Annotated in this window: 59 protein-coding genes, 3 tRNA genes and 1 pseudogene (1 of these 63 running past the window's edge); 29 read left to right on the top strand and 34 right to left on the bottom strand. The window is 42.2% G+C overall.

The window, feature by feature from the left end; translation table 11 throughout:
• From FTU17_RS05075 to uvrC, 4 genes and pseudogenes are all read right to left on the bottom strand, one after another.
• Positions 1-88 (bottom strand): annotated as a pseudogene (locus FTU17_RS05075) (IS1595 family transposase); the annotation flags it as partial.
• A gap of 463 nt (positions 89-551) precedes the next feature.
• Positions 552-1,139 (bottom strand): CDP-diacylglycerol--glycerol-3-phosphate 3-phosphatidyltransferase, encoded by a 588-nt coding sequence (pgsA, locus tag FTU17_RS05080; protein WP_078190467.1) that lies wholly within the window; start codon positions 1,137-1,139, stop codon positions 552-554.
• A 104-nt stretch (positions 1,140-1,243) separates the two neighbouring features.
• The gene (locus FTU17_RS05085) at positions 1,244-2,038 is read right to left on the bottom strand and encodes a thioesterase family protein (protein ID WP_180022389.1); all 795 of its coding nucleotides are present in this window, start codon (positions 2,036-2,038) and stop codon (positions 1,244-1,246) included.
• 136 nt (positions 2,039-2,174) lie between these two features.
• Positions 2,175-3,974 carry an excinuclease ABC subunit UvrC gene (gene uvrC / locus FTU17_RS05090; RefSeq protein WP_180002824.1) on the bottom strand — a complete coding sequence of 600 codons (1,800 nt, stop codon included), beginning with the start codon at positions 3,972-3,974 and terminating at the stop codon, positions 2,175-2,177.
• A 178-nt stretch (positions 3,975-4,152) separates the two neighbouring features.
• Between uvrC and FTU17_RS05095 the strand changes: the two genes are divergently transcribed.
• Entirely contained in the window at positions 4,153-5,211 is a 1,059-nt protein-coding gene (locus FTU17_RS05095; RefSeq protein ID WP_180134814.1) for an AAA family ATPase, read from the top strand.
• Positions 5,212-5,263: 52 nt separating this feature from the next.
• Here the strand turns inward: FTU17_RS05095 and FTU17_RS05100 are convergent, their stop codons facing one another.
• The 3 genes from FTU17_RS05100 to lpxO all read right to left on the bottom strand — a co-directional run bounded on the left by FTU17_RS05100 (position 5,264) and on the right by lpxO (position 8,223).
• Positions 5,264-5,677 carry a PH domain-containing protein gene (locus FTU17_RS05100; protein ID WP_180134815.1) on the bottom strand — a complete coding sequence of 138 codons (414 nt, stop codon included), beginning with the start codon at positions 5,675-5,677 and terminating at the stop codon, positions 5,264-5,266.
• 181 nt (positions 5,678-5,858) lie between these two features.
• Positions 5,859-6,938, bottom strand: a complete 1,080-nt coding sequence (locus tag FTU17_RS05105) for a diguanylate cyclase domain-containing protein (protein ID WP_180134816.1) — start codon at positions 6,936-6,938, stop codon at positions 5,859-5,861.
• Between the two features lie 370 nt (positions 6,939-7,308).
• Positions 7,309-8,223 carry a lipid A hydroxylase LpxO gene (gene lpxO, locus FTU17_RS05110; RefSeq protein WP_078190472.1) on the bottom strand — a complete coding sequence of 305 codons (915 nt, stop codon included), beginning with the start codon at positions 8,221-8,223 and terminating at the stop codon, positions 7,309-7,311.
• Between the two features lie 473 nt (positions 8,224-8,696).
• On the opposite strand from lpxO, the gene fadB reads away from it, so the two are divergent.
• From fadB to FTU17_RS05125, 3 genes are all read left to right on the top strand, one after another.
• A complete protein-coding gene (gene fadB / locus FTU17_RS05115) occupies positions 8,697-10,850 on the top strand; it encodes a fatty acid oxidation complex subunit alpha FadB (RefSeq protein WP_180066930.1) in 2,154 nt (717 codons plus the stop codon).
• A 12-nt stretch (positions 10,851-10,862) separates the two neighbouring features.
• Positions 10,863-12,035 (top strand): acetyl-CoA C-acyltransferase FadA, encoded by a 1,173-nt coding sequence (gene fadA, locus FTU17_RS05120; RefSeq protein WP_168379008.1) that lies wholly within the window; start codon positions 10,863-10,865, stop codon positions 12,033-12,035.
• Between the two features lie 369 nt (positions 12,036-12,404).
• Positions 12,405-13,124, top strand: a complete 720-nt coding sequence (locus FTU17_RS05125; protein WP_168379007.1) for a hypothetical protein — start codon at positions 12,405-12,407, stop codon at positions 13,122-13,124.
• 149 nt (positions 13,125-13,273) lie between these two features.
• Here the strand turns inward: FTU17_RS05125 and tehB are convergent, their stop codons facing one another.
• Positions 13,274-14,146 (bottom strand): SAM-dependent methyltransferase TehB, encoded by an 873-nt coding sequence (tehB, locus tag FTU17_RS05130; protein ID WP_180062998.1) that lies wholly within the window; start codon positions 14,144-14,146, stop codon positions 13,274-13,276.
• Between the two features lie 297 nt (positions 14,147-14,443).
• Between tehB and FTU17_RS05135 the strand changes: the two genes are divergently transcribed.
• Positions 14,444-15,064 carry a hypothetical protein gene (locus FTU17_RS05135; protein WP_180010565.1) on the top strand — a complete coding sequence of 207 codons (621 nt, stop codon included), beginning with the start codon at positions 14,444-14,446 and terminating at the stop codon, positions 15,062-15,064.
• 53 nt (positions 15,065-15,117) lie between these two features.
• On the opposite strand, the gene FTU17_RS05140 is transcribed toward FTU17_RS05135, so the two are convergent.
• The 10 genes from FTU17_RS05140 to FTU17_RS05185 all read right to left on the bottom strand — a co-directional run bounded on the left by FTU17_RS05140 (position 15,118) and on the right by FTU17_RS05185 (position 21,862).
• A complete protein-coding gene (locus tag FTU17_RS05140; RefSeq protein WP_180022364.1) occupies positions 15,118-16,479 on the bottom strand; it encodes a GGDEF domain-containing protein in 1,362 nt (453 codons plus the stop codon).
• Between the two features lie 376 nt (positions 16,480-16,855).
• The gene (locus FTU17_RS05145; protein ID WP_078190480.1) at positions 16,856-17,134 is read right to left on the bottom strand and encodes a hypothetical protein; all 279 of its coding nucleotides are present in this window, start codon (positions 17,132-17,134) and stop codon (positions 16,856-16,858) included.
• A gap of 79 nt (positions 17,135-17,213) precedes the next feature.
• On the bottom strand, positions 17,214-17,963 hold the full coding sequence (locus FTU17_RS05150) for a hypothetical protein (protein WP_111885958.1): 750 nt from the start codon (positions 17,961-17,963) through the stop codon (positions 17,214-17,216).
• Between the two features lie 192 nt (positions 17,964-18,155).
• Entirely contained in the window at positions 18,156-18,683 is a 528-nt protein-coding gene (locus tag FTU17_RS05155; protein ID WP_373683023.1) for a hypothetical protein, read from the bottom strand.
• A 193-nt stretch (positions 18,684-18,876) separates the two neighbouring features.
• A complete protein-coding gene (locus FTU17_RS05160; RefSeq protein ID WP_180134817.1) occupies positions 18,877-19,611 on the bottom strand; it encodes a class I SAM-dependent methyltransferase in 735 nt (244 codons plus the stop codon).
• A gap of 105 nt (positions 19,612-19,716) precedes the next feature.
• A complete protein-coding gene (locus tag FTU17_RS05165; RefSeq protein WP_180134818.1) occupies positions 19,717-20,442 on the bottom strand; it encodes a hypothetical protein in 726 nt (241 codons plus the stop codon).
• A gap of 30 nt (positions 20,443-20,472) precedes the next feature.
• The gene (locus FTU17_RS05170) at positions 20,473-20,838 is read right to left on the bottom strand and encodes a hypothetical protein (RefSeq protein WP_180134819.1); all 366 of its coding nucleotides are present in this window, start codon (positions 20,836-20,838) and stop codon (positions 20,473-20,475) included.
• Between the two features lie 151 nt (positions 20,839-20,989).
• Positions 20,990-21,065: transfer RNA gene (locus FTU17_RS05175), tRNA-Phe, on the bottom strand.
• Positions 21,066-21,202: 137 nt separating this feature from the next.
• Positions 21,203-21,278 (bottom strand) — tRNA-Phe (locus tag FTU17_RS05180).
• Between the two features lie 194 nt (positions 21,279-21,472).
• A complete protein-coding gene (locus FTU17_RS05185; RefSeq protein ID WP_078193146.1) occupies positions 21,473-21,862 on the bottom strand; it encodes a GNAT family N-acetyltransferase in 390 nt (129 codons plus the stop codon).
• A 97-nt stretch (positions 21,863-21,959) separates the two neighbouring features.
• On the opposite strand from FTU17_RS05185, the gene hisB reads away from it, so the two are divergent.
• The 8 genes from hisB (at position 21,960) to FTU17_RS05225 (ending at position 28,476) form a co-directional block, all read left to right on the top strand.
• On the top strand, positions 21,960-22,553 hold the full coding sequence (gene hisB / locus FTU17_RS05190; protein ID WP_180134820.1) for an imidazoleglycerol-phosphate dehydratase HisB: 594 nt from the start codon (positions 21,960-21,962) through the stop codon (positions 22,551-22,553).
• Positions 22,553-23,170, top strand: coding sequence for an imidazole glycerol phosphate synthase subunit HisH (gene hisH, locus FTU17_RS05195; RefSeq protein ID WP_078190488.1), 618 nt, complete (start codon positions 22,553-22,555; stop codon positions 23,168-23,170). Before hisB ends, hisH begins: the two co-directional genes overlap by 1 nt.
• A 130-nt stretch (positions 23,171-23,300) precedes the next feature.
• The gene (locus FTU17_RS05200) at positions 23,301-23,810 is read left to right on the top strand and encodes a DUF805 domain-containing protein (RefSeq protein ID WP_180009276.1); all 510 of its coding nucleotides are present in this window, start codon (positions 23,301-23,303) and stop codon (positions 23,808-23,810) included.
• Positions 23,811-24,039: 229 nt separating this feature from the next.
• Complete coding sequence (locus FTU17_RS05205; protein ID WP_180009274.1) at positions 24,040-24,513, top strand: DUF805 domain-containing protein; 474 nt, start codon at positions 24,040-24,042, stop codon at positions 24,511-24,513.
• 177 nt (positions 24,514-24,690) lie between these two features.
• On the top strand, positions 24,691-25,356 hold the full coding sequence (locus FTU17_RS05210; RefSeq protein ID WP_180010571.1) for a 3'-5' exonuclease: 666 nt from the start codon (positions 24,691-24,693) through the stop codon (positions 25,354-25,356).
• 433 nt (positions 25,357-25,789) lie between these two features.
• Positions 25,790-26,554 (top strand): hypothetical protein, encoded by a 765-nt coding sequence (locus tag FTU17_RS05215; protein ID WP_180116832.1) that lies wholly within the window; start codon positions 25,790-25,792, stop codon positions 26,552-26,554.
• Positions 26,555-26,747: 193 nt separating this feature from the next.
• Positions 26,748-27,479 carry a 1-(5-phosphoribosyl)-5-[(5-phosphoribosylamino)methylideneamino]imidazole-4-carboxamide isomerase gene (gene hisA, locus FTU17_RS05220; RefSeq protein WP_078190493.1) on the top strand — a complete coding sequence of 244 codons (732 nt, stop codon included), beginning with the start codon at positions 26,748-26,750 and terminating at the stop codon, positions 27,477-27,479.
• An 82-nt stretch (positions 27,480-27,561) separates the two neighbouring features.
• Positions 27,562-28,476 carry a DMT family transporter gene (locus tag FTU17_RS05225; protein WP_180134821.1) on the top strand — a complete coding sequence of 305 codons (915 nt, stop codon included), beginning with the start codon at positions 27,562-27,564 and terminating at the stop codon, positions 28,474-28,476.
• 70 nt (positions 28,477-28,546) lie between these two features.
• On the opposite strand, the gene FTU17_RS05230 is transcribed toward FTU17_RS05225, so the two are convergent.
• Together FTU17_RS05230 and FTU17_RS05235 are read right to left on the bottom strand one after the other, a co-directional pair.
• Positions 28,547-29,956, bottom strand: coding sequence for an FAD-binding oxidoreductase (locus FTU17_RS05230; protein WP_180108829.1), 1,410 nt, complete (start codon positions 29,954-29,956; stop codon positions 28,547-28,549).
• Between the two features lie 56 nt (positions 29,957-30,012).
• Positions 30,013-31,344, bottom strand: a complete 1,332-nt coding sequence (locus FTU17_RS05235) for an APC family permease (RefSeq protein WP_168378992.1) — start codon at positions 31,342-31,344, stop codon at positions 30,013-30,015.
• 96 nt (positions 31,345-31,440) lie between these two features.
• Here FTU17_RS05235 and FTU17_RS05240 point away from each other — a divergent pair, with 96 nt between their 5' ends.
• Entirely contained in the window at positions 31,441-31,800 is a 360-nt protein-coding gene (locus tag FTU17_RS05240) for a helix-turn-helix domain-containing protein (protein ID WP_180050672.1), read from the top strand.
• A 347-nt stretch (positions 31,801-32,147) separates the two neighbouring features.
• On the opposite strand, the gene FTU17_RS05245 is transcribed toward FTU17_RS05240, so the two are convergent.
• From FTU17_RS05245 to FTU17_RS05255, 3 genes are read right to left on the bottom strand one after another with little or no spacing between them, the layout of a single operon-like run.
• Complete coding sequence (locus tag FTU17_RS05245) at positions 32,148-32,540, bottom strand: hypothetical protein (RefSeq protein WP_168378990.1); 393 nt, start codon at positions 32,538-32,540, stop codon at positions 32,148-32,150.
• 39 nt (positions 32,541-32,579) lie between these two features.
• Complete coding sequence (locus FTU17_RS05250; RefSeq protein ID WP_180065226.1) at positions 32,580-33,206, bottom strand: DUF1294 domain-containing protein; 627 nt, start codon at positions 33,204-33,206, stop codon at positions 32,580-32,582.
• A 27-nt stretch (positions 33,207-33,233) separates the two neighbouring features.
• Positions 33,234-34,184, bottom strand: coding sequence for a homoserine kinase (locus FTU17_RS05255; RefSeq protein WP_180009257.1), 951 nt, complete (start codon positions 34,182-34,184; stop codon positions 33,234-33,236).
• A gap of 110 nt (positions 34,185-34,294) precedes the next feature.
• Between FTU17_RS05255 and hisF the strand changes: the two genes are divergently transcribed.
• On the top strand, positions 34,295-35,056 hold the full coding sequence (gene hisF, locus FTU17_RS05260; RefSeq protein ID WP_306674445.1) for an imidazole glycerol phosphate synthase subunit HisF: 762 nt from the start codon (positions 34,295-34,297) through the stop codon (positions 35,054-35,056).
• Between the two features lie 374 nt (positions 35,057-35,430).
• Here hisF and FTU17_RS05265 read toward each other — a convergent pair whose 3' ends face one another.
• Positions 35,431-36,051 (bottom strand): hypothetical protein, encoded by a 621-nt coding sequence (locus FTU17_RS05265; protein WP_180025920.1) that lies wholly within the window; start codon positions 36,049-36,051, stop codon positions 35,431-35,433.
• Positions 36,052-36,162: 111 nt separating this feature from the next.
• Here FTU17_RS05265 and FTU17_RS05270 point away from each other — a divergent pair, with 111 nt between their 5' ends.
• Together FTU17_RS05270 and aqpZ are read left to right on the top strand one after the other, a co-directional pair.
• Complete coding sequence (locus FTU17_RS05270) at positions 36,163-37,173, top strand: AraC family transcriptional regulator (protein ID WP_180054213.1); 1,011 nt, start codon at positions 36,163-36,165, stop codon at positions 37,171-37,173.
• A gap of 165 nt (positions 37,174-37,338) precedes the next feature.
• On the top strand, positions 37,339-38,025 hold the full coding sequence (aqpZ, locus tag FTU17_RS05275) for an aquaporin Z (RefSeq protein WP_180002782.1): 687 nt from the start codon (positions 37,339-37,341) through the stop codon (positions 38,023-38,025).
• Between the two features lie 97 nt (positions 38,026-38,122).
• Here the strand turns inward: aqpZ and FTU17_RS05280 are convergent, their stop codons facing one another.
• Both FTU17_RS05280 and FTU17_RS05285 read right to left on the bottom strand, forming a co-directional pair.
• On the bottom strand, positions 38,123-38,371 hold the full coding sequence (locus FTU17_RS05280) for a hypothetical protein (protein WP_180002780.1): 249 nt from the start codon (positions 38,369-38,371) through the stop codon (positions 38,123-38,125).
• Positions 38,372-38,488: 117 nt separating this feature from the next.
• Positions 38,489-39,577 carry a DNA/RNA non-specific endonuclease gene (locus FTU17_RS05285; protein ID WP_180134822.1) on the bottom strand — a complete coding sequence of 363 codons (1,089 nt, stop codon included), beginning with the start codon at positions 39,575-39,577 and terminating at the stop codon, positions 38,489-38,491.
• A 264-nt stretch (positions 39,578-39,841) separates the two neighbouring features.
• Between FTU17_RS05285 and FTU17_RS05290 the strand changes: the two genes are divergently transcribed.
• The gene (locus tag FTU17_RS05290) at positions 39,842-40,510 is read left to right on the top strand and encodes a hypothetical protein (protein WP_180134823.1); all 669 of its coding nucleotides are present in this window, start codon (positions 39,842-39,844) and stop codon (positions 40,508-40,510) included.
• Between the two features lie 202 nt (positions 40,511-40,712).
• On the opposite strand, the gene FTU17_RS05295 is transcribed toward FTU17_RS05290, so the two are convergent.
• Positions 40,713-42,593 (bottom strand): potassium transporter Kup, encoded by a 1,881-nt coding sequence (locus tag FTU17_RS05295; protein WP_078193161.1) that lies wholly within the window; start codon positions 42,591-42,593, stop codon positions 40,713-40,715.
• Between the two features lie 122 nt (positions 42,594-42,715).
• Here FTU17_RS05295 and FTU17_RS05300 point away from each other — a divergent pair.
• The 11 genes from FTU17_RS05300 to FTU17_RS05350 all read left to right on the top strand — a co-directional run bounded on the left by FTU17_RS05300 (position 42,716) and on the right by FTU17_RS05350 (position 50,045).
• A tRNA-Ser gene (locus tag FTU17_RS05300) sits at positions 42,716-42,806 on the top strand.
• A 211-nt stretch (positions 42,807-43,017) separates the two neighbouring features.
• Positions 43,018-44,307, top strand: coding sequence for an integrase arm-type DNA-binding domain-containing protein (locus tag FTU17_RS05305; RefSeq protein ID WP_180134824.1), 1,290 nt, complete (start codon positions 43,018-43,020; stop codon positions 44,305-44,307).
• Positions 44,308-44,339: 32 nt separating this feature from the next.
• Positions 44,340-45,404 carry a hypothetical protein gene (locus FTU17_RS05310; protein ID WP_180134825.1) on the top strand — a complete coding sequence of 355 codons (1,065 nt, stop codon included), beginning with the start codon at positions 44,340-44,342 and terminating at the stop codon, positions 45,402-45,404.
• A 99-nt stretch (positions 45,405-45,503) separates the two neighbouring features.
• Entirely contained in the window at positions 45,504-45,791 is a 288-nt protein-coding gene (locus tag FTU17_RS05315) for an AlpA family transcriptional regulator (protein WP_111034214.1), read from the top strand.
• Positions 45,792-45,793: 2 nt separating this feature from the next.
• Positions 45,794-46,489, top strand: a complete 696-nt coding sequence (locus tag FTU17_RS05320; RefSeq protein ID WP_180066413.1) for a phage antirepressor KilAC domain-containing protein — start codon at positions 45,794-45,796, stop codon at positions 46,487-46,489.
• Positions 46,486-46,803, top strand: a complete 318-nt coding sequence (locus tag FTU17_RS05325; RefSeq protein ID WP_180134826.1) for a hypothetical protein — start codon at positions 46,486-46,488, stop codon at positions 46,801-46,803. The genes FTU17_RS05320 and FTU17_RS05325 overlap by 4 nt, the downstream gene beginning before the upstream one ends.
• Positions 46,800-47,357, top strand: a complete 558-nt coding sequence (locus FTU17_RS05330; protein WP_180134827.1) for a hypothetical protein — start codon at positions 46,800-46,802, stop codon at positions 47,355-47,357. The genes FTU17_RS05325 and FTU17_RS05330 overlap by 4 nt, the downstream gene beginning before the upstream one ends.
• On the top strand, positions 47,350-47,526 hold the full coding sequence (locus tag FTU17_RS05335) for a hypothetical protein (protein WP_180134828.1): 177 nt from the start codon (positions 47,350-47,352) through the stop codon (positions 47,524-47,526). The genes FTU17_RS05330 and FTU17_RS05335 overlap by 8 nt, the downstream gene beginning before the upstream one ends.
• The gene (locus tag FTU17_RS05340; RefSeq protein ID WP_180134829.1) at positions 47,516-48,310 is read left to right on the top strand and encodes a helix-turn-helix domain-containing protein; all 795 of its coding nucleotides are present in this window, start codon (positions 47,516-47,518) and stop codon (positions 48,308-48,310) included. Before FTU17_RS05335 ends, FTU17_RS05340 begins: the two co-directional genes overlap by 11 nt.
• Positions 48,307-49,674 (top strand): replicative DNA helicase, encoded by a 1,368-nt coding sequence (locus FTU17_RS05345; protein WP_180134830.1) that lies wholly within the window; start codon positions 48,307-48,309, stop codon positions 49,672-49,674. Before FTU17_RS05340 ends, FTU17_RS05345 begins: the two co-directional genes overlap by 4 nt.
• Positions 49,671-50,045 (top strand): hypothetical protein, encoded by a 375-nt coding sequence (locus tag FTU17_RS05350; RefSeq protein WP_180134831.1) that lies wholly within the window; start codon positions 49,671-49,673, stop codon positions 50,043-50,045. Before FTU17_RS05345 ends, FTU17_RS05350 begins: the two co-directional genes overlap by 4 nt.
• 137 nt (positions 50,046-50,182) lie before the next feature.
• Here the strand turns inward: FTU17_RS05350 and FTU17_RS05355 are convergent, their stop codons facing one another.
• The 7 genes from FTU17_RS05355 to FTU17_RS05385 all read right to left on the bottom strand — a co-directional run.
• Complete coding sequence (locus FTU17_RS05355; RefSeq protein WP_180134832.1) at positions 50,183-50,677, bottom strand: hypothetical protein; 495 nt, start codon at positions 50,675-50,677, stop codon at positions 50,183-50,185.
• 13 nt (positions 50,678-50,690) lie between these two features.
• Positions 50,691-51,827, bottom strand: coding sequence for an XRE family transcriptional regulator (locus FTU17_RS05360; protein ID WP_180134833.1), 1,137 nt, complete (start codon positions 51,825-51,827; stop codon positions 50,691-50,693).
• Between the two features lie 199 nt (positions 51,828-52,026).
• Positions 52,027-52,461 carry a hypothetical protein gene (locus tag FTU17_RS05365; RefSeq protein WP_155861682.1) on the bottom strand — a complete coding sequence of 145 codons (435 nt, stop codon included), beginning with the start codon at positions 52,459-52,461 and terminating at the stop codon, positions 52,027-52,029.
• A 27-nt stretch (positions 52,462-52,488) separates the two neighbouring features.
• On the bottom strand, positions 52,489-52,710 hold the full coding sequence (locus tag FTU17_RS05370) for a hypothetical protein (protein WP_004964761.1): 222 nt from the start codon (positions 52,708-52,710) through the stop codon (positions 52,489-52,491).
• A gap of 75 nt (positions 52,711-52,785) precedes the next feature.
• Positions 52,786-53,250, bottom strand: coding sequence for a hypothetical protein (locus FTU17_RS05375; protein ID WP_155861681.1), 465 nt, complete (start codon positions 53,248-53,250; stop codon positions 52,786-52,788).
• A gap of 112 nt (positions 53,251-53,362) precedes the next feature.
• Complete coding sequence (locus FTU17_RS05380; protein ID WP_057049030.1) at positions 53,363-55,891, bottom strand: hypothetical protein; 2,529 nt, start codon at positions 55,889-55,891, stop codon at positions 53,363-53,365.
• Positions 55,888-57,671: the 3' portion of a hypothetical protein gene (locus tag FTU17_RS05385; RefSeq protein WP_180134834.1), read on the bottom strand. 850 nt of this gene lie beyond the right edge of the window; the window shows 1,784 of its 2,634 coding nt (coding positions 851-2,634); its start codon lies beyond the right edge, outside the window; it ends in the stop codon at positions 55,888-55,890. The genes FTU17_RS05380 and FTU17_RS05385 overlap by 4 nt, the downstream gene beginning before the upstream one ends.

Here is a 57,671-nt window from a genome sequence, read left to right on the forward strand (position 1 = left end):
AGGCTGTTTTAGAAGCAGGAATATCAATGCAAAAGCACTGAATAATTTTTTTAATCTTATAGTGACTTAATTTACTGTTTTCTATCATGATTCTAGACTAACATATCTATTCTGCTAGTCTAGAGCCATGTTAATTGTATTTTTATCATCACATATATCGATTTTTATCGTTTAAATCCAAACAAAACCTACCAAAGTTATCGGCCAATTTGTATCAAAAATTATTAATGTAAATTTGTGATACATTTCTCAATAAAACACAACATTACACTACAAGAAACTCCATGTATTTCTAAATCTGCTTTCCTATAATAGCAATCAAGGAGATGGAAACATCTTCCATAATAGCGATAAGTAACCCCGATTTTCCTTCCCAGATTTCCCCCAAAATCTGGGAATTTTTTTATCCAAAATTTGCGCCAACGTCTCACATTTAACGTCAAGCTCTAATCAAATGAAGCGCTGTTCAAACTAGTCAAACCCTCAATTTTTTTAAAAGCTCGGCAATAAAAAAGCCCCGATAACGGAGCTTTTCATAACTTACTTTTAAATCAAGGTTGTTTTAAATACGGCCATGCGGCTTTCAAATATATAAACATCGACCATAACGTTAAAACAACAGCTGTATAGAGCAATCCATAGGCCAACATTTCTAGGGGCTGCCAATTCAGCAAGAACACTGAAATCGCAATCATCTGAAATGCTGTTTTATATTTACCAACGGTTGAAACCGCAACACTGGTACGTGCGCCTAATTCAGCCATCCACTCACGTAGCGCAGACACCGTGATTTCACGTGAAATAATCACAATCGCTGCAAAGGCCATCGAAATGGTTGGTTGCCATTGCACCAAGACGATCAAGGCTGTTGCGACCATCAGTTTATCTGCAACAGGATCGAGAAAACGTCCAAATGCTGAAGTCTGATTTAAACTTCTCGCAAGATAGCCATCAAACCAGTCAGTGACAGCTGCGATCACAAAAATAGCGGTCAGCAATATATGACGTGACATGCTGGCAGCATGTTCACCCACGCCCATTGCAGGTGGCCAATACGCCACCAACAAAAACACAGGAATTAAAGCAATTCGTGCCAATGTTAAAATATTAGGAATATTCAGGATTCGACCTGTTGTCATAGACACCCCAGTTTTCCCCTCATGCACGATGAAAATGCAGAATAATTTGAGGATTTATCCATCGTTAGTTGCACTCACTTTATACGAAATGCCCCGCAGTGTCACTAGGCAAACACCGTAACAGTCTGTCGCGCAATCGCAATCAACTGGTCATTTTCATCCCATAAATGCGCATATTCCGTGGCGTAGCCATCCGCTGCATAGTCGGTAAATACTTTATATTTAAACCAATTATGCAAGCTTGATTGCAAAGGATGCACATAGGTTAATGTCCACGTTAAAGAACTCGCAGGTGCCATGGTTTTGTACATAGGCAGCACGCCGGGCGGCCACATATCCATCGAGACCAGTAAATCAGCGACGGTCATCTTACGGTTATCATGGCGTTCTGGATTAAAACGCATCCAACCACTAAAGTCAGGCTTTTTGCTTGCAGTACACGGATACTGCCCATCTACCCAGGCCAAATCCATTTGCTGAAAACACTGTGGTGCAAGTGGATGATGTTCGGCGATCTTTAAACTGCTCACTTCAGGGAAATCGGGTGCTTGACGTTCCTGATTGACGGCAATAGTTGATTCACGTGGAACACCAAAACTCGCCAATAAAATGCTTTGTACTGCATCATCTTGCCAAAGTCGAACTTCGATGGTGGTGACGGATTTGCCCTGTCTTAAAATTTCAGTACTTAAACGCATGGGCGCCAATTGTACTGGCCCAACAAAGGTCACATTACAACTGAGTAAACGTCGCTGCGGATCGGCAATGGTAGCAACGGCTTTGTGCATCATCATGCCTGCCACTAAGCCGCCATAGATCGTTCGTCCTTGCAACCATCCTTCTGGAATCTCAACCCATTCATTGTGTTCAATATGTTGATACAACTGTGCGAGTGACATCATCATCCCTGATCATATTTTTGATTTTTATATCATTGTATAAAAATCAAATGATGTGAATGATCAGTGACTCATGCGTCAATGAGCATTTTGGCAAATTCAGGATTGACCCGTCATCGATTGGGCTTAGTTCGTTCTATTCATGCAGGATTTTATAAATGGTGCGCGCCATCACATCGCCTAAGCCAGGAACCAGTTTTAAATCATTTTCAGAAGCTTTTAACACCCCTTGAATGCCACCAAAATGGGTCAGAAGATCCCGACGACGTTTTGGCCCTAAGCCCGGAATCACCTCAAGTACCGATGAGCCGCGCTTTTTATCTCTTTTCGCTCGGTGTTTGGTAATGGCAAATCGGTGGGCTTCATCACGAACCTGTTGAATCAAATGCAGGGCTTTATGGTCTTCGGGCAATTGGATTTTTTCACCATCAGTAAAGTGTAAAGTTTCCAGACCCGGTTTACGCCCCTCACCTTTGGACACCCCGACCATAAAGGCATCAAGCTCGAGCTCCTGCATGACTTCCATCGCCATGTGTAATTGACCTTTGCCTCCGTCAATTAATAGCAAATCGGGCAACATATGCTTTTTATAGCGGCGGGTCAGTGCTTGACGCATGGCAGCATAATCATCGCCTTCGGTAATGTCATTGATGGAAAATTGGCGATAGTCGCGCTTTCTTGCACCGCCAGCATCAAAGACCACACAAGACGCGATAGTTGCCTCCCCCATAGTGTGAGAAATATCAAAACACTCAATACTGTCAATTGGTCGCCCTACCACTTGTTCTAACTGATGAAAACGTTCATTCAATTCAAAATGATCAGCCAGTTTACCTTTAATCGCATGCTGCACATTCATTTGTGCAAGCTCTTGCCATTCGGCACGAGTTTCTCGCACTTTATGTTTGATTTGAATTTTTTTATCAAAGTGCTGATGTAGTGCATCTTCCATGTCTTTGCGATCTGGAATATCGACATTGATGATGAGTTCAGTTGGAATCTCATCTGCAACTTGAAAGTAGAAATTGGCAATGAAGTCCGAGAGCATTTGACCTAGATCATCACCCTGCATATCAGGGAAATAACTCTTTCCGCCGAGCATTTTGCCATTGCGCACATGCATGATTTGCACACAGGTCACACCGGCTTGATAAGCAATGGCAATGATATCTGCCTCGCCTTTGACTTTATAAATCGCTTGCTGAGTTTGCACATCACGCAGCAGCGCCATACGATCACGATAAAACACCGCCTTTTCAAACTCGAGTGCTTCGGCCGCAGCTTCCATTTTCCCAATCAGCTCTTGATTGAGCTCTTTGGTGTCGCCTTGTAAAAACCGAATCGAGTTATTGACATCTTCTTTATAATCTTCGGGTGAGATCAACCCCACACAAGGCGCGGAACAACGTTTAATTTGGTATTGCAGGCATGGTCGTTTGCGCTGTGAAAAATAGCTATTTTCACACTGACGCACATTAAACAGTTTTTGCAGCACCACCAAAGTATCACGCGCGTTATAAGCACTCGGATAAGGCCCGAAAAACTTACCGGCCTGATGCTTCGCTTTGCCTCGCCCTGCGGCAATTCGTGGATAGGGTTTATCGGCTGAAATAAAAATATAGACATAAGATTTGTCGTCTCGCAGCATGATGTTATACGGCGGACGATGGAGCTTAATCAGGTTTTGTTCGAGCAATAAGGCTTCTGTTTCAGAACGCACCACCAAGCTTTCAATGTCATAAATACGGGCGACCAAGGCTTGCGTCTTGGGATGCTCAATGGTTTTGACAAAATAACTCGACACACGATTTTTTAAATTCTTTGCTTTACCCACATACAGCAACTCACCGTCTTTACCCAACATGCGGTAAACACCGGGTAAAGTCGTCATATTGGCAAGAATTTTTTCAATGTGTTCTCGTGCATTTTCGTTCACTTTTGCCTTGTTCCGTCTTCGATATTGCTCTTTGACATGATGTGATGCTTTTGCCTGCATTTTCAAGCAATCCAACAAATTTTTTGTTGCTCATAACAATGATCTGATTGCTAAAAGCTATTAATGCAAAATTCTAAATTTGCTATGCTCAAAACATCCCGCTTTAGGAACATGATGCATGACGAATGCCAATCCCGCCATCCATGTCGTACACCCGACAACTTCGACGCATAGCACTGCTGAAAAAAACTGTTTGATGGGTAAGCCGCGTTTTCATTTTGAACCGCATGACGTTATGCAACGCTTAAAGCAACGGATCATTGGACAAGAAGCAGCATTAGACGAAATTGAAAAAATGCTGCATGTGGTCAAGGCTGATTTTTCCAGTCCAGAACGACCACTCTGTGTAACCTTAATGCTTGGACCGACAGGTGTTGGTAAAACCGAAACTGTGCGTTTAATCAGTGAAGTGATTTATGGCCGACCTGATGCCTTTTGCCGTATTGATATGAACACGCTCGCACAGGAACATTATGCGGCTGCCATTACTGGTGCACCTCCGGGCTATGTCGGCTCTAAAGAAGGCCATAGTTTATTTGATGAAGTTGCCATTGCAGGCAGTCATACCCGACCGGGTATCGTGCTTTTTGATGAACTGGAAAAAGCGTCAACCGAAGTTCTTCGCGGCTTAATGAATGTGCTTGATAGCGGAAAGTTAACCTTAACCTCTGGTACAAAAACCATCGACTTTCGTAATTGTATGATCTTTATGACCAGCAATGTCGGTGCACAAGCGGCACAGCAATATCTAGATAAGTTAAATTTTTTACCCGAAAAAATACAGAAGGTTTGTCTCAAACGCGTGCCGGTCAGCAGCATTATTGAAAAAGTCATGCAACGTAAATTCGACCCTGAATTTATTAACCGTATTGACCGTGTACTGCAATATCAACCCGTTCAAGATGATGCCTTGCCCCGTTTGGTTGAGATTGAACTGGAAAAACTTAATCTGCGTCTACAACATCAAAAACGTAGTGTGTATCTAACCGCTACGGCCAAAGCATATTTCTACCAAAACCATGACATTCGCTATGGTGCGCGTCATTTGGCGCGAAAAATACGAGTAGAACTTGAGCCAATTTTGGCGATGTATTTTTTACAGTATCCTGAACAAACTCAATTACACTTAGATGCACAACACGACAAGTTGGTGATCACCGACGAACTTAATTCATAAAAAAGCACGTGATCGCGTGCTTTCTATTGATTTTAAGCAACCAAATTGATAATCAACTTAAGTTGATGCCCAATGCCTGCGCAAAAGCTTGCTGGTCTTTGGGTGAAACCATGACAAATTTGGCTTTCCCCTCCTGCACATATTCGATTTTTAAACGTTTAATCGAAAGCGCAGGTGCCGCAGACAAATCCTGACTTGCACTGATGCGTTGGATATCCTGCAAAGGAATCTGCCAACGTAGAAACATGCTACGGATGTTTAATTCTGTAGCGGAAATTTGATAACGTGTATTGAATATTGGCCACCACAGCAGTAATACCGTTAAAATATACACCGCGGTATGAAGAGGATATTGTTGCATCGTGCCTTTGGCTTGCATGGTGAGTAATAATTGAATGAGTAAACCGCTCATACAAACAATAAACGCCACCACCCACCAATCTTTTTTTGAACGAAAAACTTGCATCTTATCCCCCATCAACTGCTTTTATTCTATACAAGATTTTGAAGGATGCATCTGCTATTTCAGCTTTTATTTTTGCAGGAAATAAGCATACTTATCACATTATTTTCAAGAATATGGAGAACCATTTCGCTCAAGTTTCGCTATTCATCTATTGTTATTTTTGGCGTTCTTTACGCTCGAATCACGCTTCTTTCGACATAGGTTGATCCAAGAAGTTTCTGTTCTTTTTCTCTTGATACATTTTAGCATCGGCTTGTTGTACCAAGCTCATGGCATCTACATAGCCTTGCTGATGATCTGTTTGACACAGCCCAATACTTAAACTTAAGCCGGCTTCCATTTCCGCCACCGCTTCTAATAAACGTGGGATAAAACTCCCTTCCACATGCTTTTCGCTGCAACCGGGCAAGACCAAACAAAATTCGTCTCCGCCATAACGGAAGCAATGATCATCTAAACGTGCAACCGACTTTATGGCCGCAGCAACCATTTGTAGTACCTGATCTCCACGTGGATGACCTTGTTCATCATTGATCTTTTTAAAATCATTGATATCAATAAACACTACTGTCACAGGTTCATGATTACGCTGTGCGGTATATAAAATACTGGTCAATAAGGTCGATAAATGCCGGACATTTAAGAGTCCAGTTAATGGATCGCGCTGTGAAAGTTCTTCCATTTCTTGTGCACGAAACTCTAGCGCATGCGCATACTGTTCCATTTTTTCACGGGAGATCTTCACCTCATTAATCAAACTCCATACATAGGTTTCCACCACCAATGTAGTATCGAACATAAAGAGCTTTTCCAACGTGTTAATAATCCGCTGATATTGTTCCGTATCATTAAAGGTACGCTGAATTAAGCGAAACAACATGGTCTTTAGGGTATGTACCGCAGAGAGATACAACTTAGGCTCTACACCAATGCGCTTATGAACCAAACCAATCCGTAAACGGTTATTCACATACGCGCTGTCATAGCGCCCGGAAAATAAATCCAATAAATATTGATGCTGCGCGCGTTGCAAACGCTTCAAGGTATCAAGATCACCAATCAAAGTGGCAATTTCTGGAATTGAGGTCTGATTTTCATAAAATTCATCAACCATACTGTCGAGTATCGGCGCCACAATCCCACCAATCGAAGCCAATTCCGCCAGCTCTAAATCAGTCAAGCCAAGCAACTGTTTACGTCGTTCTATATCTTGCATCGAAATATGCATTTGATGCATCAATGTTTGGTTGGTTGCTTTCATGAATCGGATCCCCTTCCCGCCAAATCCTTCCCTTCAGGCGTTTACACAGGGTTTCTATGCAGTAGGTCTGCAATGTTTCCACCGTTTTCACCTTTGGGTTTTGGCTATCATTGATGATGACGCTTTTCTTTCAGCTCAACGGTTTTGCATGGGCTTAAGTTCGGACGTCAACATCATATTCCTCGTCTATTGGCTCACTTTTTCTGGCTTATTCTGGTTCTAGCTTATTCTGGCTAACACTATTTCTGCTTTTGGCTGATTTGCTCTGCATAATTATTTTTATTCTGCTTGCACGATAACTGATATTTTGCTGACTGTCAGCATAAAAAAACGCCCCTAAGGGCGCATTTTTTCAATATTTATTCTACTTTTAAAATAAATATGGGCGTACAAAAATCAGGAAGAACAGCCCCAACATTAGGAACCACTTTAAAAAGTAATACAGTGAGCGATTGGTTTTTTTCAAGGCTTTGGCTTTTATACGAATTTGATAGACATAGCCAAATACTTTATTTAAACCACCCGTTTTATCACCGCTTTCATTCGGTGAACTCGCAGCAGTCATGACATTTTTACCAAACCAATGGTTAAAAGCTTCCATCCACTTTGACTTTAATGGCCGTTCAACGTCTGCAAAGAAAATAATCCGGTTCTGATCCGTTTTATTTTCAGCATAGTGAATATAAGTTTCATCAAACACCACACTCTCCCCGTCACGCCATGAGTACCGCTGACCATCGACATCAATAAAACAACGGTCGTCATTCGGCGTCAGTAAGCCCAAGTGATAACGCAATGAACCGGCATAGGGATCACGATGTCGGACTAAACGACTGTCAGGCGCCAACTCAGTAAACATCGCGGCTTTAATCGTGGGTAGATTTTTTAACAAGGCCGTAGTTTTTGGGCAAAGTTCAGCAGCCGAAGGATGGGCTGAGTCATACCATTTTAAATAAAAGCGTTTCCAACCTGTTTTAAAGAACGAGTTAAATCCAAGGTCATCATAAGTACTCGATGCTTTGATGCCACCTTTTTCATATAAGGCCTTGGCTTCATCACGAATCATTTCCCAGTTTTCATCTAAGACTTTTAAATCTTTAAAATGCTGCGTGTCGATATAGGGTTGGCTCGGCACTTTTGAAAACATGTACATGAGAAAATTGATCGGTGCGAGCAATGTCGAATGATCAAAAAACTGACGATAAAATGAATGACGGACTTTACCGCGTTGCTGGATATAAAACGCAGAAATGACAAAGACCGCCAGGATAATCCACTTAATCATATGAGGACCTGGTGCTAATAAGCATTGTGCTTAATGAAAAATTAACTTTTTTGAGAACGCGGCGAGTATAGCATAGTGCTCAGTGATGCCTAAATAAGCAGCATAGAACACTGTGTCTCAGCAAAGATGGATGACAATGTTAAAAGTGAATTGACCATTCTGCCGAAAAATACACTTGCTTTTTTCTTGAATTTTTCTTTCGCATCTCAATCTATAGCTTACATTTATAAAAAAATGTGAACTGAAACATAAGCTTCAACATATTTAATTAGAGCGATAGCGTTTAAAGGCAGATCCGAAGGCTATTTCCAAAAGAAATTTTGATGACCCTAGCGTCACGGCTTGATACAACTTGTTATGTTCTTTTTAGATATAGTTATCGTAAGATTAGCGAGGCATAAAGTGTACGCAGGAACCGCGTACTCGCTTCACAACATCAACTTAGAAGTCCTCCAAAATAAAGGAGATCAGGCATGATCCACGCTGGCAATGCCATTACCGTCCAAATGCTTTCGGACGGAATTGCAGAATTCCGCTTTGACTTACAAGGTGAGTCGGTCAACAAATTTAACCGCGCAACAATTGAAGATTTTAAAGCTGCAATTGACGCTGTTAAAGCAAACGGTGACATCAAAGGTTTAATCGTTACTTCAGGTAAATCTACATTTATCGTGGGTGCAGATATCACTGAATTCGGTGACAACTTCGCTCAAGGCGAACAAGCGATTGTGGATTGGGCATTGCCTGTTCACGACATCTTCAATGCGTTTGAAGATCTAAACGTTCCTAAAGTTGCTGCAATCAATGGTATGGCATTGGGCGGCGGTTTTGAAATGTGCTTAGTGTGTGACTATCGTGTGATGTCAGATGCTGCACAAGTTGGCCTTCCAGAAATCAAACTGGGTATCTACCCTGGTTTTGGTGGTACGGTTCGTTTAAGCCGCGTGATTGGTATCGACAATGCGGTTGAATGGATGGCAATGGCTGCACCGAAAAAGCCAGCTGCTGCGCTCAAAGACGGTGCTGTTGATGCGGTTGTTGCTGCAGACAAACTACAAGACGCTGCAATTGACCTTGTAAAACAAGCAATTGCTGGCCGTGTAGACTGGAAAGCAAAGCGCCAAGAAAAATTAGATCCTGTTAAATTGAACATGCTTGAACAAATGATGGCATTCAATACAGCAAAAGGTGCAGTGCTTGCAAAAGCAAATCCTGCTCAATACCCAGCGCCAAAACTTCTTCTAGACTCATTACAAGCAGGTGCAAGCCTTCCACGTGATGAAGCATTGAAAATCGAAGCGCAAGGTTTTGCTAAAGCGGCTGTAACTCCACAAGCAGGTGCGTTAATTGGTTTATTCCTTAACGACCAAATTGTGAAGAAAACTTCGAAGAAATATGAAAAAGGTGCGCACCCTGTCAACCAAGCCGCTGTACTAGGCGCGGGTATCATGGGTGGTGGTATTGCTTACCAAGCGGCAAGCAAAGGCACACCGATCATCATGAAAGACATTGGTAACCCGCAGCTTGCTTTAGGTATGAAAGAAGCCAATGGCTTACTGACCAAACAAGTTGAACGTAAGAAAATGAAGCCTGCTCAAATGGGTGAAACTCTTGCGCGCATCCGTCCAACTTTAAGCTACGACGAGTTTAAAGAAGTGGACATCGTGATTGAAGCAGTAACAGAGAACCCGAAAGTAAAAGGTATCGTACTGGCTGAAACTGAGAAGAATGTTCGTGACAACACGATCATTGCTTCAAACACTTCAACGATTTCAATCACACGTTTGGCTGAAAACCTACAACGTCCTGAAAACTTTGTTGGTATGCACTTCTTTAACCCAGTTCACATGATGCCATTGGTTGAAGTGATCCGTGGTGAGAAGACCTCTGCTGAAGCGATTGCAACGACTGTAGTTCTTGCTCAGAAAATGGGTAAAACACCAATCGTTGTCAATGACTGCCCGGGCTTCCTTGTAAACCGCGTATTGTTCCCTTACTTCGGTGCATTTGACCTTCTACTGAAAGACGGTGCTGACTTCCAGCAAGTTGATAAAGTGATGGAAAAATTCGGCTGGCCAATGGGTCCTGCTTACCTCATCGACGTTGTGGGTATCGACACAGGCGTACACGGTGCGGAAGTAATGGCGGAAGGTTTCCCTGACCGCATGAAGCCAGACTACAAAGGCGCAACTTTAACCATGTACGAAAACAAACGTCTTGGTCAAAAGAATGACGTTGGTTTCTACAAATACGAACTTGACCGTAAAGGTAAGAAAGCCAAAGTGGTTGATCCAGTGGCTTACGAACTTGTGGCTTCTGTTGCAACTGCGGAAAAACGTGAATTTGACGCTCAAGAAATCATTGACCGTATGATGCTGACGTTCTGTAACGAAACTGTTCGTTGCCTAGAAGACAACATCGTTGCAACGGCTGCTGAAGCAGATATGGCGATGATCATGGGTGTAGGTTTCCCTCCATTCCGTGGTGGTCCATGCCGTTACATCGACCAAACAGGTGTCGCTGAATACGTAGCGCTTTGCGACAAATATGCGTATTTAGGTAAGGCTTATGAAGCGCCACAAATGTTGCGTGACATGGCTGCTAACAACAAAAAATTCTACGGTTAAGGAGCAACGTGAATGGCTACTTTAAATCCACGTGACGTTGTCATCGTTGATGGCGTACGTTCAGCAATGGGTAAAACCAAAAATGGTATGTTCCGTAACGTCCGTGCTGACAGCTTATCTGCTGAATTAGTACGCGCGCTTGTTGCTCGTAACCAGTTTGATACCAATGAAGTTGAAGACGTAATCTGGGGCTGTGTAAACCAAACCCTAGAGCAAGGTATGAACATTGGTCGTAACATTGCATTGTTAGCAGACCTACCACGTACTGTTGCAGGTCAAACAGTGAACCGTCTTTGTGGTTCTTCTATGCAAGCAATCCACACAGCGGCTGCGCAAATTGCAACCAACCAAGGTGATATCTTCATCATTGGTGGTGTAGAACACATGGGTCACGTTGGCATGATGCACGGCATCGACATCAACCCTGAAGCGTCTAAGCACTATGCAAAAGCGTCTAACATGATGGGCTTAACGGCTGAAATGTTAGGTCGTATGAACGGTATTTCGCGTGAAGAACAAGATGCGTTTGGTGTTGAATCACACCGCCGTGCTTGGGCTGCAACACAAGAAGGCCGTTTCAAAAATGAAATCGTGGGCGTTGAAGGTCACGATGCAAATGGTTTCAAAATCCTGTGCGATATCGATGAAGTGATTCGTCCTGATGCAAACCTTGAAGCGTTCCAATCGTTACGTCCAGTATTCGACCCGAAAGGCGGTACGGTAACTGCTGCAACATCTTCAGCTTTGTCTGACGGTGCTTCTGCAATGCTGCTAATGTCTGCTGAACGTGCTCAAGCTTTAGGTCTTAAGCCACGTGCTGTCATCCGCTCTATGGCGGTTGCAGGCTGTGACGCTGCGATCATGGGTTATGGTCCTGTACCAGCAACTCAAAAAGCGCTTAAACGTGCTGGCTTGTCTATCGCTGACATCCAAACGTTTGAATTGAACGAAGCGTTCGCAGCACAAGGTTTGTCTGTTCTTAAAGGCTTAGGCATTTATGATCAACAAGACCGTGTGAACTTGAACGGTGGTGCGATTGCATTGGGTCACCCATTGGGTTGTTCTGGTGCGCGTATCACAACGACTTTGCTGAACGTTATGGAACAGCAAGATACACAAATCGGTCTTGCGACGATGTGTATCGGTTTGGGTCAAGGTATCGCGACCATTATCGAACGTGTTTAATTTTTAATTAAATACTGAGATAAAAGAAACCCCGCTTATTGCGGGGTTTTTTATTTGTTAACTAAACTCGCATGAATAATACTAGAAGCCCCTTCTCCCTCTGGGGTGAGCAGCATGCACCACAAGAGGATGAGGGGAAATTTTTCATATAAATCCTATCCCTGAGCGGTATTCTGCGCAAGTCTCCTTAAAAGGAGAGGGAAATTTCATAGTGCAATAAATTTTGTTCAAAAATCTTCAACAAAAAACCGTGCTAAACAAACCGTAAAAACGCCTCAGCATATTTTTAAAGTTAATACGTTAATTCTCGATTTTCAGCGATTTTTGAATTATGGTAAGGCCTGAACCAAAACTTAAATATGCATAATAATGATAAATAAACGACTTCACTACCTCTTAAAGATGAGCTGCCTAAGCACTTTTATTTTTCTTACAGCTTGCGTTACAAATAATCAAATCGGTGAACTCTCCCGTGATCTGTTTCAAAAATACGAAACAAAATATGCATGGAGAACAATCCTTGAAGATGATGTGATCGCATTTGGCAAACCCGCTAAAGCAATACCCAATGAACCAATCGATAGCATCGTAGTCGCAGGCAATAAATACAGCTATGTGATTAATAAAGGCGGTGCTGATTTTATTCAACTGATTAGCCAACTCAATCCACAATATATTCGTCTCCATCGAGAACTTGACTTTAATTCTCCGAGCCCGAACAGCACTAAATTTAGCGGAAGCTTTAAATTTTATTATGCGCCTCCCAATGGAACACTAAGTCCTACGGAAAGGGCATTATTCAACCAATATGGCGTAGCACCATGTGATTGTTCAAAGGCAGAACAGCAAGATCATCTCTTTAACTTAGAAATTGCAGGTACGGTTTACCCAAAAGTTGCGAATGCCGCAGATTTAAAGCCCTTAAGCCATCCCTATAAGATCCGTATCCAGCATTACGAAGACCAAAGTGGCTATGTCAAAAAGTCAGGGCAGGAAAAATTGGCAGAATTACCACTATTGCCTTTAACACTCACAATCGACATCATTCAATTGCCTTTAAAAGCTTTAGGCTTTATTTATCAGCCTTAAATCAGAGTATGATCATATTCAATTGGTTGAATTTTCTAAGTACACATACACCCTGACTAGCTCAAAAATGGTTCCCTTTTTCCAATTTAAGTAAAGTAAGTGTTGAGTTGATCACCAATCCTTCAACTCAACATCCTACAATTCTTGGCTTAAATTTTCTGCGCCAACAAAGTCGCAAAATGCTGTTGAATCCGCTGCCCTTCAGCATCCACCCGATGCAGCTCACCGACATTTTCATTGTATTTCACAATATTCCAGCCTTCATACAACGCACTTAACTCTCCTGCTTTAAAGCTAAATGGAAAGTCAGGCTGCGCAGGTAAATCAGGTGTATCCATAGCGCAAACTATCAGGTTATAGCCATTTACACTTGTCGCTTGCTGCATCTGCTGAATCAGTGGCTTCACTGTCTTGGCCTCTAAAAACATCATCACCACGGTACAGCAAATAAAATCATATTTCCCCGTAATGCTTTGGTCTGCATTTAAATCACGCTGCTGTACATGAATATTTTCAATACCTTCCGCAGCGATCACCTCTTGCAGCTTGTGCAAACTGTGTGGATTGACATCCCATGCATCCACCTCAAAGCGCTGCTCAGACAGCTGACTTAAGTACAGCGAATTACGCCCCTGCCCACAGCCGACATCCAAAGCACGACCACCTTGCAAATATGGTGTTGCTGCCAAAATTTCTGAATGTGTTGGACTGAGCTGATACTTCTTATAAAAATAGTCCTGTGCTAAGCAATAAAAACTCAACTGACATTGCACATCGTCACTCGCAGACACAATCTTGTGCCACGCCTGCGGTTCGATAAACGGCGGTGGCTGATCTGGGCTAAATACATGCGTGGAAAGGATATTTCCAGACGCATCTAACATGGCAAAATTTACTTCACCTTGCAGCACGGTGAGTTTTGCCCAAGTGCCTGCTTTGGTATTGTGCTGTTGTTTAAAACCTTGTGGAATCGACTGCTGCGTCCACACAGGGAGCTGTTTATAACAAATAAGCTGCTGCATCTGATGTTATCCCTCATGCGACTTTATTTTTATGCCATACCAATGGCAGAAATATATATTCACAATAACGGCTTTAACAGTGATTTTAAATCAGCTTTGAATTGAAAATTTCGAATGCTGTGCAATGCACGCTGTTTTTGTTTGTTTTTCTGCGTTACACCATGTTATCCGTTTGTAACATTGGTGGAATCTTCACACAATCGAATCCCTCACTCTGTGCCGTGTAACCTAAGCGCTGTTGATAAGGCATAAAATTTACAATGCCTTATTTTAACTAAGTTTTATAGAGTGATAACTATGAACGCGATCAAAACTACTTTAGCTGTTGCTTTAGTTGCTGCTACAACTTCTGCTATGGCAACTACTGCTGTAGAACAAAAACCTGCGACTGCTGTTGAAGCTGTAAAAGCTCAAGCTGCACAAGCGAAAACTGCAACTGTAGCTGCTGCTCAAGCAACTAAAGATGCTGCTAAAACTCAAGTGGCTGTTGCAGAAAAAGCGACTCAAACTAAAACTTTAACAGTGAAAGAAACCACTAAAGCAAAAACTGCTGACATGAAAAAAGCAGTTGTAGAAAAAGCAGCAGCAACTAAAGAAACTGCAGTTGCAGCAAAAGATGCAACTGTAGCAAAAACTGTAGCGGCTAAAGACGCTGTTGTTGCGAACACTGTTGCAGCAAAAGACGCGACTGTAGCAAAAACTGTAGCAACTAAAGATGCTGTCGTTGCAAAAACTGTTGAAGCAAAAGATGCAGCTGTAGAAAAAGCAACTGATGCAAAAGAAGCTGTTGAAACTAAAACTGAAGAAGTAAAAGCTGAAGCGAAAAAAGACTGCGCTAAAAAATGTGCAGAGAAAAAAGCTGAAGCAGCTAAAGCTGAGAAAAAAGGTTTCTTTTCTTGGTTCAAAAAAGCAGCTTAATCGTTGATTAAATGCAAAAAAAGATGCCTTCACGGCATCTTTTTTTTGCCCATTTAGACTGCAATACTGCTTTCTGACAACGGAATAATCTTTTGATAAACAAACTGATTTTTCCCTTGTGATTTCGCCTGATATAGGCAGGCATCGACATGTTGTAAAGTCGTGGAGTAATTGGACAAACTCAACTGTTGAAACTCGGCCAAGCCCATACTAAAGCTGACATCTAGCCTTAATTGATCTTTTCGAAACGGCACATGTTCGCAGCGTTCCAAAATTGTTTCACACAACATTTTACCCTGCTCCAAATCGGCACCTTCGAGCAAAATTAAAAATTCTTCACCGCCCCAACGACTAATAAAACTCGCGCGTGGACTACAATTTTTTAAGATTTTTGCCAAATGCACCAAAACACTGTCCCCCATTTGGTGTCCATATTGGTCATTAATTTTTTTAAAATTATCGACATCGAGCAAAATGACACAGCCTTTATCAACCGCACCCTCTATAAATATTTGTTCTTTAAAGGCATGGCGATTTTTCAGTCCCGTCAACTCATCGCAAAAACTTACACGTTGCAAAGCCAAATATAGACGTTTATTTCGTGCATACAGCTCACAAATAAACAGAAAAATGATCAAATAAATACCCAATGCCAAACGATAAGAACTGATCCGCGAGAGCATATGTACCTGTGCATCCGACCAATATTCCCCAGCCAATGGCATGGCACCATACCAGCCACAGATCAGCGTCATTAAGCCAATCAGCCAGCAAAAGGTTTTGAAGTCATATTTGATCGCGTAGTAACACATCAATAAAGGCAAGACCATGCAAGCATAGAAGATCTGATCATTTGAGATCACATATTGGACGGCCAGTGCCACGATCAGATAGCCATAATCCACCCACGGCACATTCATCCAGCGCTGAACACCAAACAGTAAACACACCACAGCCAAACTTGTTGCAAATTGCTCTAGAAAATAATCAACAAAGGCAAAGTATTGGTTGTCCATCTGAAAGCACGCCACAAACAAGAGACTGCCTGCAAAAGCACTCACGATACTCGGAACAGCTAACATTAGGGTTCGCTTAAAGCGGCGTTTTTTTAAATGGCTCAGCGCTAAATAGGCTTTAATAAATACCCAAATCTGAAATGCCGAAATCGCACACAGGAGAAATTTATCTTCTAAGATTTTGGCAGGATCGACCATCAGCGAAGCCACAAAGATCGCACTAAAAGCATAAAGCACGATCAGTAAATCGTGACTTAAATGCTTTCGCATTAAAACCATGCCATAGGCAGCGAATGCATTTACCACCCAAACAGGGCTAATGAATAATTCATAGGTATAGCCTATCGACACCAATGAAACCGCACATATGGCAAGCCATAGCAGTATTAATTTTTTCATACGCTAAAAAAATCGTCTCTAAAAATGGCGATAAACCTTTCATTCAAAGCCAATCGGTCTAAGGTTAGAATTTTTGCAAGTTCAATACAGCTCAGCTTCTTATGAGTTATGGGCTGCTGGCTAAAAAGTTATGTTTAAATTTTCGGCGTATTTTAAGTGATTTAAGTCACACTATTGGTTGATAGTTGTATTAAATTTGCAATTTAAACAATCAAAGACTGTTTTAAAGCCAATGTTTTTTGCGCCATTCGTGCTAGTTCGGAACTCAGTTCCCAAAATGATGCTCGATAACAACAAAAAAGCCATCCGCTAAAGGATGGCTTTCACTTGCATAACATGTCTCGAAGTTGTGCTGAATAATTTGAATGAAAAGGACTTATTTTAATATTTGTAATTGTTCCATCAACCAAGCCATGTATTTATCTTGATCCATAAAGTCAGGCGCCGTCCCTGTATCCAAACTATAAAATTGTTGATTAAATTCAATCACAATCTGTTCAGTCAGATGCCAATCTTCAATCATGCGAAAATACTGACTGAAGAAAAAACGGTTCTTGCCCCAATTGTTTAAACTTTCCAAACGTGGATATTGGCGGTTCGCGATAAAGTCGATATAGACCTGCTGAATATCATCAAAAATCTGAATAGCTCGCATGAGCATGGACCTCTATATGATGTAAAACCTTGCTATAAGCCACTTTATCGCGCAATTTTGAAAGAGAGATGACAGTCAGTTAAAGCTTTTGTTTCAACTCTGAACGGTTCTTTTGGCGGATCTCATCCATTTGTGCATTGAGCGCTAACATCTCTGTATAAAGCTGATTAAACTGCTTTAAAGGCGCATCTTCATAGAACATAAATAATTTATTTTTCTTTTCCCATTTATTGGCTTTCAGCACAGCAAAGAGCTCATCAGCCTTCGCCAAGCTTTGCTTTTCTAACTCAAATAAAGCATGCGACTCATCACTATCACGACTGTCTCTTAAACTCTGCGCAATTTGCTGACGAAACACCTGTTTGACCGCCAACTGTTTGGCCTGCGCTAAACCATTTTCCTCTTGCTGTGTGGTTTTTTGTTCATAAGCATCGACCACTGCATGCACCTGCTGCAGCATTTGCTCAGTCTCTTGATATTGGTTTTTTTTATCTTTTAATAAGCGATCGATATCGAGAAATTTATCCCAATTCAGTGCTTTAAGATCACGAATATATTGATTCCGCGCTTCTGCACGCTGCAGCATTTGGCTCAAAATAAAATCCGACATGATTTTATAATCCCCCGTTAGCCGTGCATCTGTCACATTGAGTTGTATCGGCTCTTCCCAGTGCTGAGCTTGCTGAAAAATTTGCTCGGTTTTTTCACGCAAAACCGTTTCATAGGTCGAGAGTTGCACAGCTTCTTTTTGCTGTACTGAATATTGATAAAACATCCATCCAAAGACCAATACCGTAGCACTGGCCAAGACAACAAAGATACGCGGCATAATGAGCTCCGAATGCCCTTTTATTCAGTTTAACCAAAAGTTTGAAGATTGACGATAAAATAGCCATGCTTTTTAAGAAGGCTATTTGAAAACATCAATGTAAATAGACTTAAATTGCGCATGCCATCAAAACGAAAATTCATGGATAAAACATGAATTTTCGCCTTCAATGTACTGTAGAGATGTATTCGATTATGGGGTCTTAATCGGATTGGTATTTAACTGACGGTCGATGTTTCCGAGATTGATTTGCTCACGACTGATTTGCACATTGGTCGCATTACGGTCAATCCCAAAGGGTTGCAACATAATATATAAACCATTGCGTGGGTCAGAAGACTGCAAACCTGCGGCAATATTTAAAACATGCTGTTGCATCAAAGGCGATAAATTCGACATATCTGGCACTGCTGTGGCAGGTAAAATATCAATATTTGACACGATTGTTGCATCGACACCTTTGTTTTGAGTATCACGCTCAAGTTGCATCACCCGTTGCTGTAAGGCTTTACGGCGATCCACCTGCTCTTGATACTCAACAATGCCCGTCTCTGCACGCATTTCACGCTCTGCCATAATGGTTAAAGCAGGCATCTGAATAGCTTGTTGTTCGGTTTCATCAGCTTTTGTAGTGGCTTTTTCCGCAGCCAATGTACTCATAGCCGTCATTGCTGCACTAACAAAAACCAAAACGGAAACAGATTTAGGGAGATTCATCATGTTCATTCCAAGAGATTTAAAAATAGAAAATTGAAAAAATTTACACTGCTATTATTGTACAACAATTAATCAATTTACCAGATTTAACCCCGACAAACGGCAGGATAGCACAGCTAGTTTAAACCTCACGTTGCTCATTCTGGACTTGAGATATCATCCTTTACCTATCTGCATTACCACTGCTTTTTCTTTTTTATACTGTTCCAATTCTTAACAGCACAGGAAATGACAAAGCAAACTCTTGCTGCGGATGACGGCTAAAGAAGTCGTGCAAAGCTGCACATGGTTGAAGTATCGGATGTTGCTGTTGATAATGTTTTAACCCAGACCATGTTTGCAAATAGTCCAAAATTTGCTGTGAACTCCACCTGTAATTTAAAAACAGCTGAGGTGTCGCTAACTCCTGAAATGGAAACGGAATACTGCGATATTCTTCGTCGATGTAACGACGTTCAGCATCCCAATAGCCTTTTAAGGTGACAAAATACAGATCCTGTAAAAGCTGGTTCAATTCCGCGTGTTCAAATTGAATCAGACCATAACCCACAATGGCGATATGACCTTGAGGTTTCAATACGCGTCGTACTTCTGCATAAAATGCAGCAAAATCGAACCAATGAATCGCTTGCGCGACTGTGATTAAATCCACTGAATGGTCTGCAAGCGGACAATGTTCGGCGCTAGCTTGCTCATAACGCACATTGTCTAAATTGGGTGCTTGTGCCAATTGTTCAGCACTCAGATCTGCCGCTAAAACCTGTTGAAAATAGGGTGCCAAACCTTTGGTAAATTGACCTGAACCTGCACCGCAGTCCCATGCCAGTTCACGCACGGCAACATGCTGCAAGATGCTATCGACGACTTCAGCAGAGTAACTTGGACGTGCTTGTTGATACAGCGCACTCCCTGTAGAGAAAAGGTCTTTCATTGTAGGAATTCATTGGTTGTTTTTTTATCATTTTAATCGAATTTTTAGGGTCGGAAACTAGCACTTAAATCATAGCTTCAGCGATAAAATTTAAGCTTCAAGCATTTACTCAATCACATGCTGTATATAAAAACTGGTCTGCGCAATCGGGCTTAATTGATCATTCATTTGATAATATTTCACATCATAATGACCAGTTTTCCATCCAGTCATAGGATAGAAACTCACCCAGTTTTGTTGCTGTTGCTCACTGACTTTGCGTGGCGTAAAGAGCAGCTCTTCACCGCTATCACGATGCGTCCAACGCACCATGACTTGCATATTGTTTGGAACTTTCCCCATGGTATCAAAATGTGCATACAACGGCTGTGTGAAATAGATTTCACGAGGCAAGACACTATCTACATCTAACTGTGATTGATCTGTCACATACGCTTGCCCTGCCAATCGCTGATGCGGATCATTTTTGGCTTGTAGAAATTCGTCTAACATCTGTTGCGCAAATTGTTGCTTATTTTGAATCCCTGCAAAACTGTAATTGGGAAATGCCTGCTGTAAATATCGCCCCAATTGTTGATCTGAAGTCTGCTGAATAATGCTCTTTAGCTGACGATGTTGGCTTTTGAGTTGTTGCTGTATATCTTTAGAATGAGGTTGATCCGAGGCATCTTGATCTAAAGCCAAGAGTGCCACAGGATTACTCGTCACCAAAGAGACAAGCGAGTGCTCAGGTGGCGACGATGTCAAGCTTGGTTGGTCATTCCACGATGCCGCAATATAGCCCAGTGCAAAACAGAGCAGTCCAAGCACCGCATATTGAAGTCGCTTCAACTGTCACTCCACGAACCTATGTTCATTTGATTAAAAGCCACAGCGAAGCACTTCTGTGCCGACAATATACTCACCAGAGTTCATCGTCGTACCCGTATTAATCACCTGATTTAAGCTAAAGTTAGATCCAACTTTTAATTTAAGCAGACCATTATCACATGCTGCAGTGATTCTACTGCACGATGCTGTAATTATTTTATCGAGCAATGATTCACAAGAAGTACAATTGCCATTATCACAAAGCGCTGCTGCATTTTCACTTTTACATTCATAGGTCACACCATTTTGGATAATGGTTTTAGAATAGGAAGAATCGACATTACTGCCGCCCCCGCCACCACATGCGCTCAGCAAGGCACTCATGCCGATCAAAACAGGAAATAATATTTTTTTCATAACCTTAACCCTTATTTTTTAATAATTTTCTTATAGCAATTGGGCCCATCATCTGGCATCGATTGTAGCAGTTAAACTGTGCGAAATATCAACACCTGAAAAACAGCAGACGAAAAAAAACCTCAAACAATCGTTTGAGGTTTTTCGAATATGGTGGCGAGACCCAGGATCGAACTGGGGACACACGGATTTTCAATCCGTTGCTCTACCTACTGAGCTATCACGCCGATGCGGTGTATTAAGCCGTATCTTAGTTAATTAGTCAATCATATTTATAAAAATATTTTTTGTATGCATATTTTTTAAGCAAAAAAAATCCCTGATGGGATCAGGGATTGATAAACTGAAAAATCAGTTTTGAATATGGTGGCGAGACCCAGGATCGAACTGGGGACACACGGATTTTCAATCCGTTGCTCTACCTACTGAGCTATCACGCCGATGGGGCGTATTAAACAATTTAAGCTGAATGCCGTCAAGCATAAGCATGGGCTTTTTTCTCAAATGTTTATTTTTAAATCAATATTTCACACTAATCGCTTACTTTTTGTCTTATTTACATTTAAGTCTGAGTCAATTTAATTATTCAGACGAAAAAAAGACAGCACGGAGACTGTCTTTTAAAAATTGAACTTTACTCAACTACGTCAATTTTACCAATGTGTGCTAAACAACGATGAATCGCGCCACAACCTGGCTCGAAAGTTTTTACACCTTTTTCTTCCTCCATACGGGTGGCCTCACTGACCAAACGTTCTGCAACACCACGCCCACGATTTGCAGGGTGTACCACAATATATTCAAGGGTTTTGCTTTCACCTTGGCCTGTACACCAAATCGCGCCAATCAATTTTGTATTAAATTCTGCAGTATAAACTAAGGTATACTGAGCTAAGTTCTGCTCAAGTTGTTCAATCGCATCGGAACCGTCGCTAAACTCAGGGCTGGTGTCATACAGTCGCTCAAGCTGGCTGCGCACTTCATCATTTTCCAAAGAAGTATAGGCATGTACGGTAATAGGCATTGATAAACCCTCCTGAGCAATCTAATATGCGGTGACTTTTCGTGACCGCGAAAATATTTTTACATCAATCATTTTGACGTATTTGAGGAACGTGTCTATGACAGATCGTATCAGTGAAGTGGTAAGAAACACCAACGAAACCAAAATTCGAGTTCGTGTGAATCTTGATGGTACTGGTCAAGGCACTTTAAACACTGGTGTTCCATTTTTAGATCATATGATTGATCAAATCAAGCGACATGGTCTGTTTGATATTGATATTCATTGTGATGGCGATCTTGAAATTGACGATCATCATACCGTAGAAGACTGTGGGATTACACTTGGCCAAGCCTTTGCTCAAGCATTAGGCGATAAAAAAGGCTTACGTCGCTACGGTCACTTCTATGCGCCGCTCGATGAATCACTGAGTCGTGTTGTGGTGGATTTATCTGGCCGTCCGGGTCTTTGGATGGATATTCCATTCACTCGCGCGCGCATCGGGACTTTTGATGTGGATCTTTTCTCTGAATTTTTCCAAGGTTTTGTGAACCATGCGTTAATGACGCTGCACATCGACAACCTAAAAGGTAAAAACAGCCACCATCAAATAGAAAGCGTATTTAAAGCATTTGCCCGTGCACTACGTATGGCTTGTGAAGTTGACCCACGTGCCGAAAATACTGTTGCGTCTACCAAAGGAACATTGTAATGACCCGTATTGCCCTTCTTGACTATGGCATGGGAAATCTTCACTCAGCAGCAAAAGCCCTTGAACACGTGGGTGCAACTGTTGATGTCACCAATGATCCTAAGCTGATTGCACAAGCAGATAAAATTGTGTTCCCCGGTGTGGGAGCAATGCGTGACTGTATGCAAGGCATGCATGATGCAGGCATTGATGAAGTCGTCCGTAAAGCGGCATTTAATAAACCTGTGCTTGCGATCTGTGTCGGCATGCAAGCCCTAATGCAGCATTCCGAAGAAAATGGCGGTGCAGATGCATTGGGTATTTTTGAAGGTTCGGTTAAACGCTTCCCTGACGTAGAGGGATTAAAAGTGCCGCACATGGGCTGGAACCAAGTGCATCAGGCAGACCCTAGCCACCCGATGTGGAAAAACATTGAGCAAGATGCTCGTTTCTATTTCGTACATAGCTTCTATGTAGAGCCGCAAGATTCAAGCATAGTCGCTGCAACCTGTGACTATGGTTTGAAATTTTGTACCGCAATTCACAAGGAAAACTTGTTTGCGACACAATTTCACCCAGAAAAAAGTCATACAGCCGGCCTGCAATTGCTGAAAAACTTTGTGGAATGGGATATTTAAAATTCCTTCACCGCAAAAAAGCCCGCTCCTTACGGGCTTTTTTGTACTGTTTATTTTTCATCCTTTTATTTTCTACATATTCATTTTAGAATTTGCCTACTTATAAAAATACCAAAGCCTAGGAATAATAATGAATACCTTCACATCTGACTCACCGACCCAAGCCAGTGGCCGCTTTAGCCGTCGCGCTTATCTTGCATGGAATCTACTGCTCGGCATTATTTTTACGCTAATTGCTGTTGTGGTCGGCCTGCTCATACCCGGTGCGCAAAATGCGTTGACTGAGGGTGCAATGTCGACGCCACTCATGATTATTTTCTTTATCATGTATGCCATCGTCATTTATTACAGCGTCATTTTCTTAATCCGTCGTTTACATGATCGTGACCATTCTGGATGGCTTGCACTGCTGATCTTAGTTCCTGTAGTGAATATATTATTTGCGCTCTATGTGTTATTTGCACCGGGTAATAGCGGTAGTAATAGCTTTGGACAACCACGCCCGACCAAAGGCTGGGAAACCGTGCTGGCTGTTTTGTATATCGTGGTGTTTATAGTCGGGATACTTGCTGCGATCATGATTCCGTCTTACCAAAACTATGTGATCCGCTCTCAACAAACCACGATTCAACAACAATAATGATAAATCATTAGATGCCGCCGAGATCGTCCTAAACAGCAATACATCTACTCAAACAAGCTCACACAAGTGGGCTTTTTTTGTACTTTACCTTTATAATCAACGCGCTTTTTTGATACAGGATCAAATCCTGTACTTTTTCACATTTTTATGTCGTTTTTAGCTCAATTTTTTGCGGCTAAAAATGAATGATAACAATACTTTTTACGATAATTTAAGATCATTTAATATGAATAATTCACCCAATATTAACTCTGGCTGGAACCGTGACGGTCGCTTTAATCGCATGTCATTTATCGGTTGGAATGTCTTCTATGGCCTCATGCTAAGCATACTGATGCTGCTGATTGTCAGCATGATGCCCAATACTCTCAATGCCCTAATAGCTCACGCTGAAAATCCAATGACGCAAGTGATTGGATTTATCCTAAATGTTTTAATGCTGATCCCTTTGATGATTTTTTCAGTGCGTCGTTTGCATGACTTTAATCTCTCAGGCTGGTTTGCACTCTTAGAGCTGATTCCGTTGCTCAATATCGTCATGTGCATTGCGCTGATGCTCATCCCCGGGTCTGCAAATGCCAATCAATATGGTGAGCCACGTGCATCCAAAACATGGGAGGTGGTTCTCGCCTTTCTCTTTATCGGTTTATTCTTACTGATCTTGGTAAATGTATTATTTACTGCGCGTTTTCTATTTTAAGTCGTCACTGACTTTAAGCCTATTGGTCACTGTCTTTAAGTCCTCTCATCACTGTCATAGCAACGCGCTATGACAGGCAGGTGAGTCAAAGGCTCATGCTCAACGCCGCATCTCGGTATTTGCATTTCCCTACTAAACGCTCTAGGCTGCAACAACAAGCCTTTGAATTAAATCACAATGACTGATGCTCTACCGACACCTATTTTGCCAACAAAAGAACAGATTAAAAATTTTCCATTGTTCCAAAATTTAGTGCCAGAGCAGATCCATGTCATTCACAATGCAGAACAATGCCAACACTGGGCCGATGAATTGCAGACGACTGCCTTATTCGGTTTCGACTCTGAATCTAAGCCGACTTTTCGTAAAGGTGAGGTCTCTACCGGTCCACATTTAATCCAACTTGCGACGGCGCAACAGGCGTGGTTGTTTCAAATGAACGAATGCACTTGGGATTTTTTAAGACCAATCTTGAGTAATCGTGATCAAATTAAAGTGGGTTTTGGCTTAAAAAATGATGCGCATTTATTTCGTAAAAAAGGCATCGAACTGAATAGTGTATTGGAACTCTCCAAGTGCTTTGCTTCTTTTGGCTTAAGCCAACCCGTCGGTTTAAAAAATGCCATGGCACTGCTTTTTCGTGTGAATTTTCCAAAATCTAAATCGGTCAGCACTTCGAATTGGGCCAAAAAGCGCTTAAGTCCGGAGCAAATTCGTTATGCCGCTGCCGATGCCTATGCCCCTGTTTTGGTCTTTGAAGAATTATTACAACGTGGCTTATTGCCCAAAACCATTCCCAATACTTCTCTCAAACTAAGAATTCGTCCGCACATGAATTTATAAATCCTTAATTATTTTAATGATTTAATTTATATTCAGCGATGTAACCGCTCTGTAACTGGATATTGCCCCAATCTATGGCATGACCAAGTGCAAAGATCGGCTGAAGAGTGCCAATGAATTTGCAGTTTATTTGCACTAGAGATTTAAACAGTACGTTATTGCCTTAAAAATAGTCACAGCACAGTCTAAAAACAATAAAATCGCACCTTTTAAGTACATTTATATCTTTGATTTAACTCATTTTAATTACATTAATATACATTTATATTTTTATTCAGCTAAGGTTTTGATCTCTCTGGGTTTTCTAGCAGAATTACATGATTTATCTCCTTCTTTCTATACTTTCATAATTTGTTTTCATCAATCTCCTTTTGCTAAAACAAGTCTGCCAAATACATAACACATCATAATTTAAAAGCTTGGAGAACCTGACATGTTGAACTTATTTACAGGAAAAATCAGCGGTGTACTCAGCCTGACTTTACAAGGGATCAGCAAAGCGGTTGGACTGGTTTTAAATACTGTTTTAGATACTGTAGACAGCGTATTAGAGACCGTAAGTAGCTTAACAGCGCCCTTAACGGATGCACTGACTGAGCTTCCGCTCATTGGTGGGACCATCGAAAAAGTACTCGCGGTTGAAAATCAGTTGGTTGGCACCTTAGGTGATGGCTTACATGCGGTAGCCGATCAACTAGCGACAGGTGATCTTCTCGGCGGTGTACAAACCGCTCTCAATGGCGTAACTGGTGTGGTCGGCCAAACCGTGACGGAAGTTGCAGGTTTGGTTGATCATCTCAGTGGCGTGGCTGCACCAATCACAGATGTACTTTCTGACCTGCCATTGCTGGGCGGTCTATTGGATGCAGTAGGCGAAACTACGGGGAATTTAACAGGCTTGTTGGCTGAAACGGGCGACTATGTAGCCAGTATTGATCCTACCGAATTATTAACATCCGTCCTGAACGATCCTTTAGCAAGTGTAGGTGGTGTCGTGCAAGATGTTTCAGGCACTTTAGATGCCTTACTGGATGACATTGCACCGATTACATCGATTGCCACTGAACTTCCTGTAGTCGGTGATCTCGTTCAAGTGGTCGGTGAAAGTACCACAGCCCTCAATCAAGGCTTATACGATGTCGGTAGCTTACTTCAATCCGTAAACATCGATTTATTACAAACAACCGCTTATGTTTAATGACTAAAAACACTAATACACAGCGCATTTTTATAGACCAAGAATAAAATCCAATCCTCTATTTACACTGGCCTGACACATGTCAGGCTTTTTTAATTCATCAATTCTGATATTAGCATTTAGTGAATAGCCGTTTATTTGATAAGATTAGGCACAAATTCATTCTTAATTTGATTGAGCAAGGAGCGAAAGCATGCTGATCATCCCTGCAATTGACCTGAAAGATGGCAAATGTGTCCGTTTAAAACAAGGTCGTATGGAAGACGATACCGTATTTTCTGACGATCCAGTGGCAACTGCACAGCATTGGGTAAATGAAGGCGCGCGTCGCTTACATTTGGTAGATTTAAACGGTGCTTTCGCTGGTACACCGATTCATAAGCCTGTGGTTGAAGCGATTGCTAAAGCACAGCCTGAATTGCCAATTCAAATTGGTGGTGGTATCCGCTCTCTTGAAACCATTGAACACTACCTTGATGCCGGCGTTTCATTTGTCATCATTGGTACAAAAGCAGTAAAAGAGCCTGAATTTGTTGAAGAAGCGTGCAAAAAATTTGCAGGCCATATCATTGTCGGTATCGATGCCATGAACGGCATGGTGGCAACTGATGGTTGGGCAAATGTCACAGACGTGAAAGCTACTGATTTGGCAAAACGCTTTGCAGATGCTGGCGTATCAAGCATTGTCTACACCGACATCGCACGTGATGGCATGATGCAAGGTGTGAACGTTGAACAAACCGTTAACCTTGCAACGTATTCAGGCTTACCTGTTATTGCATCGGGTGGCGTGACCAACCTTGACGACGTGCGTAACTTAAAAGGCCAGCCGGGTATTTTAGGTGCGATTACCGGTCGTGCAATTTATGAAGGCACATTGAACCTTCGTGAAGCTCAATTACTGCTTGATCAACAAAGCTTGTAATTTTCCCGAGCAGAAAAGAGGTCTTCGGGCCTCTTTTTTTATTTCTCATTTTTATTTCCCCTCTTCGAACAATCAAATACACATGTCAACCGTCCAATCTGCTTGGAAAGCCAAGTTCCCGCAGCTCGCACTCATCCTGATTACCATGATTTGGGGTGCCAGTTTTATCACCGTGCAATACGGTTTAAATTTCAGCAGTCCCGTGCTGTTTGTCGGTCTACGTTTTGCCGCAGCTGCACTGGCTGTGAGTCTGTTATCGCTCAAATATCTTAGACATTTTTCTCAATACGATGTCATTGCGGGCGCAAGTATTGGCGCTGTGATTGCGATTGGCTATGCGACACAAACGGTCGGCTTACAAAGTATCAGCAGCAGCGAATCGGCTTTTTTAACCGCGCTGTATGTCCCGCTGGTTCCGATTTTTATGTGGCTCTGTTTTCGGCATAAACCACATCTGATGACATGGCTGGGTGTGTGTTTGGCTTTTGTTGGTTTGGTCTTTTTAACTGGTAATGGTTTTGGCGCTATTCAGCTCAATTTTGGACAAATCATTACGCTGCTCGGTTCGATTGCCATTGCCTTTGAAATTATCTTGATCAGCTATTTTGCGCCCCGCGTCAATCTGCGCAGAGTGACGGTTCTACAGTTGGCATTTGCCTCTCTGTTCTGTTTCTGCTTCGCTCCACTGGTGGGTGAAACCACTTTGCCAAAATTTGAATGGCCATTAATCGCTGTACTCTGCGGATTGGGGCTGGCCAGCGCCGTAATTCAACTGGTGATGAACTGGGCGCAGCGCATGGTCGATCCTGCACAGGCAGCAATCATCTATGCAGGTGAACCGGTTTGGGCCGCGATCATTGGGCGGCTTGCAGGTGAACGCTTAACACCGCTCGCTCTCATTGGCGGACTGTGTGTTGTTCTGGGTGTGATTGTGAGTGAATGGCGGCCGAAATGGTTAAAGAAAAATATAGATAAAACTACAGAAGAAATATCTTAACCCTCAAAACAGCCCTCAATGACGAGGGCTGTTTTGCATGATACCCTTCATAAATAAAGGAGGCTTAAATTTAGAAGGACACCATCTTGCCCGGATTGACCATAGCCCCCAGCCCATAAGCGGTTTTCGCCATTGGAATCACCATCGGTGCAAGTGCGCGACCAAACAAAATGTCCTGATGCTGAATACTGGTGAGCATTTTAAAATCATCGGCATTGCCACAAAAATCATCGGCAATGGCTTTGCCTATACGCACGGTTTGCGCCACACCATGACCACTCCAGCCTTGCACGGCATAAATCGGATATTTCCCATCGGACTTACGGCTATCGGCTGCGCCATTCATGGTTAAATCTGTGGTGCCACTCCAAACAAAATCCAGCTCAACCTGTTTCAATTGCGGGAACACATGCTTGATTCGGCTCAGTAAATAATCATGGGTTTTTTCAGGCGTCCAGCAAGAACCCGTCCCTTCACCGCCAAACAGCAAACGGTTTTTAGATACCCCGCGATAATAATCAATTTGGAACTGTGTATCGTACACAGGTGCATCGCTCGGCAGAATTTCAGCAAGATCGAGCTCTAAGGGCGCTGTGGTACACACATAAGTATAAAATGGAATGGTGGTTTGATTATGGCTTTGCAGCAGTTTAAATGAGGCATGATGTACCCCAATCACGGCGCTCTTACGTGCTTTAATCACACCGCCAGTAGTCGTCACATAAATCCCATCTTCACGCTCATCCACCGACAGCACTTCGGTTTGCTCATAAATTTTGCCACCTTGTTGACTAAAACCATAAGCAAGGCCACGGTTTAAAGCCAAAGGATGAATATGCCCGCCGAGGGTATCGAGTAAACCGCCATAATAATTTTCCGATTTCACATGCTCAAACAACTCGTGCTTGCCCATAATCTGGGTATGGTCTTCACCCAAATATTTACGCGCATCTGCACCTTCGGTTAAACCCACCAAATGCCCTGGGTGTACGGCTGCGGTAATGTGCTGATGTTTGCGTTGTAGATCTAAATCATAGTTCTGCGCAATTTGGTCAATTAAAGACATCGCCTCCGTCGAAGTGAAGTGCCATAAGCGTTTAGCCTCTTCATAACTAAAGTGCTCAATCATTTCCCCTGCTTCCCAACGCGCCAGGCCTGGGGTTAATTGCCCACCATTACGCCCCGATGCAGCACTACCAATACGGTTTTTTTCGACCAATACTGTATCTACACCTTGTTCTGCCAAATGCAGTGCCGTGGACGCACCCAATAAGCCACCACCAATCACCACCACATCACACTCAATATCTGCATCAAGGGCATCAAAAGCCTGCCATGCGCTTAATGAGCTTTCATAGTAATTGGCTGGAAAATCAAAACTGCCACGCACAGGATTGACCCAATTCCACTCTTTACCGCTTTGCACATTGACACTGTTTTTATATTCAACATCATTTACAAATTTTGGCTTTGTATTCATTTTATTTACATTCCTATTTATCAATTCTATTTAATCGTTATAGAGGCTTCAGCCACTTAATACGCACTACCAATCACAATGTTTTGTTTTCTTAACTTTTTATAAGCGAACAATACAACGCCTACTGCCAACCAAATGCCACCGCAAACCAAGGCGTTGTGTTCTAAATTCACCCAAAGGCACATCAGCGTAGCCACTGAAAGCAGTGGTAAAATCAGGTTGAGAAAGATATTTTTAAGACCATGACGTTGACCATCACGTACATAAAACTTCATAAACACGGAGAAGTTCACAGCTGTAAAGGCAATGAGGGCACCAAAGCTAATCATGCTGACCACGGTGGCTAAATCTAAACGAATGGCTGCCAAGGAAATCAAACCAATCAACAAGACTGCATATAAAGGCGTGCCCAACTTGCTATGGACTTGACCGAATGTGCTTTTATGGAAAATGCCATCTCGTCCCATAATATGAATCAGGCGTGATGCGCTGGCATGCGTGGCAAGCCCTGAGGCAAATGTATTCATAATTTGGGCGCATAAAAATACCGATTGGAATAGCGCCCCGCCCACGTACAGGACGATCTCAGGCAGCGCTTCATCTGGATTGTTAAAACGGACATTGGTTGGAAAATACAATTGCACAAACCAGGATGCCGTAATAAAAATCACACCGCCCGTAAGCGTGGTGAGGATAACCGCACGCGGAATAGTACGTTTCGGATCTTTAGTTTCATGTGACATGGTGGTCACTGCATCAAAACCTAAGAAGCTAAAGCACAGGATTGAAGCCCCTGCGATGAGTGGCAAAATTGACGTATCACCATTGAATAGCGGTGTGAGCGTCAAGACATGCGCATAACCTTGCTCACTCCCTACCCCTTGAATGACCAAATAAATAAAAAAGCCCATCAGCAATATAGGTGCGCAAACAAAGATCATGCTTAAGTTGGCCAATATATTGATACGAAAGCAGTTGATTAAAGTGACCAAGCTGGTAAATAAAATCACCCACGCCCAATACGGTACGCTTGGAATGACCGCTTCTAAATAAATGCCTGCCAACAGCGCATTAACCAAAGGCAACATGATGTAATCCAGTAAAGAACACCAACCGACAAAAAATCCAGTTTGAGGCCCACAGGATTCTGCCGTGTAAGTATAAGCAGAACCCGATTTATCCGAATGTTTACTAAAGCGCGCATAACTAAATGCAGTGAGGAGCATGGCAAATAAAGCCAAAATATAGGCCAGTGGTACACGGCCATCGGTAATACCTGAGACAATGCCAAAGGTATCAAATACAACCATTGGCGTCATATATGCGACACCAATGATCACCACTTGCCATAAAGACATTTTTTTTAAAACAGACGCTGAAGTTTCCATGCACGTCACCTGAACTATATTTATTTGCGTTACAGGTTCTTTTGCAATCAACATGCCATATAATATTCATTCATTATTTTAATGATGATTCAAAAAATGCCAAAGTATGATTTAGAAACCAGAAAATCAGCCATTCAGATGTATAAAAAAACTGACTACAAAGTGGCTGTATGCAAAGAGTTTAACATCTCTCGAGTCACCTTGGATGCTTGGATTCGCCTGGAGGAAGAGACCGGAAGTTTGCTCCCAAAAGCCGCAAAAAACCGTGGTGCACCGAGCCACATTCGCGACTGGAATGAATTTCAAGTATTTGTAAAAAATACAAAATTTAAAAATATTAGTGATCTAGTTCCATTATTTGAACAGCGATTTAGCTATCCTGTTTCGTATGCGGTATTGGTACGCGCAATACACGTTTTAGGTATGCGCCGTCGCCGTGGTCGATTCTATAGCTAATACCTAAACTGGTGTAATTTTAAATAAAAATCCAGAAAATAATTTAAATAAACAACTATACATTAATGTAAATTTATTTTAGTAAAAACGTAAATTTATATTATTAAGAATGTAAAATAATAAAAATAAATATGTAAATTAATAAAATTAAATAAGCAAAGTTATTTTATTAAAAATGTAAGTTATAATTCTTAAAAATGTATAGTCAATTTTGCTTAAATAACCAAAGTTAAGCACTTTTATGTGCAATTGCTTTATAAAAGAGCATTTTTTGATGCCGCCTATCGAATGGTCAAACGAAAAAAATAAAAGCGACCCATGGGTCGCTTGTCATTATACTGCTGTATTTACTCATACATCGGTCTGTTGTCATTGACACGAATTAAACCTTTAATCGCGCGGTACACAATCCATAACCAAGACAGTCCGATCACCGTGACACAGAAGGTACTCGCTCCCAGTGCCACACCCGCAAAGGCATTGGCATTATTGCCGGTAAAGAACAGAAAAATAAAAGGCACGAAAGCAATGATGTTCCAAATGAGATACCACCAAAACGTACGGATCTGCCAAGTAAAATGGCTTTCAAAAATCGTGCCGCGAACATCACTGCGTTTGACGTAATTGATAATCAACGCGAGGACCGCAAGCAAGCCGGCAGAAAAAATCGCCACAATATAAAGAATATACAAAATAATCGTGAGCAGGCGGTTTGGATCTTTATCAATGGAATAATTCATTTCGCTCTCCGTCATGATGATTTTGCGGATCGTTCCACCCTAGATATGCAGGATATTAAATGGTGAAATTAACCATAAAATCAGTAATATGTTAAAGGCTATGGTACAGAAATATATTTTTCGAAACGGTTGTTTTTGTGTTTTATGCCGCAAACGTTGCTGAGCCAGCCATGCCGCCGGCCACCCACCTAAAAAAGACAAAAGATGCAGTGTATTTTCTGGCACGCGTCGGTTCCCCATTTGCGCAGCTTCTTTATCCTGCGCATAGAACCAATAGGTCAGGACATTGATAATACTTACAAAAAGCAGCACCATTCCACTGAGCAAACCCGCCACAGATAAGCCCGCCAAGGCGAGAATATAAATGATGCACAAGATTTGCATCGGCTCTGCCTGACGCGGCATCTGCACCACATTTTTTTTATTGGGGCTTTGCGCAGCCTTAGTTTGTGAGGCTTTTAAATAATGCACTTGCTGCGCACGAAAGCGTCCGCGTTCGTCTAAGATCACAGCATAATCCAACGCGCAGCCCACGATTGGTCGTGGGCCGGGACGGGAAAAGTCTTTAATGTGCAAAAATACGCGATCTTTAGTGCTATCGTTCGGTTGAATGAAGCCGTAGCCCTTATCATCAAACCATTCTACTAAGCGTCCTTGATCACGCATGCTTTTCCCTCTCGTTGTTTTTAAAATTTATGCTGTGACGAATTTTAATCGTTCAATCAGCATATTACGCATTTCAGCAGGGTTTTTCTGCAAAATATCATCCCCTGTACGGCCTTCTGCAGCATTTTTCTGTGCCACCTGTAAACGCATCATCCAGAAGCGACCCGCCGCCATTGCCAAATATAACTCTAGACATGATTTTTCATCTGCGGTTAATGGGCGCACGCTTTCATATGCATTTAAAAAGGCAATGGCTTTGTCTTCATTCAAATGCACATCCGGATATTCAGTACAGAAGTCATTTAAAGTAATAGCAATATCAAACAAGAGTTCGTCTTTATTTAACTCATAAAAGTCTAAAATACCGTTGAGTTGATCGCCTTCAAATAGAGTATTGTCACGGAACAGATCAGAATGAATAAAACCGGCAGGACGGTCTGGATACATCGCCGTTAAGATGTCATATAAGCCCAACAGATTGTTGAGCAACGTGGTATCTGCTTCATTTAATGTTGGACGAATATCGCGTGAAACTTGTAACCAATAAGCATGATCACGATATTCTGCACGTTCCAAAGGGAAGTCTTGTAGAGCCACATGCATTTTCGCTTGGGCAACAGCAATCACTTCTGCTTGCGCTAAGCTCGCAGGCATCGGATGTTGACCTTGCATGCGTGGCGCAATCTGTGCAGGTTTATCCTTTAAGCTATGAATCGCTTTACCCGAATGATTCAGCGGTACAGGCACAGCTAGACCAGCCTGCCCCAAATGTTCAAGTACAGGGACCAGTTCCCCTGCACCTTGCTCGTCCATCTCTTCAAAAACAGTTAATACATACTGCGTGCCATTTTCGCAAACAATAAAATAGTTGGTATTTTGAATACCGCCTTGAATCGGAATCAGGTCAATCACCTCCAGTCCATAAGGTGCTGCAAAATCCTGAACTTCCTTTAAAGTCAAAGTGGTATAAACCGACATAGAAAACCTGCGAAAAAACTTACATATTTTTGATAGAATAACCGCTCCGACTACTAAGGTGTAGCATCTAAGTCGCGAAGTTTCATAATCGGCTGTTATTTTTGGAAAAAATTATGCTTGCTAAACGTATTATTCCTTGCCTCGACGTGGACAACGGTCGTGTAGTGAAAGGTGTTCAATTTCTTGATATTCGTGATGCAGGCGATCCAGTTGAAGTTGCACGCCGTTATAACGAACAAGGTGCGGACGAAATTACCTTCTTAGACATTACCGCAACCTCAAATGGTCGTGATACCACTTACCGTACGGTAGAGCGTATGGCTGAGTCTGTATTTGTGCCATTAACAGTCGGTGGTGGCGTGCGTAAAGTAGAAGATATCCGCCTGTTATTAAATGCGGGTGCGGACAAAGTTTCGATTAACTCTGCGGCTATTTATAACCCTGAATTTGTACAAGAAGCCTCTCAGCGTTTTGGCGCACAGTGTATTGTGGTTGCTATTGATGCAAAAAAAACTGGCGACAATAAATGGGAAATTTTCACCCACGGTGGTCGTAAAGAAACCGGTATCGATGCCATCGAATGGGCAGTAAAAATGGCGGACTTCGGTGCAGGTGAATTACTCATCACCTCGATGGATGCTGACGGAACCAAAGCCGGTTATGACCTTGAACTGATGCGTAACATCAATGACCGTGTGACCATTCCAACCATTGCTTCTGGTGGTGTCGGTAATCTCCAACATTTGGCCGATGGCATTTTAAAAGGTGGCGCAGATGCGGTGCTTGCAGCCTCTATTTTCCACTTTGGTCAACACACCATTCCTGAAGCGAAAAAATATCTTGCAGAACAAGGCATTGAAATGCGTCTTTAATTGATTCGTTTTCAATGAGGATTGAAAAAGAGCGATGATTCGCTCTTTTTTTGCTTTGGTGTTTTTGATGCAACGCCATGGAGTTGTAGCAGCGAATCGTCAATTTAATTCATCCACTATAGACATAAAAAAAGGAGCCTTGTCGGCTCCTATAAACCAAGAAAAACTACAGCACTTGGTCTGATACTTAAAACAAATGAAAAAATATACATAGCAACTTCATCAATCAACTCGTCGTGTACAAGCCTTTTGATGATTTAAATATAGGGCATTTGCACTGCATTTGATTGACAGTAGATTCATAATTTGTTGACAAATTGCGACAACTCAATTGGGTAGAAAAGCTTGTTGTCACAACGTACAACGCTTTCACATTAGACCGTTTCAAGAAGTGCAACTGGCTTTTCACGCTCAGCGACCCACTTTGCAGGAAATACCCGATTGACCCAGTGTGACAATGGTTTCGCAATCGCTGTCGGTAGTAACACACCCAATGGGTTCTGTTCCTGTAATTTTGCCGAGGAGATCACTCGAGTCCCTAAAATATAATCAAACCACGGCTTAGTCACACACCAATTGGCATCCTGATTTGAGTTCATATGGTGGTCATAGTGCCATGGAATCTTTTTCATCGCCCACTCTGGCTCAAGATGTGCGCGACGATGGATATAATAATAATTCCCTGCGCAATACAGCACAGACAAACTCATTCCTTTGGAAATGGGATAAAACAGCGGGACAAATACCGCTGAAACTGCCACCAGTGACAATATTTCATTTTTCGTGCGCCAGTTCTGTACACCTTCAACATAGCCATGATCATGAAAATCTGTTTTTCGAACTTCACGATGATGTTCCCAATGTGATTTCATGCTTTTCGGTACTGGACTAAAACGTGGCTTGCCTGACCGATGTGTCCCATGCAAAACATATTTATGCGCGACCCATTCAAAGGCATTGGCGACGACCAACCCTGCAATAAAACCTTTTAACATGACCAATATCTCCTTTTCTTAGCTCCACTATAGGTAATGAAGAGGGCTAGATATTGACCGTTTTTTTTAATATTATTGACAAAACACGACAAAATTTAGAATTAAAAAAATATGCAACAACTCAAGGACTATACAGGATCGGTCTATGGAGGACTGGGCCATTTGCTCTATGCTTATCACCAAGCTCAAGGCATTGCTATTCCTGAAAAACTGAATAAAGTTCAAAACTTAGAACGTTTTGATTATGCCGTTTGGCGTGATTTATTGATGGATTTGGATCAAAAGATCCAAAAGCCAGCGCTGGGTTTAGAAATTGCAGAACATGTGCAACCCAAACATATTGGCATCATTGCGTATATTGCCCTGTCCTGTGAAAACTTAGGCGAAGCGCTGCTCCGCTACCATGATTTTCATCGCTTAATCTTCGATGGTAGTCCATTGCTGATTGATATTCAAAATGATTTTTTCTCGATCGGTTGGAATGATTTACCCATGAATATGGCCAATCAATTGACCGATGAAATTGCGATTGCCTTAATGCTGCAGTTTCTAAAATTATTCATGCGTTTTGAAGATATCAATTTACACGAAGTGCATTTTCATAATCCTGCACCGAAAAATGTCGCTCAGTATGAACAATATTTTCGCTGTAAAGTTCGATTTTCCCAAGAAAAGTCGAAGGTTATTATTCCCATTCAAGAACTGTCTCGCCCCTTTTCCCAAGGCGATCAGACCTTACAAAAACTGTTAATGCAACAGGCACAGTCTTTATTGGAAAAGCTGCCGAATACCACGCAAATCGACCAACGCTTACAGCAAGCCATCTTAATGGGTTTACAAAAAAATCAGTTCCAAATTGAACATGTCGCTACTCAACTGAATCTGTCCGTCCGACAATTACAACGCCATTTACAACAACAAGGCAGCACCTATCAGCAACGCATGCAGGAGGTCCGCTGTATGATGGCTGAAGAATTTTTAAGAGACCCACATTTAAGTTTGCAAAAAATTGCGCTACTGCTGGGTTATTCAGAACAGAGTGCATTTCAACGTGCTTTTAAACAATGGCGAAATTTAACCCCACAGCAATGGCGCTTATCGCAAATTGAAGCAGCAAGTTAAAATGTGACGCAGTTATCATTTTATATATTGTGATTTTCAGCAAAATCCATTAAAGCTATGCATATTCAATAAATGAATAAAACAACACTTCACAACTATATTGCACTCATGCTGAGTGAAAGATTGAAAATCTATTCCAAATGACAAAAACAAATGGAATTTTAAATGAATAAATATTTAGCAGAACTGATCGGTACGTTTTGGCTGGTCTTTGGTGGTTGTGGTAGTGCGGTCTTGGCTGCGGCCTTTCCTGAACTTGGCATTGGCTTCGCAGGCGTGGCACTGGCCTTCGGTTTAACGGTGTTAACGGCTGCTTATGCGCTGGGTCATATCTCAGGGGGACATTTTAACCCTGCCGTGAGTATCGGCTTGTGGGCCGGTGGTCGTTTTGAAGCGAAAGAACTAGCACCCTATATTATTTCTCAATTGCTGGGTGCAACCCTCGCCGCATTTATTCTATTCATCATTGTACAAGGTCAGGCCGGATTTACAGGAGTCGGCGGTTTTGCCACCAATGGCTATGGTGAATTATCTCCAGGTAAATACTCTATGCTCTCAGCGTTAGTCATTGAAATTGTGCTGACGGCTGGCTTCCTGATTGTGATCATGGGAGCAACGGATAAACGTGCCCCTGCTGGATTTGCCCCAATTGCGATCGGTCTTGCGCTTACATTGATCCATCTGATCAGCATTCCCGTCACTAATACTTCGGTCAACCCAGCGCGTAGTATGGGTGTGGCATTCTTTGCTGAAACTGCTGCGCTATCACAAGTTTGGCTATTTTGGGTAGCCCCAATCATTGGTGCGGTGATTGGTGCGGTCATCTATAAACTGATGGCAAAAGACGAATAAATAGAAGAAGACACCATAAAAAAGCTCACAATCTGTGAGCTTTTTTTCATTCATCCCGAATTGAGCTTTGCTTCCTTCGACGGCCGATGACACAGCTTTAAAGAAATGGATTTTCTACTTCGTTTTCTTCACCGCCCTGCGCTATTTTTTCAGCTAAGTTGGTTTCTGCCTCAAGCGTGGTCACCACATCATTGAAAAATGCCTGTAAAGCTTTCGCTGCAGCTAAACCTGCTTGGTCTTTCGTCACCTGTAAGTTGCCATAAATATTAATTCGATCTTGGCCATTTTCTAGTGTTAAGTCATGAATTGCATGCGACGCTGTGTCATTTTCAAATGCTTTAAACATGTTGGATATCCTTCTTTTTTGTTGTAGTGATGCAGCAATAGAAATACGTGAAAAAGATTTCAACTGCAAGCAATGATCCTCTTCATCGCTCGCAGTTCAGCGCTATTATCTACTCAATTATTTCAAAATCTGTAGCAGATATTGCAGAATTTCTTCAATCAATTGTTTGACCAAGGCATCTTGATTGTTGTCATTTTCACTGCTTGCCATGGATGTCTCTCCCACAGAACCACCACTCGATTTAAACTCTTTTTGCAAACTTAAAATCTTGTCTTCTGCGACATCTGCAGCACACTGGCTTTCAGCATCCCAATGCAAATAAGCGATATCTTGATTTGCTTTTACTTGGGTGGCTTTGAGTGGCAAACGGTAGGTATTACGCTTTTGGTCTTCAGTTAATTCTGGAAAGAAATTAATTCCAGTCAGTTCTTCTAGCGCACAAATACTCATGACTTTGACTGTCGGTGCCGTATCACGCAAGGTATTGTCCGCATAGTACACGCCTGCAACACCTTTTTTCGGCAAATAGATCGCCTTATAAGTCGCGGTCGGCACGATGACCCCTTGCCCGATGGTTTTTAATTTTTTCGCACTGTACACCGGCCCCGTCACCACATAGACATCTTGCTTTTGTTTGGTCACCATCGCCCGTGTGGCTTCTTCTAACTCGCGCCACACTTGCTGATTATTTTTTGGAGCTTGCGGCACCATATTGGCCAAAGAAAAACTGTCTAACTGTGCCGCTTTATTGGGCATATCTGCATTGGGTGCCATGTGTCCACGGTCATAGCCTGAAGATTTATAGTCTGACAGCAAAGCCCGATATTCAGACGGCACGCGAGTCTCTTCATGAAAGTTATCTTCACGCGGAATTTTTTGACTCAGCCGTGCGGGGGTTAATGCTTCTGCAACCCAAAGTGGTGTCTTGGATATCCCTGAATACATGACATTAAAGCCATTAAAACACAGGGGGAAACTGTTTTTATGTAAGCTTTCACGGACCAAATAAGGCGGCACTTCACGGTAAAACTGGTCCAAACAAGCGCTATTTGAACTGCTGCTCATGGAAACAAGTTGTTGAATTTTTTCTTGCCCGAAAGCAATTGCAAAGCTCCCTGTTGCCACCAGACCTAAAAGCACTTTTATGCCATTTTGCCCAAATAACTGTGAAAGCGGATTTGCTGAATTGCGTTTCTTTTTGACCATGACTTACAACAATGACTTCTAAAAAGGACTATTTTTCCGCAGCTTAGCAAGGGTGAAAATTTTAGTACACTTTTCTTTTTTAATTTGCTTAACAATCACACAAATATTGTTTAACAAAGCAGCAGTTGATGTAACTTTATGTCGCAGTTGTGCAGGTCTTTATAGGAAGTCATGAAGCAGTTGCGTATGTTTCATTGAATTCGCCTCAAGAATTATGACAAGGTAAAAATACGAAAAATTGCGATAAAAATATACGGAGTGACTATGCATTCTAAAATTTTAGGTTTAGGTTTAATTTCAGGTTTAATGAGCGCAGCAGCATTTGCAGAGCCGCCGATTCAACCCGGTGACACTTTAGAAAGCTTGTCTAAAGTCAAAATTGTGACCACTGTGAATGGTCAACCCGGTTCTATTCAGGACTTGGTATCAAGTGGTCAAGTTCAATTGCTTGAAGCACCTGCCGGACAAGTCAATGCCGCTGCAACAGAACAGCCCTTAAACCCTGAACAGGCTCAGGCAAACCAAATCGATCCGAATGCCCCTGCAGTCCCTGCAAATGCTGAACAAGCCGTGACTGAAGCGGAAAATGCACTCGCAAATGAACAACAAAGTGTAGCTGCTGCACCTACAGAGCAGTCCGTTCCAACTGAACAAACAGCAGTGGCCAATACACCTGAAGCCGTATCAGCGGATAACAACGCTGCACCCGTCATTGCCTCTTCTGCAGAAGCGCCAGTGAATGCCGATAGCGCATCGGCTGCATTGCCTGAAGCTCCTCAAGCACAACAAGATGCTTTTATGGCAGCACCTGAGACTCAAAGTGTAAATCCTGCAGATGCATCAATTCAAGCCAACCCAGAAGCACCTGTTGCTGACGAAGCCATCCAAGCTGCGCCTGAAGCCTCTGCAGATGTAGACGCGACAATCAACTAATCAGCGTATTTTCAAGGATCAAATAACGCAACATCTTCATTCTGTTGTTTTGCTCGCATACTCCTCCCAGGAAAAAGCAACAGAATGATCTCTATGTCTTTGGACTAAAAAGTTTAATTATTACAGATAAAAAAAAGCCAGAATTGATCTGGCTTTTTCGTGTCTAACTTTTAAATCTATGCCTAAAAGTTCAATCTACGTCTTAAATTTCAATCTGACTGCCCAACTCAACCACACGGTTGGTTGGAATTTGATAAAAATCGCTGACTGGACTGGTATTTCGCTGCATAGAGATAAACAGCTTTTCTCGCCAAGGTGCCATGCCTTCACCCAAGGTATGAATAATACGGTCTCTGGAAATAAAGAAACTGATTTGCATTAAATCAAATTCAAATCCCAATTCACGATACGCATGCTCCAAAGCGGCAGGAATATTCGGCTGATCTTTAAACCCATAAAACATCGTGATTCGATAGAATCGATCATCTAGTTTTTCCGTGATCACCCGCTCATTTTCGGGTACAAATGGCACATCTCGGGTGTTGACCGTAACCATAATATTGCGTTCATGCAGAACTTTGTTGTGCTTAATATTATGCAACATGGCATGAGGCACGATCTCAGGCGTTCCTGTCAAGAATACGGCATCACCTGGAACAAACTTGGTTTCACTACCCATGCTAACACTGCGAATAAACAGGTCAATAGGCAAAGCATCTTTACCGAGCCGATTGAGCACCAATGCCCGTCCATCTTTCCACGTCATTAAAATCGTAAACAATACCGCACCAATCAGGATTGGAACCCAACCGCCCGCTGCGATTTTTAATGATGTCGATGCAACAAAAATCAAATCAATCAATAAAAATGGAACTGCAAAAATCGCCACTTTCCAAACCGGCCAACGCCATAAACCATAAGCTAAAACTGAGATCAAAATCGTACCGCAGAGCATGGTCATGGTCACAGCTACGCCGTACGCACTGGCCAAATTCGCACTGTTTTCAAACAGCAAGATCAAGATCAGCACCGAGATAAACAATGCCCAGTTAATAAATGGTAAATAAATCTGACCACGTTCAACTTCAGAGGTATGTTTCACTGTCAAACGCGGCAAGTAACGCAATTGAATCGCCTGATTGACCATGGAGAATACCCCTGTGATCACCGCTTGAGAGGCAATCACCGCGGCCGCAGTTGCCAAAGCAATCATTGGATACAATGCCCATTCAGGAATCAGCATATAGAATGGATTGGCTAAAGCTTCAGGATTACGCAGTAGCAAAGCACCTTGACCCGCATAGTTCAACAGCAAGCACGGCATCACCACAATAAACCATGCCAAGCGGATTGGGAGTCGGCCAAAATGCCCCATATCGGCATAGATTGCCTCACCACCCGTCATCGTCAAGATAACCGCACCCATAGTCAAAAATGCAACATAAGGCTGCTGAACCACAAAATTGAAGGCCCAATGTGGACTGATCATGGTCAACACAAATGGCGTTTGCGAAATACTCCATAGTCCAAAACCACCAATGGATAAAAACCACATGAGCGTTAAAGGCCCAAAGAATTTACCCATCGTGCCTGTGCCATGGCGTTGCACTAAAAATAGCCCCGCTAAAATACCGATCGATAAGGGTTGCAGCCATTGGTTAAACATCGGCGTCGCAATACTTAAGCCTTCAATCGCGGATAACACAGAGATTGCGGGGGTAATGATCCCATCACCAAAGAACAAAGATGCCCCAATAAAGCCAAGGGCAATCAGGTAGATTTTTTTGTTTTCGGCAATTCGTGTGGTTCGTAGATTCAAGGCCAACAGCGACATAATACCGCCCTCGCCATTGTTATCTGCGCGCATGATGATGCTGACGTATTTAAAACTAATCGTCAGCATGATGCACCAGAAAATCAGGGACAGAATACCCAGCACAGACGCTTCGCTAATCGCCAAGTGTGCTGTGAGGAAACATTGGCGCAGCGCATATAATGGGCTCGTCCCAATGTCTCCGAATACTACGCCCAAAGCTGCCAAGGTGATGGCAGGCAATGCGGCTTTTTGTGCAGTACTTTGCATATAATTGTCTTCAATTTAGACAGGATTTTTGCGAATCATAGCACCGCTCAAGATGTTTTTGTCTAATTCAATTGTTTCTCTTGGCAGAATATATTTTTTTCGCTATTATCCACCGCGCAAAAGGTGAAGTGTCCGAGTGGCTGAAGGAGCACGCCTGGAAAGTGTGTAAACGTTTATAGCGTTTCGAGGGTTCGAATCCCTCTTTCACCGCCAAATTCGACTTTTACGGTAGTTTACCGTAGTGCAAAAGGCTTGATCCTAAAGGGGTTAAGCCTTTTTTTATGCCCGATGCACTACGGGGAATAACGGTAGTATACCGACAACTTTGTCGGTATATTTGTCGGTATAAATCCAAATCAGCTAAGTTTTGACCAGAAACTCCCCAAAAGTGCTGATTTTATACCGACAACCAGGAGAAATCAGAATGGCAAAACAGTCTAATAAACTGACCGCTAAAGAGGTAAAAAATCTTAGCTTTGATGTGAATGGCGCAAAGAAACAGAGACACCCTGACGGCGGTGGACTGTATTTATTGATTGATGAAACAGAAGCGAAATACTGGCGAATGGATTATCGTCGACCAGTAACTCAAAAATATAACACCCTGGCAATCGGCACCTACCCAATGGTTAGCCTTGAGCAAGCAAGATCCAAACGTGATGAGTTTAAGAAGATGCTGGCAGATGGCATCGATCCAGCCGAGCAGCGCAATAATAAGAAACGTGAACAGCTAGAAACCCTAGAGAATACTTTTAGTAAATTTGCTGCAGAATGGTTAGAGATTCGCAGACGTGAAGGAAAGGTGGATCATGAAACTATTCGTAAGCTGAATAAAGATATATTGCCGTTTATTGGAAAGTTACCGGTTGCTGAGTTGACCACCGAACAGCTGGAACGAGATGTGACTAATGCGCTCGTTGAACGTGATGCACTTGAATCAGCCAGGCGTGTAAAGTCAATTATAAATATGGTGCTTAAACTTCCATTAAAGCGCCGAATCATCACCTATAACCCAGCTCCCGACATTAGCCTACCTCAACCTATCAAGGGCAATCATAACGCCGTAACTGATGAGAAAGAGCTGGCAGATCTATTGCGCAAAGCATGGCATTTAACCAAAGACTTTCCACGTACGAGAATTAGAACTGAGTTAGCAATAAAGTTATCAGCATATATCTACCAGCGCCCTGGGGAAGTCAGAACCCTACTTTGGGAATCGGTAGACTTTGAAAATAGATGCCTGTCCTTTGCAGCAAGTAAAACCAATCAAGACCACATCGTACCGTTATCAATTCAAGCGTATGACATTCTCAAAGAACTTGAAGAATTGCGGACCACTTCAAAATACGTTTTTCCAAGTGTCAAAACTTCATCTGAATGCATGAGTACAGACACTCTTACCCAGGTATTAAAACGATTGGGTTTTAAAGGGAAACATACAGCTCATGGATTCCGGGCAACGGCGCGAACACTGCTGGATGAAGAAATCGAATTTAGAACCGATATTGTAGAGCACCAGCTCGCTCATAAGGTTAGAGACCCTAATGGCACAGCTTATAACCGAACCAAGTTTTTACGCCGTCGACGTGAAATGATGCAGCTCTGGGCTGATTACCTCGACACACTTCGTCAAGGTGGTGATGTATCGAAATTCAAGCCAAATAATGACAGTGAAAATTTAATTCACTTTAAACCTAATACCAAGATGGCATAGCTCTGCTGCGTTTTCTAAAAGGATAAATGGTCATGAGTAATATTAAAGATATTAAAAATCCAGCTCCTTTCTATACATTGAAAGATGCAGCAAAAGAGTTAAACCGAGCCTTGGAAGTTGATTACTATGATGCCAAGAAGCTATTAAATATGGCGTTGGTATATGACTTACAACTCTACATTTTTGTAAGAGGCTGGGAAGGTTACGCAGCCTACGGCGAAGAAATGTCGGAAGAATGGGAGGAGTATGCCGATGTAGATAAACATGGCGGTTATACCAGCCTGCATTCTGATATGGATGCCACATTAGAGGCCATTATTACGGCAAGACTTAATTTAGCTTTACGTGACGGATGTCTGCTTGAGGTAAAGCGAGAACTAATTAACGAATTAATTTTAAGAAAAAATATTGTTGCCGATGGCAGCTTAGGTATCTTTTTCAGCAATATTCTAGATATCCAAGATTCTTTTACAAGAAATCCCAAGAACCTTTTTTTAGAAGCCTTTAAGCCGCCTCTTGCCCCTGAGTTGATAGGAGAGCTTGGTAAATGCACCCTTTCTGCAGATGTTATTGCTTCCGTAGAAAACATCCATATTGCTTGGATTGAGCTCTGGGAGGAAAACACTCTGTTCAGCCATAATACTGTCACGCCAACTCCTGTGATCGAAAGTAAAATTGAAAAGGAAGGACGGCCAGCTATACCCCAAGCCATATCTAGAACAGATCTTCTAATAACCCATTATCAACTATCCAGAATTATTGAAGGCTCTTTAATTCAAAAAGGTACACCCGTTGAAACTCGTGAAACTTTGATCAAGAAAATGGATTTAAAGCCTCGTGGAATAAGCCCAGCCAGAGAACGAGCTAAATTAGCAGCAAAAACTCTAGCTAATTATCTATGGAGTCAAGATAGGGATAACAAAATTAAAATTAAAGAAATGGCTATTACAGTTTATGCAGAGCTAAGCCAGACCGAACACCGTATTGAATTGCCTGATCAGGCCATATCATTAAAAGACTGGATTAAAGAAGTAGCTCCTCCTTATTCTAGAGAGCCTGGAAGGACCAAAGAAAAATATATATCAAGTGAAACTTAATATAGATCAAGTGGAACTTTCCATCTATTAACATATAAGAACCAACAACATACTACCTCTAACGCCGTTGCAGTACGGCACATAGTTAGAGGTTTTTTCATGTCTACTCAACAACAAACTACGGCGCCAAAAGGCTTTTATCGCATGTCACAACTTGCAACTACGGCTGCACGTAAAGAACGCAAGTACATCGCTAAAGACGGAACAACTCGGATCATCAAAGCACGTCCTGAACGTCAGGGTCTGCTCCCGATGGGTGAAACAACTATCTGGGACAAAGTGCGCGCTGGTGAGTTCCCTACCCCAATTAAGCTAACCGAACGCATCACCGCATGGCGTATTGAAGATGTTGAAGCATGGATGGCTTCTAGAGGATTGGAGGCTTAATCATGAATACTTCCATCACTTCCTTTTTGCCATCGCAACAGATGCTTAGTTCGGATATTGCAGCTATTACGAAAATACGCCTAGATTCTGTAAAAAGGACTATCGAACGTTTAGCTGAACGCCTCGTTATAGCTTTACCACCAACGGTGGAAAAGCCTACAAACGGCCGTACAAGTACTGAATATGTGTTTTCTGGTGAACAAGGAAAGCTTGATTCAATTACTGTGGTTGCTCAGCTCTGCCCGGAGTTTACCGCAGCAATTGTAAAACGCTGGTATGAGCTTGAGCAGCAGACCCCAGCATTTGATATCAGTAATCCTCAGCATCTCCTGCAGGCGATTGAAGTCCAAGCTAAACAGAATCTCCAGTTAAGTGCTGAAAACCAAGTACTGTCAAAAGCCATAGAAACGATTACGCATACGGAGCACGGCGTTAAATTTCAACAAGCATGCAAGATCCTGAATATCAAACAGCAGACATTGGCGGAATGGTTGAGAAAACATAATTGGGATCGCTACTTAAATGGTGCCAGGGCTTCAACTTATTACAGTGAAAACCGCGGGTACTGTGAAACTAAGTATTCACTCAAAGAAGGTGTAAAGCCTTCAGGTCAATCATACAGCTACACACAGACTGAGTTCTTCATATTGCCAAAAGGTATGCAGATCCTAGCTAAAAGGTTTGGGGAGCGGCCATGAGTTTTCAAAATATTTTCTGTTTAAGGCTTCTCAAATTAAAAATGATCGGCTATATTGATCGTGTTCGGTGCAAAATCACTGAATCAGCTTTGGTCGGCTGCAAAAGTAACATAGGCGCACAGTCCGCTCTTCGGGCTTTTTTTGTGCGTAAAATCTCTATGCATCCGCATGTTATGGCGGAGCTGGAGGGGGACACTTTCGAGTGTGCAGGTTCCCTATGTTACCTGTCGACCAACCCTTTTCAGCTTCGTCTCCAAAATCATTTGGTCGTGATTGACGAAGCTCCAAAAAACATAGGAGCGCATTCATCATGAACGCTAAAGTACAAATTCAATTTTCAGAACAATCAATTCCTTTTTACAGTGTCGCAGATATTATCAATGCTTACTCACTTGCATCTGAAACTGCCACACAGCTTCGAACTCTGGCCAATCAAATCAGTAAAGCAACGGCTTTCGTTAAAGCATTTGTACAAGAAAATGATAGAGCTGACTCCTCTGCTTTTGCTGAACTAGAAAATCTAATCATAATTTCCCAGCAACTTGCTAACAGCCAGGCAGATACCTATAGCCTTGAGCTTAAGAGACATCAACAAGAACCCGATGATCACTACAACGCGGGTGATCTGCACGATGCATATTCATTAGCTTATGAAAACACATCATGGCTTGAGACCATGTTCTATCAAGTTAAAGATGAAGTCGAAGTAGTCAAAGAGGCCATTAAGCAAAATACTCATGGCGCCGTCTTTGGAACGCTTGAGCACTTAATTCATATTGCTGCTTACTTGGCAGGGAGCCATAGCAATACATTCGACATTGAACGCGAAAATTATGAAATACAGTGGGAGGCTACTAAAAATGGATAAGCCTTCTACCCCCTCAGAGCAAACTAAAGTACAGCCAAAACCTACTGTCGATCAGACAACAATGCTCCCATCAGCTGCATATGTTGAATCAGTACGTATTACTCCAGAACGTCTTTGGAATACGGTACTGAAAAACCATCATCAGCAAGGAGGATCTAGTGAGCATTGATGCAACACGCTGGGCCTGGACTGCTCCAGTAAATAACTCATCACAACGTCTCGTTCTGCTTTCATTAGCAGACAGGGCCGGTGAAGAACACACAGCGTGGCCAAGCATAGAGCGCCTGGCCAAAGATACCGTGTTGGACAAAAAAACAGTTCAAAAAGTTATTTTAGAGTTAATCAACTTGGGCCTAGTTGAAGATACAGGTGAACGCACGGGACCAACTAAACGAGTTAGGGTTCTAAAACTCAACGGCGTAAAGGGTCGTGAGGACTATACCCAAAATTTAGATGATGCCAATACACCCAAAAACGGGAACATTAAACAACCCCAAAAACGGAATGATTCCAAAAATGGGAATGATCCCGAAAATGGTGCTTTGAATAACCCCAAAAACGGGATGTTAAATGATCCCAAAAACGGGGTGCAGAATCTATCAGGGAATCTACCAATGAATCTCTCTCAAGAGCATGACTGGATTCCTGATGTAGATCAGTTGATAACAAAGATAAAGATGGCAGGTCATGGCAACAATATAGACCTAATCTTTGACCTACCTAGCTTTGAATTCGAGCTGAGTGCATTCAACTCTTATTTTGATAATAGCGGCCTATCTGACAGTAAAAAACTACATAAGTTCACGGCTTGGATCGTAGACAAGTTTGATCGCTACAAAAAGCAGAATCCTGAATATGGCAGTCAGTCTCCGACCGGACAGCAAGCTAATACTGCTCAGCCATTTCTTAATTTACCGACTAAGCCTAAGAGCCTATTAGGAGGTCCTCAATGAATACGCCTATTCATAATCTACAAATTGAACAAGCTGTACTTGCAGCACTGATGACTGTTTCAAATTCATATGGCCAAGTTGAGAACCTACTTACTGAAGATGATTTCCATGCTACACGCCACAAATTGATTTTTCAGGCTGTAGTTGATCTGGATTCGAAGAATTCACCATATGACGCTGTATTAGTAAATCAGTGGCTAGAAATGCATAACTATTCTGAAGCTGCCGGTGGTGAGCAATACATCATGCAAATTTTAGGTGATGCCCCTTCCAGCTTTTATAACCTAGTGTCTTATGCTGAGAAATTGAAGGATCTTACGACATGCAGGCAAGTTGAAGCTGAAGCCATGAAGGTGATTAATCATGCTCGGAACTTAACTGTGAGCCGTGGTGAGCTGGTCCAGAATGCACAAACTGCTTTTGCAGATCTGAATACTGAATCTGGAAGTGAATCCCTCTTTCATATTCATGATGCTGCATCCAATACATTTCTTGAGATGCACCGTAAGATTGAAGCTGCAATTGCTGGCAATTCGATGATTAAAGGAATCCAGACTGGTATCTATGACCTCGACAAGAAACTAGGCGATGTTGAACCTGGTTGCCTAATGGTGGTGGCTGCACGACCTGCAATGGGTAAGACGACTATGCTCCAGCTCATTGCAAACAATGTAGCAGTCATACAGAAAAAGCCTGCCCTCATCATGTCTGGAGAAATGCCTAAAGAACAGATCGCCATGCGTCTCTGTTGCGCGATTGCACCAGCAGATATTGGAGTAGTGCGTAATTCCCCCCACCTATTACCTAAAAATGAATTTACGGCGTATACAGACGCCGTGGTGATGCTGAAAGAAGTGCCAATGCAGATCAATGATACTTCCCGACCATCTATTGCAAATATCAGGGAATCTATCCGTAAAGTAAAACATCAGTATGGCTCTGTCGGTGTGGTCCTTGTTGATTATCTTCAGATCATGAAGACAACAAAGCAATTCGCCCGGGAGGATTTAAAGATTGCTTATTTTACCGGTGAGCTGAAAGCCATGGCCAAAGAGTTTGATTGCGTCATTGTTCTTTTATCTCAGCTCAATCGTGAGTTAGAGAAGCGACCTAATAAAAGACCAATGATGTCGGATCTACGTGAATCAGGTGCAATTGAACAAGATGCCGACCAAATTATTTTTTTGTACCGGGACGAAGTTTATAACAAAGAATCCCAATACCGAGGTATTGCCGAGGCCATTGTAGGAAAGAACCGCCACGGAGAAGCTGGTACTGCGTATATGCATGCCCAGCTGAAGTACTGTCAATTTACCAATCTAGATCATGATGCACTTAATCAAATCCAGGGGAATACAATATGATGTTTATTAATGGCCAAGGTATCGACTCTACTGTATTCAAAAAGTCACCAGCAGATAGATTTATAAACCTCAGAACTCAAAAAAAGGTAAAGGAATTTATTGTCAAACTCCGTGGCTACAAACGTCCGGACTTTAATCGAATGATTCTGGATCTAGGTCGTCTTGGTTGGACACATGAGAAAATAGCCTTTGTATTACCTGTCTCTGGCGCTTCCACTGTGTCTGAATGGGCGCGTGGTGGTGTTCCAAATTATGAGAACGGTGAAGCTTTAATTGAGCTATGGCGAGCTGAAACGGGTATTAGCCGTGAACCTCGTGAAGGTGAATGGCAAAGCTATCAATATAAAATTGGGCAATTAGACTTATTATAAAAAAGCCCACCCTAAAGGTAGGCTTATACTTGTGACCATAAATTAAAAGTATTAAGATTAAGTTTCCTAGGCTCGTCTAATACAGTTAATTCTGGTCAATTACTCGAGATAAGAACCGATATAAAAGCAATATGTTTTTATATCGGTTTTTTGTTTTCTGTATCTGCGGTCATATGATTGGTGGCATTCTTTCTTTCCTCTACGTCTTCTGTAAAGTCCATAGGAATTAGAATTGGCTCTTCAGTCGAATTAACGCTATTCCAGTGATCCATATCTAATGATAACTGTAATGCATCACCGAGAATTCCATCTCTTCGCTTCATGAATGACTTTTGTATTAATGGGCGTGGAGCTTCATCAATATCAATCCATAATGACTGTTGAGAGCCTTGCTTGGGTACTGCATGGTTTACTCGGTATGGTCGCCCTGTCGACTTATCTGTTCTAGTCTCCTCTCTCGCTGCAACAGCAATTTTTTTTGCTAAAACATCTAAAGGATCGACAGGTTCTGGAAGTTTATAACCTAACTGTTCAACAGCAAACTTTGCCACTTCCTTTAAATCAACTTCCGATAATCCAGTTTTTCTCTTATAACGCCTTATGGCTTCTTGAAACGCTTGATTTTGATTCACTTAAAATTACTCCTTAGTCTTCAAGTGGATAAACATCCCCCCAGCCATCAACTACAGCTGAAGGTGTAAGAATTGGTCGAATTGGAACCAAATGCTTTCTAAATAAATTGTATTTTTTCGTATGGTATTGAAGTTTCCCAGCAATAATTCCTGGATGTACTTTAATCGTATTTGCTAATCCCATAATGTCGATATCAGCAAAGAAAGGATATTTACGAGCGATAAAACTATTCATTTTTTGCTCGCTGATTGCATAATATGCCGCAGCCTCATTTGCAATTTTTTCGTCCTCGTCTTCACTTTCACCAGGCTGAATATCTATATCGATTTTTGGAACAATTTTACCGTGACCCTGAATGACATGTTCTAACTCGTGGCGTAATACAAACCAAAAATTATCAATCCTATCAAAACGTAACGACATTCCAATAACTGGTGAGGTTCCATCATTTAACCATAGACATACACCATCCATTTTTGATCCTTTAAGCGATTCTACAATCACAAAGCGGATACCGTGTTCCATAAGAATACGAGGAACTTTTCTAATTTCTTCAGCGGAATAAAGTAAAGGTTTTAATTTTTCAGCTGCCATTTTTCCTTTTTCTGGACTATAGGCTGGCACAATCATTTCCGAGGCGATTCTTTTTACATGATTGATCCACGCTAACTGCACGGGCGTAGCAATATCATCACAATTAGACTTTTTTGCACTATGAGGGGTTATTTCTATTATCTTTTCTAAAGAATCCACTTTAAAAAGACGTAATAACTCTGACTCAATCTTATTGAAATCTTTCTTATTTTCTACATTTAGCCATGAGCGATTAATCATATCGGCTATGGGCAGACTACCGAATAACTTAGCACGATACTCAAGCTGAGGGTCTGGCATAATTTTAAGTCTAGCTTTGGCTAGATCATATTGACCTTGCAAATTAATAAACTGTTCAGCTGGCACTTTAAAGATATCTTCAAAAATAATAGCTAAATTAGGAGAAATAGATTTTTTATCTTGTAATAGCCTATTAACGCCAGACTCATCAATTTGTAAAATCCCAGCTAAGACTCTACCATTCCACCCCTTCTCAATTAGAAGAGCTGAAAGAGCTTGTCCAGGTGTACGATATTGTTCGAGATTTCTTTCCATAACTTGCAGATTATTTCAGTTTGCGCATTTACGCAAGTTTAAAATTATTTAGCTAGATATGTCCATAATATTTAGATTGGAAATTCCTTTAGATAAAGGCTTAATGCCAGTTAAGTCTCACATTATTTAGCTTAGATTCAGGACTTTATCGGTGAAATCCACTAGCGTCGACTTTTTTATAAAATCAAAGATTTAATACTTAAGGAGCAACTTTAAATTTCATTGGCTGAAAGTCATCAATATGGACTTTCTTAGCTTTCAATAAATCTTCTCGTTTACCATCTACAACCAGGACGGCGCGCTTAACTTGAACTGTCCAGGTACGATCCGCTCCGCACATAGTCTCTGATTCGATAAAGATATTCCCAAATGCTTTACCTTGAAGGTTTTGTATATCGCCGTAGGTTATTACATTCTCAGAAGTCCCTTGCACTCTGCCGGATTTGTCCTTTGCCACCAGGTCTAAATACAGTTTGTCATAGGCCCCAAGAAAATCATGGATCGTCACATCCACCACGGCGGAACAGATCCCTGAGTTCACATAGCTGGTCTTGGAATGCTGAAGTGTAATTGGGGTAGCCAAAGCCACTGAGCTTATAAGACTCATTAGAGAGAAAGCTAATATCTTCTTCATGATGTGAAATTCCTTTTTCTACTAAAATTATGTATGTGATGTTATCAGAGGCTTTATTTCAAGTGATTCAAGCAATCCACTGTTTCTTTCCCAGGTATCAACTGCTTTGATCCCGTAACGACTGCTTGAGCGTCCATGCGCTTTAATGACTGGTTCAGGAAAGTTCTTTTTATTTCGCCAGCTGATCAAAGTACCTTTAGTAATTCCATAGCGCTTCAATAACTCAGGTGTTGAGATATATAAGGTCATCAATTATTCCTCAAAGTGTAGTCATACTAATCAAGCTGTTCAGCAATAACTGCAACTTTGAATTGTATTTCACATTCATTCTTCACATGTTCTTAGTGGGAATGTATAGCTGTAAAGTTCCATAAAATTACTATTAATCACTTTAAAAGAAAAATGAGTGCCATTTACCCTATAAACTTGAGAAGTACCAATAGCTGAGGAACAAGCGTAATTTCTAATTAATTGACTAAACTTTTCCAAGTCTATTTTTTCCGATAAATCCTTTTTAGTTTCAATATCTCTTAGCGCATAAGTCTGAGAAATTAAAGGTCTGCTTACCACCATGGTTAATAGCTCTGTATCAGCATCAACCTTTCTAGGTAACGTCGAAACTACTTCATTGGTGATTTGACGAGTAAGATCGTTAAAGCTATCAATATCAATAATTTCATATTTCTCATTAATTATCTTGGCATTGATTAACGAGCGATCAAATCCATTCTCTGCTAAAGCTACTGTTGAATACCCTAAAAGTAATATGGGTAAAACTCTACCAATCATATTTCCCCCTTAATTGTCTCATCACATCATTCGATGTTGAATTTGGGCTATTTATAAATATTAATACAACATAGTAATCTAAAAATTAAAAAAGGAGCCGAGGCTCCTAATTTTATTCTTCTGATAAATCCCACCAGTAACTATTACCTAAGTTCTCCAGGCGCTGCTGTGTTCTTGGTAGATAATCAGGATCAATCATATTCTGCATTTTGGAATACAGCATTCGATCTACGACCAGCTTACTGTACCAAAGATTCTGCAATGGAATATTACTCTTCAGGGTATTGGCCACTTCCATCATCCGGGTAGATTCTTTCCCCTCAATGATGTTGTTACCCATACCGGTTAGCAGCATACCCAACTTCATGCTTTGGCCTAATAATGGGCCACTGATAAAGTCTGATGCACTTCGACCGGTTGGATCTGAAAGTGCAGACATGATGTCCCCCAGGAAGGAAAGCCCGCCACCTTTAAGAAGTGACTTACCAAAGAAATCAATCGTAAATACAGGCTCTGGATTCTTACCATTGGCCAAGTTCTGGGTCTGAACGATCAATGCACCTGCTAAAGTTTGATAAGCCAGTAGCGAAGCTAGGAACGTCACCCGACTCTTAATATCTCCCTGGGCAAAGGCACGATGACCAATACGGAACATATAAGCCAATGGGAAGCCTTTGAACTGGAATAGGGTTCGGCCCAATTCCCCTTGGATAGTTCCGGCTTCACCTAAGTTAATGATGCTACGTTCACGTACACCTGCTTCAATAATAGCGACTGACTCCTCATTAAAGATATGAGTCTGGTATTTCATAGCAGCTTTATACCGGAAGTCAGCCAGTGCATTAGCATTGTCCTGCTTGTCCAGTGGCAAGAACTGCTTAATCACATCATCTGGTGCATTAAAGAAGTCATTCTGCGAAAGTACCGCCGTCCCATCTTCACGCTTACTTGGCTCCAGCTGCTGCCACAACTGCCAGTCACGTTCGGTAATACCGTTCCCCTGCAGGATCTTAAGATCATCTGCACCAAGATCCTTCCAATCCGTTTTACGGGTCATTTCAGCAAGCTTATTCATATGCACCAGATTAAGCGCTCGTTTCGCTCCTGCGGTGACGGCGTTCAGTCCTGATAGTTTCATAGTTGTTGCAGCAAAAGCCTGCATACGTGCATTAAAGCGGCCTGACTTGGTAGCACTACTGACAATATCAGCATCACCGAAACGGGTCATTGAACCGGCCATTTCGTTAATCCCAAGGCCAAACCGCAATGCTTCATCACGTGTGGCACCCTGTTTCAATTGCTTCATGTATTCAGGGAGGATCGATTTGGTATAGGACAGGCCCAGCATATTAGCGACCTTCTTCATACTGGCATGGTCGCCAAAGGTCGTCAGCGTGGTGCCACCTAATTTAGATGCAACCATTAAGGCACGTAATCCACCCATAACGTTACCTAAGGTTGAATCAATCGCCCGGGTATTGGCATCCAGAGTGTTATACATGGACATGGCCCGATGAGCCTGCTTATCAATCTCACCATGTTTCATGCCATTCTGTGGATCTGCTTTCAGTTTGATCTTGGCTTCATCCAATAACGACTCAAATGTATTACGAGGATTGGATCCAAGGTTCTGCATCATGGCCACTTCTGTACTCATGCGGTGAGTATGGTTTTTCAGAATCTCATGAAACCCTGCTTCATCATAAGTTCCATATTTCTTCTGATACGCCAGCCATGCGTCACCATCCTTGAAATGCAAAGCCCTGGACTCTTGGTGACGATTCGCCATCTTGGAGCGACCACCTACAGGCGATGCCCCTGCTTTGGCCTGTTTATTCAGTATCAGTAAGTCTTTGTTAGCGCCGTTGGTTGAGATGGTTTTATAAATCTCCTCAAGCATGGATTTAAGCTCCAGCTCATCCATCAACTCACCAGTCTCTTTGACATACTGATTACGATCTACTCCAGCCAATGCATCGTTCACCCATTCTGATTGATCTGTTAGGGCTACTTTCTTCTGATCATGTGATGTCATAAAGCCAAAGTTATCGAGCTTCTTAATATTCCCACCAGCCCGGTTGAAGGCTAAACGCATTTCCTCCAGGGCTGCACTTACTTCCTTGGCCATCGCCGTAATTTCTGGATTATCAGACTTGCCACCAAACATGACCCGGATAATGTCATCAGTCATGGCCTTGTTTACTGACATGCCAAAGCGTTCCTGTGTCTTGGTAAACACATCAGCAACCAATGACATCCAGCGACTGTGCAAGGCTTGGGATTGCTTCTCTATAGACTGGATACCACTCTGATCCGAGAAGTATGCAATCTTCCGCATTAAAGCTTGGACCGGGTTTAATTTAGGATGGTTATAGATTTCGTTCTGTAGCTGGGCCTTGATGATGGCATCCCGGGCAATGTTCTGATTGTTCTTAGCGATCTGGACGGCGAGATCCGTAGCAGTTTTCTGCGCAATCGCTTCAGCACGTTCAGCAGGACTTTTAAACATCCAATCAGGATCTGTTCTGGCCAGAGTATTTTGTGCCCGGATATACAGTGATGAAATACGATTACTATCAGCTGCACTTAATTTTCTTTTACCTAATGCCTTTGCAACTTGTTCTCTACATTCAGCTCTCATGCTGCTTCACTCCCAAATCTTAATGCGCAGCTTGCCAATGCTTTCACTGCCTGAATTTCATCTTTTGCGATTTCTTCTTGCTCTTTGACATAGTCCAATAGATCTCGGGATGACATCGTCACAATTTCTTCATTCCCGTTTTCATCCAGGCGCGTAAAGGTCACTTCCATATCGGGATCTGCTTCTAGAATTGAAACCGCTTCCCTACCGTCTGCCGTATCAGTGAATGCACCGTATTCCCCTTTGCTAGACTTGGTTAAGTCCGGTGCACCATCAACCTTAGATTTACCCGGCTTCCAGAACTCCCGTTCTAATGCCTGGGTAGCTTTATGCTGTACTGTAGTTAATTCAGGACTATCGGCTTTACCATTAGCAGGATGGGCAAATAAATCATTTCCATTACGTGTAGCCTTTACCGGGCTAATGGTGCCATCCTGATTAATCTGGCGCTGGAAGGTCGTATTAGAAGTACTATTGTGTAGTTCTTGAATAATCCCCCCATCATCCATTGACCGCTCTCGTTTAAGATAGTTTTGCGATCTGGTCGGCGTCCAGTTATCTACTCCGGCAACAATTGAGTTTTGCTGAATATTTGAATCTGATGTTCTGGCATTATTGATATCTAAAGTATTCGATTCTGGATCAGCAACCATAACCCGTTGTTGCTCTGGCTCAAGCTGGTAAAGATCCGAGTCCAATACATCCAAATTACGGTTAGCACTATTACCAGGCCCAGATAAATCGACTTGAGGTTCAACATACGGCGTTCGATAAGCACCACCTTCAGAATACTGATAATGCGCCGTAGCCTTGAGGTATTCCAGATCCTCCTTGGTCAATGGAGAAGATAGGGCTTCAAACTCCTCCTGGAGTGACTTCACACTATGCTCATCTGCACTGAGTACAAAGGGCATTGATTCAATTTCAGCATCAGATTGGGACTTGTAAGCGGGTGGTGCAGTTATATCAGACTCAAACTGTGGGAACTCTGATTCACTCCCCCGGACTTCGGTAGGATGTGCTGCATTCTGTGAACCGACATCACCATAAAGTTTAGCTATATCATTCCAGCGCTTTTCGTATTTGGCCTTTACCTGCCCTACGGTCATCCCATTGAATTGATGACTTGAAGTGATACCTTCTGCAATCTGTCTTGCAGTCTTCTTCTGATTGCCTTTACTCCAGCGTGTGGCCACATCTACAAAAAGCTCATTATCTTTGGCTTTCAAAAAGACTGGTCCACCACCTTCACCAAAGAAATGCAGATAGTAAAGTTCTAGGCCATTCGGATCTCGATTAAAGTGGCTGCGGAAAACCTTGGCATTGTGCTCGTAGTAGTTCAGGCCCGCTTTAATTTGATCATTACCATCAAACTTATCCTTACCTCCCATACGGGCAAAGGTGCTATCCAAAGTCTGGAATAAGCCGGTAGCGGACGATAGTAACTTACCGTTTCTGTCCTTTGGCTGGATTGAAGTGCTGAAAGTGCCACCAGTTTCCAAATGGGAAATGATTAAGGCATCCACTGGATTAATGCCTCGTTTAGAGGCTTCCTGAACAATCGTTTTTGTCCAAGGTTTTTTATCAAATACAGGATTAGTCAAAAGCTCCGCTATTACTGGCGCTTTATGTTCATCAGTATTGATAGCGCTTGGTCTTACAATAGCCTTCGGTGTACCTGTTATTGGTACCACTGGTGTACTGGTTACTACTGCTTTAGGTGTGCCTGTCACTGGTGCTTTTAAGCTGACCAGCTCATCATTCAGTGCACTCTCCATTG

It is taken from the genome of Acinetobacter sp. YH12070 (assembly GCF_013419625.1).
Classification (GTDB): Bacteria; Pseudomonadota; Gammaproteobacteria; order Pseudomonadales; family Moraxellaceae; genus Acinetobacter; species Acinetobacter amyesii.

Coding starts and splice junctions, on each gene's coding strand:
- pgsA (WP_078190467.1), bottom strand. CDS start 1,139: ATGACAACAGGTCGAATCCTGAATATTCCTAATATTTTAACATTGGCA.
- FTU17_RS05085 (WP_180022389.1), bottom strand. CDS start 2,038: ATGTCACTCGCACAGTTGTATCAACATATTGAACACAATGAATGGGTT.
- FTU17_RS05095 (WP_180134814.1), top strand. CDS start 4,153: ATGACGAATGCCAATCCCGCCATCCATGTCGTACACCCGACAACTTCG.
- FTU17_RS05100 (WP_180134815.1), bottom strand. CDS start 5,677: ATGCAAGTTTTTCGTTCAAAAAAAGATTGGTGGGTGGTGGCGTTTATT.
- FTU17_RS05105 (WP_180134816.1), bottom strand. CDS start 6,938: ATGAAAGCAACCAACCAAACATTGATGCATCAAATGCATATTTCGATG.
- lpxO (WP_078190472.1), bottom strand. CDS start 8,223: ATGATTAAGTGGATTATCCTGGCGGTCTTTGTCATTTCTGCGTTTTAT.
- fadB (WP_180066930.1), top strand. CDS start 8,697: ATGATCCACGCTGGCAATGCCATTACCGTCCAAATGCTTTCGGACGGA.
- fadA (WP_168379008.1), top strand. CDS start 10,863: ATGGCTACTTTAAATCCACGTGACGTTGTCATCGTTGATGGCGTACGT.
- FTU17_RS05125 (WP_168379007.1), top strand. CDS start 12,405: ATGATAAATAAACGACTTCACTACCTCTTAAAGATGAGCTGCCTAAGC.
- tehB (WP_180062998.1), bottom strand. CDS start 14,146: ATGCAGCAGCTTATTTGTTATAAACAGCTCCCTGTGTGGACGCAGCAG.
- FTU17_RS05135 (WP_180010565.1), top strand. CDS start 14,444: ATGAACGCGATCAAAACTACTTTAGCTGTTGCTTTAGTTGCTGCTACA.
- FTU17_RS05140 (WP_180022364.1), bottom strand. CDS start 16,479: ATGAAAAAATTAATACTGCTATGGCTTGCCATATGTGCGGTTTCATTG.
- FTU17_RS05145 (WP_078190480.1), bottom strand. CDS start 17,134: ATGCGAGCTATTCAGATTTTTGATGATATTCAGCAGGTCTATATCGAC.
- FTU17_RS05150 (WP_111885958.1), bottom strand. CDS start 17,963: ATGCCGCGTATCTTTGTTGTCTTGGCCAGTGCTACGGTATTGGTCTTT.
- FTU17_RS05155 (WP_373683023.1), bottom strand. CDS start 18,683: ATGATGAATCTCCCTAAATCTGTTTCCGTTTTGGTTTTTGTTAGTGCA.
- FTU17_RS05160 (WP_180134817.1), bottom strand. CDS start 19,611: ATGAAAGACCTTTTCTCTACAGGGAGTGCGCTGTATCAACAAGCACGT.
- FTU17_RS05170 (WP_180134819.1), bottom strand. CDS start 20,838: ATGAAAAAAATATTATTTCCTGTTTTGATCGGCATGAGTGCCTTGCTG.
- FTU17_RS05185 (WP_078193146.1), bottom strand. CDS start 21,862: ATGCCTATTACCGTACATGCCTATACTTCTTTGGAAAATGATGAAGTG.
- hisB (WP_180134820.1), top strand. CDS start 21,960: ATGACAGATCGTATCAGTGAAGTGGTAAGAAACACCAACGAAACCAAA.
- hisH (WP_078190488.1), top strand. CDS start 22,553: ATGACCCGTATTGCCCTTCTTGACTATGGCATGGGAAATCTTCACTCA.
- FTU17_RS05200 (WP_180009276.1), top strand. CDS start 23,301: ATGAATACCTTCACATCTGACTCACCGACCCAAGCCAGTGGCCGCTTT.
- FTU17_RS05205 (WP_180009274.1), top strand. CDS start 24,040: ATGAATAATTCACCCAATATTAACTCTGGCTGGAACCGTGACGGTCGC.
- FTU17_RS05210 (WP_180010571.1), top strand. CDS start 24,691: ATGACTGATGCTCTACCGACACCTATTTTGCCAACAAAAGAACAGATT.
- FTU17_RS05215 (WP_180116832.1), top strand. CDS start 25,790: ATGTTGAACTTATTTACAGGAAAAATCAGCGGTGTACTCAGCCTGACT.
- hisA (WP_078190493.1), top strand. CDS start 26,748: ATGCTGATCATCCCTGCAATTGACCTGAAAGATGGCAAATGTGTCCGT.
- FTU17_RS05225 (WP_180134821.1), top strand. CDS start 27,562: ATGTCAACCGTCCAATCTGCTTGGAAAGCCAAGTTCCCGCAGCTCGCA.
- FTU17_RS05230 (WP_180108829.1), bottom strand. CDS start 29,956: ATGAATACAAAGCCAAAATTTGTAAATGATGTTGAATATAAAAACAGT.
- FTU17_RS05235 (WP_168378992.1), bottom strand. CDS start 31,344: ATGGAAACTTCAGCGTCTGTTTTAAAAAAAATGTCTTTATGGCAAGTG.
- FTU17_RS05240 (WP_180050672.1), top strand. CDS start 31,441: ATGCCAAAGTATGATTTAGAAACCAGAAAATCAGCCATTCAGATGTAT.
- FTU17_RS05245 (WP_168378990.1), bottom strand. CDS start 32,540: ATGAATTATTCCATTGATAAAGATCCAAACCGCCTGCTCACGATTATT.
- FTU17_RS05250 (WP_180065226.1), bottom strand. CDS start 33,206: ATGCGTGATCAAGGACGCTTAGTAGAATGGTTTGATGATAAGGGCTAC.
- FTU17_RS05255 (WP_180009257.1), bottom strand. CDS start 34,184: ATGTCGGTTTATACCACTTTGACTTTAAAGGAAGTTCAGGATTTTGCA.
- FTU17_RS05265 (WP_180025920.1), bottom strand. CDS start 36,051: ATGTTAAAAGGTTTTATTGCAGGGTTGGTCGTCGCCAATGCCTTTGAA.
- FTU17_RS05270 (WP_180054213.1), top strand. CDS start 36,163: ATGCAACAACTCAAGGACTATACAGGATCGGTCTATGGAGGACTGGGC.
- aqpZ (WP_180002782.1), top strand. CDS start 37,339: ATGAATAAATATTTAGCAGAACTGATCGGTACGTTTTGGCTGGTCTTT.
- FTU17_RS05280 (WP_180002780.1), bottom strand. CDS start 38,371: ATGTTTAAAGCATTTGAAAATGACACAGCGTCGCATGCAATTCATGAC.
- FTU17_RS05285 (WP_180134822.1), bottom strand. CDS start 39,577: ATGGTCAAAAAGAAACGCAATTCAGCAAATCCGCTTTCACAGTTATTT.
- FTU17_RS05290 (WP_180134823.1), top strand. CDS start 39,842: ATGCATTCTAAAATTTTAGGTTTAGGTTTAATTTCAGGTTTAATGAGC.
- FTU17_RS05295 (WP_078193161.1), bottom strand. CDS start 42,593: ATGCAAAGTACTGCACAAAAAGCCGCATTGCCTGCCATCACCTTGGCA.
- FTU17_RS05305 (WP_180134824.1), top strand. CDS start 43,018: ATGGCAAAACAGTCTAATAAACTGACCGCTAAAGAGGTAAAAAATCTT.
- FTU17_RS05310 (WP_180134825.1), top strand. CDS start 44,340: ATGAGTAATATTAAAGATATTAAAAATCCAGCTCCTTTCTATACATTG.
- FTU17_RS05315 (WP_111034214.1), top strand. CDS start 45,504: ATGTCTACTCAACAACAAACTACGGCGCCAAAAGGCTTTTATCGCATG.
- FTU17_RS05320 (WP_180066413.1), top strand. CDS start 45,794: ATGAATACTTCCATCACTTCCTTTTTGCCATCGCAACAGATGCTTAGT.
- FTU17_RS05325 (WP_180134826.1), top strand. CDS start 46,486: ATGAGTTTTCAAAATATTTTCTGTTTAAGGCTTCTCAAATTAAAAATG.
- FTU17_RS05330 (WP_180134827.1), top strand. CDS start 46,800: ATGAACGCTAAAGTACAAATTCAATTTTCAGAACAATCAATTCCTTTT.
- FTU17_RS05335 (WP_180134828.1), top strand. CDS start 47,350: ATGGATAAGCCTTCTACCCCCTCAGAGCAAACTAAAGTACAGCCAAAA.
- FTU17_RS05345 (WP_180134830.1), top strand. CDS start 48,307: ATGAATACGCCTATTCATAATCTACAAATTGAACAAGCTGTACTTGCA.
- FTU17_RS05350 (WP_180134831.1), top strand. CDS start 49,671: ATGATGTTTATTAATGGCCAAGGTATCGACTCTACTGTATTCAAAAAG.
- FTU17_RS05360 (WP_180134833.1), bottom strand. CDS start 51,827: ATGGAAAGAAATCTCGAACAATATCGTACACCTGGACAAGCTCTTTCA.
- FTU17_RS05365 (WP_155861682.1), bottom strand. CDS start 52,461: ATGAAGAAGATATTAGCTTTCTCTCTAATGAGTCTTATAAGCTCAGTG.
- FTU17_RS05370 (WP_004964761.1), bottom strand. CDS start 52,710: ATGACCTTATATATCTCAACACCTGAGTTATTGAAGCGCTATGGAATT.
- FTU17_RS05375 (WP_155861681.1), bottom strand. CDS start 53,250: ATGATTGGTAGAGTTTTACCCATATTACTTTTAGGGTATTCAACAGTA.
- FTU17_RS05380 (WP_057049030.1), bottom strand. CDS start 55,891: ATGAGAGCTGAATGTAGAGAACAAGTTGCAAAGGCATTAGGTAAAAGA.